The organism is Petrotoga sp. HWHPT.55.6.3 (genome assembly GCF_002895495.1).
In the GTDB taxonomy this organism is placed as follows: Bacteria; Thermotogota; Thermotogae; order Petrotogales; family Petrotogaceae; genus Petrotoga; species Petrotoga mobilis.
This window is the reverse complement of sequence record NZ_AZRJ01000053.1, coordinates 1-52,287: the sequence shown is the minus strand read 5'-3', so window position 1 is coordinate 52,287 and position 52,287 is coordinate 1. Positions and strand designations below refer to the sequence as shown.

The 52,287-nt window shown below is 34.1% G+C and carries 47 protein-coding genes; 25 read left to right on the top strand and 22 right to left on the bottom strand.

What is annotated here, in order from left to right:
• Positions 1–44: 44 nt before the first annotated feature.
• Positions 45–2,066: a chemotaxis protein CheA gene (locus X926_RS09565; protein WP_103065936.1), complete on the bottom strand. Its 2,022-nt coding sequence runs from the start codon at positions 2,064–2,066 to the stop codon at positions 45–47.
• A gap of 27 nt (positions 2,067–2,093) precedes the next feature.
• Complete coding sequence (locus X926_RS09560; protein WP_158245248.1) at positions 2,094–3,317, bottom strand: nicotinamide-nucleotide amidohydrolase family protein; 1,224 nt, start codon at positions 3,315–3,317, stop codon at positions 2,094–2,096.
• Positions 3,318–3,898: 581 nt separating this feature from the next.
• Between X926_RS09560 and nth the strand changes: the two genes are divergently transcribed.
• Positions 3,899–4,531, top strand: a complete 633-nt coding sequence (gene nth / locus X926_RS09550; protein ID WP_103065933.1) for an endonuclease III — start codon at positions 3,899–3,901, stop codon at positions 4,529–4,531.
• A gap of 35 nt (positions 4,532–4,566) precedes the next feature.
• Here nth and X926_RS09545 read toward each other — a convergent pair whose 3' ends face one another.
• From X926_RS09545 to X926_RS09450, 20 genes are all read right to left on the bottom strand, one after another.
• Positions 4,567–5,016, bottom strand: coding sequence for a hypothetical protein (locus X926_RS09545; RefSeq protein WP_103065932.1), 450 nt, complete (start codon positions 5,014–5,016; stop codon positions 4,567–4,569).
• A gap of 53 nt (positions 5,017–5,069) precedes the next feature.
• Positions 5,070–6,074 carry an NAD(P)H-dependent glycerol-3-phosphate dehydrogenase gene (locus tag X926_RS09540; protein WP_103065931.1) on the bottom strand — a complete coding sequence of 335 codons (1,005 nt, stop codon included), beginning with the start codon at positions 6,072–6,074 and terminating at the stop codon, positions 5,070–5,072.
• On the bottom strand, positions 6,074–7,018 hold the full coding sequence (trmB, locus tag X926_RS09535) for a tRNA (guanosine(46)-N7)-methyltransferase TrmB (RefSeq protein WP_103065930.1): 945 nt from the start codon (positions 7,016–7,018) through the stop codon (positions 6,074–6,076). Before trmB ends, X926_RS09540 begins: the two co-directional genes overlap by 1 nt.
• Before the next feature lie 57 nt (positions 7,019–7,075).
• Positions 7,076–7,378: a 30S ribosomal protein S20 gene (gene rpsT / locus X926_RS09530; RefSeq protein WP_103065929.1), complete on the bottom strand. Its 303-nt coding sequence runs from the start codon at positions 7,376–7,378 to the stop codon at positions 7,076–7,078.
• An 80-nt stretch (positions 7,379–7,458) separates the two neighbouring features.
• Positions 7,459–8,655: a methionine adenosyltransferase gene (gene metK, locus X926_RS09525; RefSeq protein ID WP_304465942.1), complete on the bottom strand. Its 1,197-nt coding sequence runs from the start codon at positions 8,653–8,655 to the stop codon at positions 7,459–7,461.
• Positions 8,656–8,858: 203 nt separating this feature from the next.
• Positions 8,859–9,842 carry a M23 family metallopeptidase gene (locus X926_RS09520; protein WP_158245247.1) on the bottom strand — a complete coding sequence of 328 codons (984 nt, stop codon included), beginning with the start codon at positions 9,840–9,842 and terminating at the stop codon, positions 8,859–8,861.
• Between the two features lie 103 nt (positions 9,843–9,945).
• Positions 9,946–10,188, bottom strand: coding sequence for an RNA chaperone Hfq (hfq, locus tag X926_RS09515; protein WP_103065926.1), 243 nt, complete (start codon positions 10,186–10,188; stop codon positions 9,946–9,948).
• Positions 10,189–10,234: 46 nt separating this feature from the next.
• Positions 10,235–11,146, bottom strand: coding sequence for a tRNA (adenosine(37)-N6)-dimethylallyltransferase MiaA (gene miaA, locus X926_RS09510; protein WP_103065925.1), 912 nt, complete (start codon positions 11,144–11,146; stop codon positions 10,235–10,237).
• Complete coding sequence (locus X926_RS09505; RefSeq protein ID WP_103065924.1) at positions 11,143–11,913, bottom strand: class I SAM-dependent methyltransferase; 771 nt, start codon at positions 11,911–11,913, stop codon at positions 11,143–11,145. The genes miaA and X926_RS09505 overlap by 4 nt, the downstream gene beginning before the upstream one ends.
• A complete protein-coding gene (locus tag X926_RS09500) occupies positions 11,870–12,211 on the bottom strand; it encodes a hypothetical protein (RefSeq protein WP_103065923.1) in 342 nt (113 codons plus the stop codon). Before X926_RS09500 ends, X926_RS09505 begins: the two co-directional genes overlap by 44 nt.
• A gap of 19 nt (positions 12,212–12,230) precedes the next feature.
• On the bottom strand, positions 12,231–14,462 hold the full coding sequence (locus X926_RS09495; RefSeq protein WP_199171208.1) for a carbohydrate ABC transporter permease: 2,232 nt from the start codon (positions 14,460–14,462) through the stop codon (positions 12,231–12,233).
• 15 nt (positions 14,463–14,477) lie between these two features.
• Positions 14,478–15,839: a carbohydrate ABC transporter permease gene (locus X926_RS09490; protein WP_103065922.1), complete on the bottom strand. Its 1,362-nt coding sequence runs from the start codon at positions 15,837–15,839 to the stop codon at positions 14,478–14,480.
• Positions 15,840–15,869: 30 nt separating this feature from the next.
• Positions 15,870–17,198, bottom strand: a complete 1,329-nt coding sequence (locus X926_RS09485) for a FliI/YscN family ATPase (protein WP_103065921.1) — start codon at positions 17,196–17,198, stop codon at positions 15,870–15,872.
• A complete protein-coding gene (locus X926_RS09480) occupies positions 17,185–17,883 on the bottom strand; it encodes a hypothetical protein (protein ID WP_103065920.1) in 699 nt (232 codons plus the stop codon). The genes X926_RS09485 and X926_RS09480 overlap by 14 nt, the downstream gene beginning before the upstream one ends.
• Entirely contained in the window at positions 17,876–18,892 is a 1,017-nt protein-coding gene (fliG, locus tag X926_RS09475) for a flagellar motor switch protein FliG (RefSeq protein WP_103065919.1), read from the bottom strand. Before fliG ends, X926_RS09480 begins: the two co-directional genes overlap by 8 nt.
• A gap of 22 nt (positions 18,893–18,914) precedes the next feature.
• Positions 18,915–20,465: a flagellar basal-body MS-ring/collar protein FliF gene (gene fliF, locus X926_RS09470; RefSeq protein ID WP_103065918.1), complete on the bottom strand. Its 1,551-nt coding sequence runs from the start codon at positions 20,463–20,465 to the stop codon at positions 18,915–18,917.
• Positions 20,466–20,491: 26 nt separating this feature from the next.
• Positions 20,492–21,514: a lytic transglycosylase domain-containing protein gene (locus X926_RS09465; RefSeq protein ID WP_103065917.1), complete on the bottom strand. Its 1,023-nt coding sequence runs from the start codon at positions 21,512–21,514 to the stop codon at positions 20,492–20,494.
• Between the two features lie 11 nt (positions 21,515–21,525).
• On the bottom strand, positions 21,526–22,353 hold the full coding sequence (locus X926_RS09460) for a purine-nucleoside phosphorylase (RefSeq protein WP_103065916.1): 828 nt from the start codon (positions 22,351–22,353) through the stop codon (positions 21,526–21,528).
• A 15-nt stretch (positions 22,354–22,368) separates the two neighbouring features.
• On the bottom strand, positions 22,369–22,881 hold the full coding sequence (gene hpt / locus X926_RS09455) for a hypoxanthine phosphoribosyltransferase (RefSeq protein ID WP_012209173.1): 513 nt from the start codon (positions 22,879–22,881) through the stop codon (positions 22,369–22,371).
• Positions 22,882–23,064: 183 nt separating this feature from the next.
• The gene (locus tag X926_RS09450) at positions 23,065–23,799 is read right to left on the bottom strand and encodes a biotin--[acetyl-CoA-carboxylase] ligase (RefSeq protein WP_041534111.1); all 735 of its coding nucleotides are present in this window, start codon (positions 23,797–23,799) and stop codon (positions 23,065–23,067) included.
• Positions 23,800–23,907: 108 nt separating this feature from the next.
• Here X926_RS09450 and X926_RS09445 point away from each other — a divergent pair, with 108 nt between their 5' ends.
• From X926_RS09445 to X926_RS09325, 24 genes are all read left to right on the top strand, one after another.
• On the top strand, positions 23,908–25,014 hold the full coding sequence (locus X926_RS09445; RefSeq protein ID WP_012209171.1) for an FtsW/RodA/SpoVE family cell cycle protein: 1,107 nt from the start codon (positions 23,908–23,910) through the stop codon (positions 25,012–25,014).
• 7 nt (positions 25,015–25,021) lie between these two features.
• Positions 25,022–25,939 (top strand): glutamate formimidoyltransferase, encoded by a 918-nt coding sequence (locus X926_RS09440; protein ID WP_012209170.1) that lies wholly within the window; start codon positions 25,022–25,024, stop codon positions 25,937–25,939.
• On the top strand, positions 25,936–26,403 hold the full coding sequence (locus X926_RS09435) for a 23S rRNA (pseudouridine(1915)-N(3))-methyltransferase RlmH (protein WP_103065915.1): 468 nt from the start codon (positions 25,936–25,938) through the stop codon (positions 26,401–26,403). Before X926_RS09440 ends, X926_RS09435 begins: the two co-directional genes overlap by 4 nt.
• 62 nt (positions 26,404–26,465) lie before the next feature.
• Positions 26,466–27,728 (top strand): adenylosuccinate synthase, encoded by a 1,263-nt coding sequence (locus X926_RS09430; RefSeq protein ID WP_103065914.1) that lies wholly within the window; start codon positions 26,466–26,468, stop codon positions 27,726–27,728.
• A gap of 20 nt (positions 27,729–27,748) precedes the next feature.
• On the top strand, positions 27,749–29,221 hold the full coding sequence (locus X926_RS09425) for an NAD(P)H-hydrate dehydratase (protein ID WP_123821427.1): 1,473 nt from the start codon (positions 27,749–27,751) through the stop codon (positions 29,219–29,221).
• A 13-nt stretch (positions 29,222–29,234) separates the two neighbouring features.
• Entirely contained in the window at positions 29,235–29,891 is a 657-nt protein-coding gene (locus X926_RS09420; protein ID WP_103065912.1) for a thiamine diphosphokinase, read from the top strand.
• A 15-nt stretch (positions 29,892–29,906) separates the two neighbouring features.
• Positions 29,907–30,383, top strand: coding sequence for a metallophosphoesterase (locus tag X926_RS09415; protein ID WP_103065911.1), 477 nt, complete (start codon positions 29,907–29,909; stop codon positions 30,381–30,383).
• An 18-nt stretch (positions 30,384–30,401) separates the two neighbouring features.
• Positions 30,402–30,992 carry a ribosome biogenesis GTP-binding protein YihA/YsxC gene (gene yihA, locus X926_RS09410; RefSeq protein ID WP_103065910.1) on the top strand — a complete coding sequence of 197 codons (591 nt, stop codon included), beginning with the start codon at positions 30,402–30,404 and terminating at the stop codon, positions 30,990–30,992.
• Between the two features lie 383 nt (positions 30,993–31,375).
• Entirely contained in the window at positions 31,376–33,163 is a 1,788-nt protein-coding gene (locus X926_RS09400; protein WP_012209163.1) for an ATPase, read from the top strand.
• Entirely contained in the window at positions 33,156–33,920 is a 765-nt protein-coding gene (locus X926_RS09395) for a Sir2 family NAD-dependent protein deacetylase (protein WP_103065908.1), read from the top strand. The genes X926_RS09400 and X926_RS09395 overlap by 8 nt, the downstream gene beginning before the upstream one ends.
• 242 nt (positions 33,921–34,162) lie before the next feature.
• Positions 34,163–35,467: an asparagine--tRNA ligase gene (asnS, locus tag X926_RS09390; RefSeq protein ID WP_103065937.1), complete on the top strand. Its 1,305-nt coding sequence runs from the start codon at positions 34,163–34,165 to the stop codon at positions 35,465–35,467.
• Positions 35,468–35,487: 20 nt separating this feature from the next.
• The gene (gene ruvB / locus X926_RS09385; protein ID WP_012209160.1) at positions 35,488–36,543 is read left to right on the top strand and encodes a Holliday junction branch migration DNA helicase RuvB; all 1,056 of its coding nucleotides are present in this window, start codon (positions 35,488–35,490) and stop codon (positions 36,541–36,543) included.
• Positions 36,536–37,225, top strand: a complete 690-nt coding sequence (locus X926_RS09380; RefSeq protein WP_103065907.1) for a YggS family pyridoxal phosphate-dependent enzyme — start codon at positions 36,536–36,538, stop codon at positions 37,223–37,225. The genes ruvB and X926_RS09380 overlap by 8 nt, the downstream gene beginning before the upstream one ends.
• Before the next feature lie 29 nt (positions 37,226–37,254).
• Positions 37,255–37,557, top strand: a complete 303-nt coding sequence (locus X926_RS09375) for a YggT family protein (RefSeq protein ID WP_012209158.1) — start codon at positions 37,255–37,257, stop codon at positions 37,555–37,557.
• Between the two features lie 5 nt (positions 37,558–37,562).
• Positions 37,563–38,387, top strand: coding sequence for an NAD(+)/NADH kinase (locus X926_RS09370; protein WP_103065906.1), 825 nt, complete (start codon positions 37,563–37,565; stop codon positions 38,385–38,387).
• An 18-nt stretch (positions 38,388–38,405) separates the two neighbouring features.
• Entirely contained in the window at positions 38,406–39,164 is a 759-nt protein-coding gene (locus X926_RS09365; RefSeq protein WP_103065905.1) for a PhoU domain-containing protein, read from the top strand.
• Positions 39,161–42,622 carry an LptF/LptG family permease gene (locus tag X926_RS09360; protein WP_103065904.1) on the top strand — a complete coding sequence of 1,154 codons (3,462 nt, stop codon included), beginning with the start codon at positions 39,161–39,163 and terminating at the stop codon, positions 42,620–42,622. Before X926_RS09365 ends, X926_RS09360 begins: the two co-directional genes overlap by 4 nt.
• Before the next feature lie 12 nt (positions 42,623–42,634).
• Positions 42,635–43,315 carry a uracil-DNA glycosylase gene (locus X926_RS09355; protein WP_103065903.1) on the top strand — a complete coding sequence of 227 codons (681 nt, stop codon included), beginning with the start codon at positions 42,635–42,637 and terminating at the stop codon, positions 43,313–43,315.
• Complete coding sequence (smc, locus tag X926_RS09350) at positions 43,312–46,836, top strand: chromosome segregation protein SMC (protein WP_103065902.1); 3,525 nt, start codon at positions 43,312–43,314, stop codon at positions 46,834–46,836. Before X926_RS09355 ends, smc begins: the two co-directional genes overlap by 4 nt.
• The gene (locus X926_RS09345; protein ID WP_103065901.1) at positions 46,833–47,405 is read left to right on the top strand and encodes a methylated-DNA--[protein]-cysteine S-methyltransferase; all 573 of its coding nucleotides are present in this window, start codon (positions 46,833–46,835) and stop codon (positions 47,403–47,405) included. The genes smc and X926_RS09345 overlap by 4 nt, the downstream gene beginning before the upstream one ends.
• Positions 47,406–47,524: 119 nt before the next feature.
• Positions 47,525–48,835 carry a nicotinate phosphoribosyltransferase gene (locus X926_RS09340; protein WP_103065900.1) on the top strand — a complete coding sequence of 437 codons (1,311 nt, stop codon included), beginning with the start codon at positions 47,525–47,527 and terminating at the stop codon, positions 48,833–48,835.
• A gap of 12 nt (positions 48,836–48,847) precedes the next feature.
• Complete coding sequence (locus X926_RS09335) at positions 48,848–49,471, top strand: hypothetical protein (protein ID WP_103065899.1); 624 nt, start codon at positions 48,848–48,850, stop codon at positions 49,469–49,471.
• Between the two features lie 15 nt (positions 49,472–49,486).
• A complete protein-coding gene (locus tag X926_RS09330; RefSeq protein WP_103065898.1) occupies positions 49,487–50,428 on the top strand; it encodes an enolase C-terminal domain-like protein in 942 nt (313 codons plus the stop codon).
• Between the two features lie 138 nt (positions 50,429–50,566).
• Positions 50,567–51,937: an ATP-binding protein gene (locus tag X926_RS09325; RefSeq protein ID WP_103065897.1), complete on the top strand. Its 1,371-nt coding sequence runs from the start codon at positions 50,567–50,569 to the stop codon at positions 51,935–51,937.
• The last annotated feature ends 350 nt before the right edge of the window (positions 51,938–52,287 follow it).

Sequence of the window (52,287 nt, the reverse complement as noted above, 5' to 3'; positions counted from 1 at the left end):
CCTTCGCCCCGCAGCCCGCCCCACAATAATGTCTATTAAATTTGTTATATTAGCGAAGCCACATCTAATATTAGAGCAATTCTTCCGTCTCCTAAAATTGCTCCTCCGCTAAATTCTTTAACATCTTTCAGCAGAGATCCTAATGATTTGATAACTATATCGTCTTGACCTAATAATCTATCTACAACAACACCATACTTTTTGTTCCCCAATTTGACAATAATAATATACTCGCTAGAAGAATCTTTTTTCTTTTCATAACCAAATAACTTTCTTAAACGTACTACAGGCATTACTTCCCCTCGCAAAAGGAAAACTTCTTGGCCTTGGACAATTTTTAACTCACCATCACTCAATCTTTGAGTGGTGTCAATATTGGCAATAGGTATAGCATATACTTGCTCATTTACAGTTATGAGAAGAGCTTCGATAATTGCTAAGGTAAGAGGTAACCTTATACTTATCTTTGTACCTTTTCCTTTTTTTGTTTCCAGAGAAATAGTACCCTTTAAACTCTCTATAGTACTTTTAACTACATCCATTCCAACGCCTCTACCTGATAATTCCGTAGAAACTGTTTTAGTAGAAAAACCAGGTAAAAAGACAAAATTGTATATCTCCTCTTCGCTTAATTTTGATGCTTCTGATGAACTAATCAATCCCTTATTTATAGCTGTCCGGAGTATTTCATTTACATCAAACCCTTTCCCATCATCTTCCACTTCTATGATAACTCCGTTACCTTCATGCCGAGCTGATAACTTCAAAGTGCCTGTTTCGGGTTTCCCTTTAGCCAAACGCTCGTGAGGACCTTCTATACCATGATCAAGAGAGTTCCTTAATAGATGAACCAAGGGCTCACCTATCTCGTCAACCACGGTTCTATCTAATTCTGTTTCTTCTCCTTGAATCACAAAGTTCACTTTTTTCCCCAATTCTTTTGCAAGATCTCGTACAAGCCTTGGAAATCTATTGAACACAAAAGCAACTGGAACCATTCTAATTTTCATAACAACATTCTGAAGATCTAAGGTTATTCTTGAAAGTTGAGTTAAACTTTCGTCTACTTCTTTTACATCGTACTTACTTAAAGTTTCAATAATTCTACTTCTAGCTATGACGAGCTCTGCCATTAAATTCATCAAATCATCCAATTTATTTATATCTACTCTTATACTTCTTGAAAGCTTAACTTCTTTTTTGTTATTCTCTAGACCCTCTTGTTTTGACCCTTCTTCCTCATCTTTACTCTCTTCTTCTGATCCAAAAAGATTATTCGCTGAAAATTCATCCACATAAACCGATTCTACTTCGGCAACTTTATTAACAAGTTCTGCTATTTCTCCAATGCTTTTGGAGGTAACAATCCCAAAAATTAATTCTTTATCAAAATTTTCTTTTTCTATCTCTTCTACACTGGGATAAGTATAAACTATCTCACAGCCATTATCTTCTAATTTATGATGTATTGCGTAAGCTCTTGCCTGCTTTAACTGAACACCATCCTCTAAAATAACTTTTAAAATAAAAAAGTTGAGATTATTTTCTTTGGCTCTTTTAAAAACATTCTCTAAAAGTTCCTTAGTTTCTTCGCTCATTTTAGAGTATATTTCATTATTTTGTTTGACTTGATTTTCTTCGTGTTCAGTCGTTTTGTACTTGGACGATTTAGAGGAATCAGTTGATTCCACATAAGAGTTAATTTTATCTAAAAGTTTTTCCAGTTTTTCTATACTCCCATTTCCACCTTGTTCTATATCTGTAATACTCTCTTCTAATGCGTCCGAGGCTTTAAATAAAAAATCCATCAGGTCGTTGGTTAAATCAATCTTTTTATTTCTTAATGAATCTAATACATTTTCCAATTTGTGGGAAAATTTAGCCAACGTATCAAACTCCATAGTTCCTGCCATACCTTTTAAGGTGTGAATCACTCTGAAAATATTGTTTATTATTTCTAGGTTACTTTTATCTTTTTCAAGTTCAAGTAGAAGGTCATTAAGCTCTTGAATATTTTCTTTAGATTCCTCTAAAAAAACATTTAAATATACATCATAATTCGACAATTCTATCCCCTCCTATTTCTAACTATTCTACACCCTTTTAAAGGGATTTTGATTCCGAACCAAATTTAAAATATTCCAAAAAGCAAAATAAGTGGCTCTTTTTCGAATTTCATCCCTATCCCCTGTAAAAACCTTTTTTAAGGCACCAAAATCTTCATTAGTGAGAAAACCAAACCAAACCATTCCAACCGGTTTTTCTTCACTCCCCGAACTTGGCCCTGCTATACCACTAACGGATACACAAATATCACTTTCCATGATTTTCTTCAAACCATATGCCATTTCTTTGACGGTTTCCTCGCTAACAGCTCCAAATTTTTCTATGGTTTCTTTTTTGACGTCCAATAATCTTACTTTTGATTCATTAGAATAGGTCACAACTGAACCTTTGAACACATTAGAAACACCTGGAATAGATACCAATGTATCTGAAAGCATCCCTCCGGTACATGACTCCGCAAAAGAAAGTGTTTTTGAAGACTCCATTAATGCTTCAAATAAAGTAATTTCTAAACTTTTAAAACCAATAAAATACTTACTAAATTGAGACATTATCTTTTCTAATATGGGCTCAAAATCATCATTTTTTTGCATTCTAATCCTTAAACTGGGGCCGATGTATTCTTCTATTTTTGTAGAGTAATCAAAATTTTTCAGAATGACTGAAACTTCTTGCATTAACTCAGCTTCTGTTAAGCCATAAAAATAAAGGGAGTATTCTACATTGTCGTTTTTCATATTACTTTTTAATTCATTGTATATATACGTATCAAAAATTGCTTTCATCTCGTTATAAGGTCCTGGCAGTAAATAAATAGTTTTACCTTTCACCTGAACTTTTTGTCCTGGTGCACTTCCTACAGGATTTTGTAGTATCTCAGCATTTTTTAAAATGTAGCTTTGTTTTTTTAGGATACTTAGGTATTTCGCGGTTTTGTTGTAATAATACTTTTTTATTTTCTCAAATAATTCTTCATTAAATACAATATCTATATTACAACTTTCAGAAACAGCTTGAACTGTCAAATCGTCGTGTGTTGGCCCCAAACCACCTGTTAGAAATATTATATCACACATCTCTAACGATTCTTCAATGGATAATTTTATCAAAGATAAATCATCTTTTACATTCGTTATTTTTAAAGTATCATATCCAATATATTTGAGCTTTTCAGCAAGGTATTTTGAGTTTTTATCCAATATTATACCTTCTGTTAATTCATTACCCGTCGCAATTATACATGACTTCAATGTTGTCACTCCTAAATGTTTTAGCTAAACTAAATCATTATATTTTACCACAATTTTTTTCTTATTTTCACAATTTACTAATTTTAATATTTTGGTGCTATCATTACACATTGGGGGCAAGCCCCCAAACCCCCGAACCCTTTTAAATGTAAAGAAGTAATTAAAAAGCATGGTTTGGGAGACCACCAAACCCAAACCCCCAAAACCAATGTTCATTTTAAAAAAGATTTTTGCACAAATCAGCAAAAGGTAAACCCCTTAAGATCCCCGTGCATCATTTGCTTCGCAAATGAGAATTTGGAAATTATTTCAAAGGCATTATGAACAACGCGTTTTGCATAAGCCTGCAAAATGCTGGGTAAATGAGAATATGGAAATTGTTTCTAAGGCATTATATAGAACCATTTTGCACAAAGCTACAAAAAACATCGTTTGCACACTGCGGCAAACTTAATAAAGATTTTTTGCACAAATCAGCAAAACGGGTGGGGAGCGGGGCGAAGGGGCGCTAAAGCTAACAAGAACCAAGCTTTCAAGCTTATTAAAAAGGTTCCAAAAACTTTATGATAAAAGGAGAAGAGATGAAGAGAGATATAAAAAAAGAAGCGGAACAGATCATAAATATGTTTCCACGTAGCAATTCTGAAACAGATCCTTTTAAGGTTTTGATTGAAACGGTGCTTTCTCAAAGAACAAAAGATGAAAATACTGAAAAAGCTTCTAAATCACTTTTTTCTCATTACAAAAATGTTTTTGAGATTTCTAAATTAAATCCTCAGGACCTATACGATCTAATCAAGCCAGCAGGTATGTACAAACAGAAATCAGAAAGGATTATTAATATTTCTAAAATTTTAATTGAAAAGTATAATGGGGAAGTACCTGATGAATTAGAAGAGTTGATTAAGCTTCCAGGAGTGGGAAGAAAAACTGCCAATATAGTTTTGTACGTGTCTTTTGGTAAAGAAGCACTTGCAGTTGACACGCACGTACATAGAATTTCCAATAGACTCGGTTGGGTGAAAACAAAAACACCTGAAGAAACTGAAGTCCAATTGAGAAGAATTATTCCGCCTGAATTATGGGGACCTCTGAATGGTTCAATGGTAAATTTTGGTCAGAAGATTTGTAAGCCAATTTCTCCAAAGTGCATGGAATGTTTTTTGAATGAAATATGCCCCTCGAAGCGGGTATATAAAAACAAAAGCCGGTGAACTGATACCGGCTCTTATTTTTTTAAAATCAAACCTTACGGCATGATTATATTTCCTCTATTTTTACCTTTTTCTTTTTGATTTTTTGCAATGCCTGCTCTTTCTAGTTGGTTCAACAGTTCTGGGGGAGCTATACTGATATTACCTGCAGCTTCCTCTTCCTCAAGTAGCTGTTTCATTTTTTCCTGGTAATCTGCCATTCTTTTCCTTAAACTATCTAAGTCATTATCGATCCATTGTATTATTCCCTTTGAGATCTCTTCAATTCTTTCATCGCTCAAATCCATCTTATCTTCACTTAGTTCATTTAAAGCACTTAATTCTTCTTTTACAGATTCTTTGACCTTGTCTTCATCCAACAGGTCATTTTTCTTGATTAACCTCAAAGCCACATTTGTTCTAAATTTTAAATCTTCTAAAGAAATTTCTAAACTTTCCAAACGTATCATTAATGCTTGTAAAAGCTGATCCAAAGAAACTTGCATTCGAATGCCTCCTTAAAATTTAACTTTCTTATTTAATTATACCATAATAGCTTTCAATTAAAAAATTCGGATTTCAAATCCCTTGCCATTAATTCGTTAATAGCCGTTTTTGGATCTACACCTTCGTATAAAACTTGATAGATTTTGGAAGCTATGGGCATTTCAATTTCTTTTTCATTTGCATCCTTATACACAGCTTTAGCCGTGTAAACGCCTTCCGCTACCATAACCATCTGTTCCAATATTGTTTTTAGACTCATACCTTTTGAAAGCATTTCTCCAACGTACCGATTCCTGCTATGTGAGCTAGTGCACGTAACAACAAGATCTCCAATTCCCGCTAAGCCCATAAACGTTTCTTTCTTTCCTCCATAAAACGTTCCATACCTAATAATTTCAACCAACGATCGGGTAATTAGAGCGGCTTTAGTGTTATCCCATTTTCCAAATCCATCTATTATACCCGCACCTATTGCGTATATATTTTTTATGGCCCCACTGATTTCTACTCCTATTAAGTCATTGTTAGTATACACCCTAAAAGTTTCATTACTAAAAATTTCCTGTATGTATTTGTTGACCTGATCATCTATACCAGCAATTACAACTGATGTAGGTACTTTTTCAGCTACTTCTTCCGCATGACTTGGACCACTAAGGGTACAGTACTTAAACCCTGATAGGTACTCCTCAAAAATTTTACTTGGTATCTTTTGGCTTTCAATTTCCACACCTTTTGATAGGTTGACAAAAACGATATCTTTGTTTGTAAGAGAGGTTTTGTGAATTTGTCTTAATACTTCTGATATATGTTGAACAGGGATGGCTATAATTACAATTTGTGCGTTCGTTAAACTTTCATTTATATCCCATTCAACATTTATCTCTTTGGCAGGGAGTTTTAGGGTAGATAAATATCGAGGATTTTTTCCTTTTTTTATTTCTTGTAAAAGTTTTTTGTCTCTATCCCAAATTGTTACTTTTTGATTATTATCAACTAAATGCTTTGCTATAGCGGTTCCCCAACTACCAGCTCCCAAAACCGTTATATGAGGCATTAATTTTCTAGCTCCTTGGCGATTGTGTTCACGGCTTCTTTAACAGAAGGAGTTCTGTAAGCTTTTGCTATATCGTCTAGTTTTACTAACCATCCTTCTCTCATTCTGATGACATTTACAAAATAACTTTGAATATACCCTTCGTCTTCAGAAAAAACCTTCACTAAATATTCCGAACCATCTATTTTAGTGTATACATCTTTTATAACTATAGCCATGTTACCGCTGGATTTTTTTAATCCAATCAGAGATGGTAATTTATCAAAATCAACTTTCTTAATTTTCTCATGAGGCAAATCTAATTCTCCTTCTAACAATCTTTTTATGCTTTTTTTGAATTTTTTTCGTGCTATTAATAAATATTTTTTTCTTCCTTCATTTTCCCATTTTTTTTCATATCTAGTTTTGAATGGTAATTGCTTAACTTCTACAATATTTTTTACTTCAAAACATCCGTTGCTTGTGAATTTTTCTTCAACATCAGAAGCATAGACAAAATCGTCGGTTGTTAAAGTTAATTCACCATCTACTTCTAATACCGACGATAATGTGTCTATAAATTTTTCGTCAAAAAGACGGTTTTTTGCATGTTTTGCTTTTGGCCATGGGCATGGAAAATTAACTATTAGTTTATTAATCGAGTTATCACAAAAAAATTCCCTAAGGGCGAATTTTGCATCTTCAAGGATTATTTGTATGTTATTTAAATCATTTTGAAAGATTTTGTTTTTTATTTTACGACAGGATGTTAGGGATGTTTCTATTCCAATATAATTATAGTTATTATTCTCTTTAGCTAAATTTACTAAAAACTCTCCACCACCGAATCCAATTTCAACAATTAACTTATTGCTGTTTCCAAAAATCTCATTCCATTCGATAGGATAACTTTTTATATCTTTTGTATTTATTTGATACCTTTGTAAGAAAGAATAAGAATTCAAATTTCAATACCTCCCAAAAAAGGGGGTTATAATCATTTTGATTATAAAATTTATAGATCAATCGTTTGCTACTGTACTTTCTGGTGCCATTTCTCCTAAATATTTTTTAACCTTTAAATGTAATTTTGATTTTTTCCTTGCTGCGTAATTTTTATGTACAGCACCATGTGATTTCGCAGTGTCAATAATTTTAAAAGATTTGCTTAATAACTGCATCAATTCATCTCTTTCGGCATTTTCTTGTATTTTCTTGTCTATTTCCTTAGAAATTTCCTTAATCCTCTTTTGATATCCACGATTTTTTTGTCTTCTTTGTTCTGATTGTCTAACCCTTTTTTCTGCAGATTTTTTATTTGGCAATTTTTTAAATACCTCCTTAACTTTTATTTTTTATGCGCCCTGTGACCCTTTTAAAATCAAAATCGTTTGACTTTAGTGAACTACAATCCTAATGCTGCTTTCAATTCTTTAACTTTATCCAATCTCTCCCAGGGAAATTCTACATCTTTTCTTCCGAAATGTCCGTAAGCCGCAGTCTTTTGGTAAATAGGTTGTAAAAGATTTAAGTTACTAATTATAGCGGCAGGTCTAAAATCAAAAATATCTTTCACAACTTTATATATCTTTTCTTCATCCACTTTTGCAGTACCTTTTGTGTCAATATTTATTGAAACGGGTTGTGCAACACCAATGGCGTAAGACAGTTGAATTAAAACTTCATCTGCAGCACCACTTGCTACCAAATTTTTGGCTACGTATCTTGCCATATAAGTAGCGGATCTATCTACTTTGGTAGGATCTTTTCCTGAAAAGGCTCCCCCACCGTGTGGTGCCCAACCACCATATGTATCAACGATTATCTTCCTTCCAGTGAGACCTGTATCAGCTTGAGGACCTCCAATAACAAATCTTCCTGTAGGATTGATAAGAATTTTTGTGTTTTTTGTAAAAAGATTTTCGGGTATCACTGGGATTATTACATGCTCTTTTATTGCTTCTTCTAACTCTTGCCTTTTTATATCAGGCGAATGCTGAGCAGAAATAAGAACAGTTTCAACACCCACTGGGTTATTATTTTCATCGTATTCTACCGTTACTTGGGTTTTACCATCAGGCCTTAAAAAATCCAAAGTATTCGATTTTCGAACATCAGCCAATCTTTTTGCAAGTCTGTGAGCTAAGAGAATAGGTAAAGGCATATAAGCATCCGTTTCGTTTGTAGCATATCCAAACATAATACCCTGATCTCCTGCTCCGATCTTTTCAAAAGGATCTTCTTCTTGTTTTGATTTAACTTCGAACGATTTGTCAACCCCCAGGGCTATATCAGGTGATTGCTCTTCAATAGAAGTAATTACTGCGCATGTTTCACCATCAAATCCAAATTTAGCTCTGTTATAACCTATATCTAAAATGGTATTCCTGACAAGCGTCGGAACATCTATATATGCTGAGGTTCTAACTTCACCTGTTACTACAACTAGTCCCCTTGTCACCAAAGTTTCTACAGCACATCGAGCGTTTATCTTATTTTCTTCGGGTTCTTTTTCCAATATAGCATCAAGTATAGTATCAGAAATTTGATCACAGATTTTATCTGGGTGACCTTCAGTTACACTTTCACTGGTAAAGAGCATTTTTTTCACATTCAATCCTCCTTGATTTCTTCGAATTTTTCATTGCCTTCGGTTCCTAACCTTGCTACGGGGTCTTCGCCCTGCAACCACCCAATTCAAATTATCTTTAGAATTCCACGAGCTATATTATATCAAAAAAATCAAATTTCTCAAGTGAATAAAGCTCATACATTGTTAAATTTTACAAATAGAATTAACATTTCCTATGGCTTTATGAATTTCAATTTATAAACTTTTTCATTACCCCATATGTCCTCTAAAACGATTTCTCCATTTAAAGTCGTAGATGTTCCATATGAAAATGCAGAAAAGTCATTGATAACTATTGGAGATAAATATTCGTCAGAGTACATTTTTAACCAGTATATGGAAGATGTAGAACCATATCCAAATACAACATCAGCTTTGTATATTTCCGAATCTTTGATCTGGCTAAAATCTAACTTGTAAGTTAAAATACCGTTGATATACATAGAAACCTTTTTTGGAAGAATAGTGGAGTTATTTCCTAATTTTTCTCTTACTCTAATGTCTATCCGGGGATAGTTACCTGTGTATTCTACAACGGTTTCTCCATTTTCTGTAACCTCAAAATATTTATTATTGGATCTGATGTTCATTAATTCCAAAGATTTATCCCTTTGTTCGTGATATTCTAAAAACTCAAGGGGATCGTAATTGACGAATTCATCTCCGTTTTCCTTTAAAACCTCAAAATGTAAATGTGGAGCAATAGCTTCTCCTGTATCTCCTGAATAGGCTATAATCTCATTTAGGTTTATTGGAATTTCACCCTTGGGAAAAATAATTTCTATCTTTTGGTTTCCAAATTCGTTTTGAACTAATTGAGAATATTTAATTATTTTATCAGAGAAAACACTTAAATGTGCATATCCACTAATTAAATCAGAATCTTCATGGTATAAAAATATTGCATTGCCATAGAGAGGATCATTTAACCAAATCTTATAAAGAGAACCTTCAGCTGCAGCGTAAACAGTCTCTCCTTTTCTGTTAAAAGTAGAAAAATCTACCCCTAAATGAAAATGCGGATCCACTCCAGTATCTCTGTATTCACCAAAGGAAGCTGTTATGTATGAGTTTTTTATTGGTGGCTGAAATAGCTGAGAAATGGAAAAAACAGAAAATATTAGAATATACAAAAAAATAAAAAGAGTTTTTTTCAAATTAATTCCCTCCAACGTTTTCATATCATTATTTAGTAAAAAATACTAGAAAACTACCCCTTCTTTCAAGGGGGCAGTTTTTATTTTTCTCTTTCTACTCATCCTACTCATCTTTAGACGGCTGTTCTTGGAAAAGTTTTACATATTTTGAAGGCACCATCATTTTTATGGCATGTTTATAAACCAGTGATTGCTCACCGTTTTTTTCCAATAAAACAGTATAATCATCAAAAGACCTTACCATTCCGCTTGTTTGGAATCCCCCTTCTAAAAAGATTTTTACTTCTATCTTGTTAATCCTTAGAATATTCAAAAATCGATCTTGTAAATTAAACTTTTCTGCCATGTTATCACCCCTCGTACAAGAAATTAAATATCGCCCTGCAACCCGCTCAAAACCAGAATCTTAATATTTTATCTACTACATCTTCTTGACCAGTTTGACTCAAATTGATCCACTTTGCACATTCTATCTTACGAAAGTATATAATCTGCCTTCTGGCATAGTTACGAGTGTTAACTTTTATCTGGTGAACCATTTCATTAAAATCAATTTTCCCATATAGATATTGTATCACTTCTTTATAACCTATGGTGTTTAAAGCGTTAAGAGTTGTAGAATACCCTGAAGACAAGAGATTCTGTACCTCATCTATCAAACCTTCATCTATCATTTGATGGACTCTTTTGTTAATCCTTTCATGCAATTCTTGCCTTTCTCTATCTAGTATGAATATACGATAATCGAAAGTATTATCGCTTTGCCTATTTTCTTTTACTATATCCCCCATTTTGATTCCTGTTAAAATATAAATCTCTATAGCTCTAATGATCCTTTTTAAATCGTTTGGATGTATCTGTGTAGCTCTTTGTGGATCCAAATCTACCAAAATCTTTCTCAAAACACCAGGATTATTTGCTTCTAATTTTCTTAAATAAGTTCTTAAACCGTAGTCAGATTTTACGTTCAAAAAGCCTTTCCTCAAAGCATCAAGATATAATCCCGTCCCTCCAACTAAAACTGGAGTATTTCCTCTATTTAATACTTCAACGATCTTTTTTTCTGCCAATTTTTTATAATCAAAAGCTGTAAAATGGGTACTTGGATCTATTGAACCAAACAAGTGATGTGGAATATTTTTTTGGGTTTCTTCATCAGGCATAGCGGTACCAATTATAAGATGGCTATAAATTTGCCTCGAATCCATACAAATTATCTCACCGTTAATTCTTTTGGCTATCTCAATGGATATGTCTGTTTTCCCAACAGCCGTCGGACCTGCTATAACTAAAACTTTGTTCACTTTTCAATCACTCCAAAAAAAACCCCACTTTTTTTACTTCCAATTTTTTTATCGAAGTTATATAAATCCCACACACTGTCGTTAGATCGTGCTTTGATTACTACTTTTTTCTTAGCAATTTTAATCATCTTTTCTAAATCTTCTCGAGTTATCTTATCGTATCGAGCAAACTTCCTTATAGGATTGATCGAACTTGATTTGTATTGAGGATTCTCGAACATAGGATCACAATATACAACATCGTAACTTTCTTCTTTTTGCTCGTCTAAAAAAAATTTATAATCTGAATTTATAACTACGATCTTTTTGGAAGCTTCTTTCATCCAATTTTCTTTATAATCGTAGCTAGTTATATTTTCTGCCACAACCGCATATATTGGAAAAGACGCCTCTAATCCCACTACTTTTTCACAAAAATATGACAGTAATAAGGCATCACTTCCAAGCCCAAGGGTTAAATCAAGTATAGTATCGTTTCTCTGCGGAGATACTGCGTTTATTAAATGATCAATTCCATTCTTTAGATAATTGTTTAATCTTATTTTGGAAACAGAAGGATGGAAAAATAATTTTCCATCCTCCCATTGAAAGTTTAGCGATAGTTCCTTATCTATTACAAAATAAAAATTTTCTTCGTTGATTCTTAGCTTATTTCTTTCTAAATAAACACCACCGTATTTGTTGGCTAATTGCAACGCTTTTTCTACTTGTTTTTTATTTGGCTTATGGGAAGTTGTAAAGATCCATTTGGTGATATTCTTCACCATCAATTATAACTCCTTTTTCAGATAATCTGTTTTCTAAGTCCAAAAGGATTTGGTTTCTCTTCAAGATTTCATCGTTTAGCTCTTTTTTTCTTTTTTCGATTTCATTGTACTGTTCTTTTAAATTGTAATATAAATCTATTTGTCTATATATTTGGAAAGAGACGAATCCCAATATAAATATTAAGGCGCTTAATAATAAAAGTCGCAAAATGTTAGAAATATTTGGTTTTTTATGATCTAGCACTTGCTTTTTCTTATTTTTACTGCTATCTAACTCAATAAATGGAATTGCTCTCACTTCCCAAGCGAACCTTATGTTATCCTTTCAAACCGGTTCTTGCGATACCTTCTATGAAATATCTTTGCAAGAATATAAACAATATTACTATAGGTATCATAGTAAAAGTTGATGCTGCCATTAAAAGGTTGTAGATCTCTCCTGCATCGGTTCTAAAATTTTGTAATCCCACTGAGAGTGTTCTCATTTCTGGACTTTTAGTGACGATCAAAACCCATAAAAAGGCGTTCCAACTCCCCACAAACTTTAAAAGCGCACCTGTTAAGATTGCTGGTCTACTAAGAGGAACCATTACCGTCCATAAAAATCGCCAACTTGTAGATCCATCTATCTTAGCCGCATCCCATAACTCGTTGGGCACAGTCATAAACTGTTGTCTGATCAAAAATATAGCAAAAACACTAATTACCCACGGAACAATCAGAGCATAATAACTGTCTATCCAAGAAAATTTACTAATAGTTATATAATTTGGTACTAATAAAACCTCTCCTGGTATCATCATAGTCGCTAAAAAAGTAATAAAAATGAAATCTTTTCCCCAAAAATTAAGTTTCGAAAAAGCAAATGCTGCCATCGAGGCAAATATTATTTCTAAAACAGTGGTAACCAGAGAAACGAAAACCGTATTTATGTAATATCTAGAAAAGGGAGCACCGTTCCAGGCGTCCACATAATTTTGAAATATATTACCTAATACCTGATTAAAAGCATATTCAACTTTTCCAGAAGGTACATCATCAAGCAACCAGATCGATGGCACATTAACTGTGTATAATTCTATATTTGAATTGTTTTTGTACAAAATCTTATCAACAAACGGCGGTGCGCTTACAATAGTTGCTTTGGAGATCGTATCAAGAAAAAATCCATCGAAATCTTTTAATATTTTATCATATTCTTTCCTTTTTTCCAATATCCTCTCAAATTCTTCTTCCTTTCCTTGAGTGTTTTCTACTAAAAAGTTATAATCAGATTCTGAGAGTACAGTCTTAGCTTGCTCAAGATTAGCTTGGTTCTGTGATAACGTTCTAATAATGTTTGTGTATATTGAGAGGTTTCTAGGGTCTTCTAATAATAAATTACTCACATCATTTACGAAATCGTTCTCAAGATATGAAACGACCTCTTGATTCAAATTATCAATATTTTTCTCGTCAGCCAAAGAAATCACAATTTGTTTAAATGACTCAGGATAAGCTGCTTGCTGGATACCTTCCATGATATTTTGATACTTTGTTTCGTTCGTAGGAACGTCGAATATTATGCCCACATCTTCAAACTTAATATTTTGTTCCTCGACATATTTTTCGTTAAAATACATAAAGAAAGTTAAAGTATTGATATCTTTCATAACGGGTTCATAAATATTTCTTTGAATCAAAGTATTGGTGTTGGATAGAATTTCATCTTCAAAAGTTTGAATATCAGATAAAAAATCGGCAAGTAAATTGATTAATTCTTCAACCTCACTTTGACTTATTATTCGCAATTCTGCTGGATAAGAGGACAATTTTGAATTCAATTCGTCGGCTTTCAATTTTATGGTTTCCAAATAATCAGAAAATATTTCTTTACTTCTTGTAATACTTTCTATTTGGCTTTCTGTCATATTTGGGTTAGTTCTAAAATACGGTAAGATGTTGATATTCCTTTCGAGGGTTATATCTATAAAATTCTGAACTTTGCTTATACTTTGTTGTATCCTTCTGATCATAGTTGTCTGTTTAAAATAACCATCTTCTTCGGAAAAAAGGGTAAAATAAATATTTTCAAAAGATTCAAGGGAATAATCTTCTACAGCAAATAAGCTTGATAAATCTTCTCTTAATTCAATATTTAAAATATAATCATAGATATCAGACATCATATAGTCAACACTTGCTTGCTCTGTATAATCTATCTCGTTAAAAGATAGTTCTGCCCTTCCCCTCCTTACAAAGTCCCCATCTATTTCATAGACCATTTTGTAAGGGTTATAACTTTCTTGGGATGATAAAGTTCTAAATTCAGCTAAACTTAAACCTGTCCTTGGAGAAGGCTTTGATGGAGCCAATTTTAAATTTAAATCCCATTCACTCTGAAAGTTTTTAGTGGTCCATGTTGGAGGCCACATGTTGATTTCACTACTTGATTTCAAAGAGGTCATTATCATCCACGCAAAAGGCAAGAGCATAACAATGGCGCCACCCGCCAACAGTAAATAAACTATCAAAGTCCAAAGTGTTTTAACAAACTTTGAATAATTCAAGTATAATTTCCTCCTTTAGGATTCGTAATGTATTCTATTTCTGCTACTTCTCATCTGAAGGATTGTAAACAATAGAATAATCCCAAAAAGTACGTAAGCAGCAGCACTAGCTCTTCCCATCCTTTGTTGAACGTAGAACATATCATACACATAGTAAACCATTGTCATCCCACTGTTGTTGTAAGGACCAGGCATACCTACATAGAGTATGAAAATCTCATCGAAGACTTTAAATGCCCCGATCATAGCAACTATGATTATAAAATAAGTTGTGGGTGATAATAAAGGCAAGGTGATAAACTTAAATTTTTGAAAAGGTGTGGCTCCATCAACTTCAGCAGCTTCGTAGTAAGTTTTATCGATATTTTGCAAACCTGCCAAAAAGATTATTGCGTAATATCCTACCATCTTCCAAATAGAGATTATGGCGACGGTAGGAATCGTAAACTTCTGATCTTTAAGCCATGGAATCTTTGAAAAACCTATTTGAGTTAAAATATAATTTAATAAACCATTGTCATTGAATATCCACTGCCACACTAGCGAAATTGCCACAACACTTGTAACAAAGGGAATAAAATAAACCGTTCTAAAGAAAGTCTTGCCATATAATTTTCTATTCAACAATAAGGCTATTAACAAAGCAAACAGAATAGTAATAGGTGTTGAAAGAAGAACATAATAAGTCGTATTCCATATCGCTTTTATGAATAACGACTGTTCCTTTGCCAAGCTCAAAAACCTAATAATTTCAGGCACTCCCAACGAATAAAACGCTATCCATAATCCAATGAACACAATTATCCGAAGAAAAATTTTGTTGGACATTTGATCAACAAAGTGCAAAGATAATAAAATAGTGTAAACAACAACAAGAACTAAAGCACTTACTACATTAAGATACTGTATTGAATTAATAGTTAACAAAGAAAGTATCCCTAATATAATCATAGAAATAATTAAATATTTTTGCCGGGGGGTCTTTATCTTTTTGAGATCAAAGATTAAATGAATGATAAAAATAACGGTCATAAAGATTAGAAGGGTATTGAAGAACGCTTCGTTGAATGTTATATTCACCGGTTGATTTAACTTAAATAATTCTATATAATTCTGAAACCCAATGAATAGCGGATTATCTTGGTTTTGGAAATCCCACTTAAAAAAACTAAGATAAAAGGAATAAAAAATAGGCCAAAAAACAAATATCCCTAGAACCACAAAAGAAGGTAATAAATACATATAGGCTGAAATACTTTCTTTAACTTTCCTGTACTTAACAGGTTTTAAATATTTTTTTGATAACATTCTGACTAAAAGCAAGGAAAAAACGATCAATAAAACATAAAAGATGATGGCGTATTCAGCTTTTAACAATATTTTCTGCCTCCCGCTGTTTAGTTAAATCTAGTTGTACTTTTGGTATATTTCGACTAACTTTTTAAACGTTTGTTCGAAAGGGGCTTTTTCTTCTATTCTCTGTGTTAAAAAATTATTTATATTTTCTATTTCTTCCAAAGCGATATCTACTTTTTTATTACTCCCCTTCTTATACGCTCCAACTTCGATCAAATCTTTAGAATTTATATAACTTGCGTAAATATCTCTAATAAACATTGCTGCTTTAAGGTGTTTTTCATCTACTACTTCTTTCATCAACCTACTTACACTGGAAAGTATATCTATTGGGGGATAATGCGAAGAATCTGCGAGGCTTCTTGAAAGAACAATATGCCCATCAACTATACTTCTTACAGCGTCACCAATTGGATCGTTCATATCATCGGCTTCAACCAGTACGGTGTAGATAGCTGTCATACTTCCTTTTTGTGAGTTACCAGCTCTTTCTAAAATTTTCGGCATATTAGCAAAGACGCTTGGAGTGTATCCTCTGGTGGTTGGAGGTTCACCTATGGAAAGCCCGATCTCTCTTTGAGCCATAGCCCATCTAGTGATTGAATCGACCATCATTAAAACATTGTAACCTAAATCTCTAAAATACTCTGCGATAGTGGTGGCTGTGTAAAGAGCTTTTACTCTTAGAAGGGCAGGTGAGTCTGAAGTTGAAACTATCAAAACAGATTTTTTCAGTCCCTCCTCCCCAAGATCTTTTTCAATAAAATCTTTAACTTCTCTTCCTCTTTCTCCTATCAACCCAATAACGTTAATATCTGCTTCGGTATTCCTAGCTATCATTCCCAGTAAGGTACTTTTTCCTACACCGCTACCTGCCATTATTCCAATTCTTTGACCTTTACCAAGCGTTAAAAAAGCATCAATTGCCCTTACTCCTACAGATAAAGGTTCTTTAATCCTGTTTCTTAAAAGAGGGTTAGGCGCGGGGCTATATATACTTTTACTTTCGTAGCTCTTTACTTTTGAACCATCCATTGATCTTCCTAAACCATCCAATACATGTCCTAAGAGTTCTGAGCTGATTTTCACGTTGATTTTACTATCTACTCTTTCTACCGGTGCTCCTACATAGATTCCGCTTACATCCTCTAGTGGCATCAACAGCACTTTATTATCGGAAAAGCCTACGGTTTCTGCGAAAATCTTAGAACCATCTTTCAATTTTATTCTACACAGATCCCCTAAAGCCACACTGGGACCAATTGATTCAATAGTCACGCCTATTATCCTACTAATTTTTCCTTCAAGCTCAAATAAAGGTCTGTTTTTTAATTTATCAGTAAAATAAGCTAAAGATGAAGAAAAATCATTTATTTGCATTTATAGCTTCCTCCAACATATTCAAAATATCTTCCAAAAATGTTTGAGGAGTTAAGTCGAAAATTCCTTGATCTGTTTCCAAAAATATTTGATTATCTTTTAAAGAAGGGTCTTCAACTATATAAAAAAAGTCAGAAAACTTACCTCTTATTAAATCGGCGTATTCTTTATTAAAAGAAGGACTTAGTTTAATTTTGGAATTTTTCATTGATGAAAGCTTCTTTTCAAAATTTTGAAAAATAATTTCTACCCACTGAGGGAAATCGATCTTATCCTTGAAATACCTTTCTAAGACAGCCTTGATAGTATTTTCACTGAAAATTAAACTCTGCTGTGACAACTCTTTGATATAAATATCATACTCTTTTGAAATCCTTTGAATTTGAGCTCGCACCTTTTTCAGTTCTTCTTCGAGAACCTTTTTCTTCTCTTCAATATATTTACTTTGCTCTTCTTTTATTTTTTTAGCTTCTAATTCTGCGTTTTCAATGATTTTTTGGCTTGTAATTTTAGCGTTTTCAATTATCTTTTGAGCTTCTTTTTGGGCATCTGACTCAATAGCCTCTTTTAATTTATCTTTTTCTCTTTTGTTTTCTTCATATTGTGTTTGTTCTATTTCTTCTACGGATAATTCAAAGGTTTTATCTAAAACAACAAATTTATTATTTACGATTCTTTTATTCAATCAATTCTTCACCTGCCCCGCCACCAGCTATAATAATCTCACCAGATTCTTCAAGTTTTCTGATTACGTTGATGATTCTTTGCTGTGCCTCATCTACATCCCTAACTCTAACAGGCCCCATAAAATCTAATTCTTCTTTTATAATCTGTGAAGCCCTTTTAGACATGTTTTTAAAGATGGTGTTTTTAACTTCTTCGCTAGAGCCTTTTAATGCAATTGTTAAATCCTTGCTATCTACTTCACGAAGTATTCTTTGTATCGATCTATCATCCAACTTGACAATATCTTCAAAAACAAACATTCTTCTTCTAATTTCATCCGAAAGTTTTGGATCTCTTTCAGAAAGCTTTTCAAATATTTTAGAACTGACAGCCCTATCGATGTTATTCATTATTTCTGCAGTAATATCTATCCCACCAACCTGAGAAAAGGTCTGAACGGTGAAGGCTGAAAGACGATCCTTTAGCCTACTTTCTATCTCTTTTACAATATCTGGGTTGGCAGAATCCATTGTAGAAATTCTTTTTATCACGTCTAGTTGTAAAGATTCTGGTAGTTCAGAAATAACTTGAGAAGCTGCTTGAGGTGGAAGATAACATAAGATAAGTGCGACTGTCTGTGGATGTTCATTTTGTAACACATTAACCATCTGTGACACATCAACTTTTCTTAAAAATTCGAATGGTTTTACCTGCAAGTTCGATACTAATCTGTCTATTATATCTATGGCTTTTTCTGGTCCAAAAGTTTTTTCCAGAAGACTTCTTGCATATTCAACACCACCGGTGTTTATGTAATCTTTTGCCTTTATATATTCTCCAAATTCATCCATAACGGCCTGTTTTGTTTTTTCATCAATCTTGTCCAAATTTGCTATTTCTAAAGTTAACTGTTCTACTTCTTCTTCGTCCAACTTTTTTAAGATTTTACTTGCCCTTTCCGGTCCCAGCAGTACCAATAGTATAGCGGATTTTTTTAAGCCATCTAATTCTTTACTCTTTTCAGCCATTTAAAGCAACCCCTTTTATCATTTAACGAGTTTTAAGCCACGATTTAATGATATCTGCGACCTCATCAGGATTATTTTCTGCTAAAGTAACAATCTCCCTAAATCTCTCTTGTTCAGGTGAAACTTCTTCAACCTCAACGCCTCTTTCTTTCATGGCTTCTTCAACTCTTGATTCTAATTGCCGCTTTCTTTCTTCGACCAGTTGTGAAGCCTTTCTAACTCTGCGCGCTCTGGCAATTAGAATGACGAGCATCATAATGAATGCGATTACAATTATAGCAATTACAATATTGGTGATTCTTTGTCTCCTGAGTTGTAATTGGTATTCAATATCCGCTCTCATCGCTTCCAAATCCCTATTGAACTGTATATCAACTAAAGATATATTATCTTCAGGTGCACCTATAGCCGTGGCAACAGCTGTTTTAATCTGAGACCTCAACTCTTGACTATCTCCTACTTTACTGTTTTGGAAATCAATAAAAAGGGTTATGCTCTTATTGGAAATTTCTCCATTTTTATCTTCGATAGTCCTTGTATAAATCTCATTAACATCGTAGTTGGTTATCACATCTGAGCTGCTGTAATAATTTCCCGTACTCGTAGGCGTTTGATAAGTATACGGGGGGATGTTGGAATCAACACCAGGTACACCACCAGAATTTGGAGAAGAACTACTCTGTTCAGTCTTTGTCTGTTGACTTAAAATTATTCCATTTTCATCTACAACCGGTTCGACCATTCTTTGTTCTTCTTCTATTTTTTGCCAATTTAATTCTATCTCGGGAACCACCACAACATTTCCTAAACCAAAGACTGATTGTAAACCATTTTCTACTTTTTCTTTGTAATATTTTTCGATCTCGGCTTTTAGCTTAAATTTAGTATCGGCACTTCCAACATCTTCTCCCAAGGCAATCTGGGCGCTCAAATCGTTTGAAAAATTGTCCACTACTTTTATGTTCTCAGGTTGCAGCCCAGCCACGGCTCCAGACACTAAATTAATAATCCCCTTAATTTGGTTTGAAGTTACACTTGCCCCAGGATTCAAAACTAGCAAAACAGATGCAGAAGGTTTTGGGCTTTCACCTACTTGGTAGTAAGTTCTGGGAGGAATAACCAAATGAACACGAGCACTTTGTACTGATTCCATAGAAGCTATACTTCTAGATAACTCGCCTTCCAAAGCAATTTGATAGTTTACCTGCTTATCGTAACTGGTCGCTCCAAAACCTTGATTTTGAAGAAGTTCATAACCTTGAAGATTGTAGCCTAATGAACCTTCACTGGCTAATTTCATTCTCAACTCTGAAACATTCTGATTCGCAACGTAAATGTTACCATAATCATCTACTTTGTAATCTATACCCATTTCTTCCAACCTTGTTACAATATTCCCTGCATTTGCTTGGTCTAAACCTCCAATAAAAAAATCATAATTTTTTCTTGAAAGCAATATTGAAAAGAATACTATCAACGCAACGATAGAAATTAACAAAACAATATAGTTTCGTTTTTTTCTATTTTCTAGATTTTTCCACCAGTCTCTTATTTGTTGCATATACTTTTCCATAGGGACATCCCTTCCTGAAGCATTTTTTAAAAGGCTAATCTAAAACCTAGATTTATAGAAGCTTCATAAGCTTCGTATCCAACGAAAAGATCTAGGTTATAAATTGAAAAATAACTGGAGAGCAGTAAAGTATCAGCATTAATTAATATTTTTGAGGTCCAATTATCCGTCAATTCGTGCTTGTAAATTAATTCAGGATTTTCAGGCCCTTTAAGAATAAAGTTTTGCCATGGTAAACCCACCCGCAAAACTAGATCTTCTGGAATTGTTTTACCTTCAATGCCAAAACCAAAATTCGTTCTAGGTACATACAAAAAGCTATATCCATAATCTGTTTTTATATTTGTAAAATCAGATTCTTGGATTTGTTCTATAGTAAATTCTAAACCAACATTTCCGTATATCTCAAATTTTCTATACGCAACTCCGACTTTAAACTCAGTAGATATTTTATCTTCTTCGCCTTCCGGTAAATAAGCTACTCCCCCTCCAATAAAATAAGGTGAATATATTTTCGTGTTAGAATAATTTTGTTGGGCTCTTTTCACCTTCTCGTAGTATGCTTCACCAGCAGAAGACACTTTTCCTGCCATAACAGCGGTAGGCCCATCATGGTATGCTATAATCTGCAACCTTTCATCATTAAAAAGCCGTCTAAGATACCCATGATATTCTAATGCACCTTTTAGATTGTCATAGGGATCAAATAAATTATAAACGTGTAAATCAACCCCAGTTGGATTTTTCAATTGAAGTAGTCCCATCGCTTTAGAAGATGAAATAGCATGAGTGTAATTAGACGATTCTACCATCATTTGGCCGCCTATCAAAGTCCTCGGTTGAGACCACACACTTTCTAACAATTCATTAGAATCCATTATTGGATATTTGTTAATAGAATAAAACTCAATTCCAAATTCTCCGTTGGAATTAGAATTGTATTCAAAATAAGTATTCTGTTTCATAAAAAAGTAATCGTAAACTTCATAATAAGAAAAGTATAAAATTGGCAGAAGTATAAAAATTGCCAACCAAACAAAGCCCTTCAAAAAAACACCTTCTAAAAGATATCTACTAGGTCCATGATAATATCCGCTATACTTTCGCCTGTTTTTTCTGCAATTCTCAAAACTTCTTCTGCACTAACTTCTTTCAATTGCTCAGGAACAGCTTTATCAGTTATAGCGGTGATACCTAAAATCTCCATACCAGCATGTCTTGCAACAATAGCCTCGGGTACGGTAGACATCCCTACCAAATCGGCGCCAAAATTTCTCATCATAGCCATTTCAGCAGGTGTCTCAAATGTAGGGCCACTTAAACCTAAATATACTCCAGAATATACTTTAATATTAATTTTTTTAGCAGATTTAAAAGCTTCTTGCACCAAAGATTTCGAGTAAACTTCCGTCATATCTGGAAATCTAGGACCCCAATCATCAAAATTTGGTCCAATCAACGGGTTGTCACCAAAAAAGTTTATGTGATCTGTAATTATACACGGTACACCCACTTCAAAATCGGGGTTTAGTGTTCCCGCTGCGTTAGTCAATATGAGAGTTTCAATACCTAATTCTTGCATTACACGTATTGGAAAGGTAACCTCTTTCATAGTGTACCCTTCGTAGTAATGAAATCTCCCATTCATAAGTAACGTATCCTTACCCTTTAAACTCCCTATCATTAATTCGCCTTTATGGCCTGGAGCGGTAGAGCGGGGGAAGTTAGGAATATCAGAATAAGGGATTGCAAGAACATCCTCTAAATTTTGCGAAATTTTCCCTAATCCAGACCCTAAAATGATCGCAATTCTGGGCTTTTTCGTGGTTTTTTCTTGAATATACTTAGCTGCTTCTCTCACTTTTGATACGTACTGTTCAATATCCATGTAATATTAGCCTCCTTATTCTATATATCCAATGTAAGGTAAATTTCTATATTTTTCGTTGTAATCCAATCCATACCCCACTATAAATTTATCTCCTATTTCAAAACCAGGAAATCTTACTTGAATTCCATGCTCGTGAATTGTTTTTAAAACAATAGACGTAATTTCTAAAGAGGAAGGATTTTGCATCTCCAGATATTTTACTATATATTTTAAAGTATTCCCAGTATCCACGATGTCTTCGACTATTAAAACATGTTTATTTTCAAGAGGCTCGTCAAGCCAACTTTTTACCTTTACTTTTCCGGTAGTTATATCCCCGGAGTAACTAGATACCTGTATAAAATTATAATTAACGTTCAAATGTATCTTTTTTACCAAATCACTAAAGAAATTGACGGATCCTTTTAAGACACATACCGCGACAATTTCATCCGTTATATTTTTATAATAATCATCTATTTGCTTAGCCAAATCTTCGACCTTTTTTTGAATTTCCTCCTCTGAAATAAGGACTTTTAATGACATTATATACCTCCCCATAGAAATAAAAAATTACTCTCTTTATATCTTATTCTTTTAAAAACCAAAACTTCCCCCAAAAAATTCATTCTAAGAAATATTATAAGTTATTATGAGTTATTTTGTGGATCTAAGTCCAACAAATATATTGTATCATAAGTAAAGACCATTTGCTCCCTTACTTAAAGATTATAACACAATTAATTCGCCAGAGTTTATTTTTCTTATCTCACCGTTATTGTCTATTATTTCCAAATAATCTGACTGAATTTCGTTTACTGTGCCGTAAATATTTCCATTATTTTCAACTGATACTTGGACCTTATCCCCTACTTTCACATTCAAATGATTCAACCACATTTTTGTAATGGATGAAATTGCTTTAGGTTTGAAATATTTTAGATAATACCTATGATAAGCAACATGGTTTAGTTCATTTAAAAGTTTCCTCAAAGGAATTTCTTTCCCAATAACATCTTTTAAAGCAATTGAGTTGTTGGAAACTTTTTCAGGTAATTCATTGTTAACGTTTATTCCTACTCCCACTATAACGCAACTTGGTGTACCATCCTCATAAACGCTCTCTCCCAAAATTCCGCACACCTTTTTAGAATTAAGCAAAATATCGTTAGGCCATTTAATGATGGGATCCAACTTATATTTTTTTTTCAAGACATTATAAATCACCAAAGAATACATTCTCAAGTAAAAATAAGGAATCAAAGGCCTTTTACGGGGCTTGAATAACACAGAAAACCATAAACCTCCCAAAGGAGAATACCACCTTTTGTTATTCCTCCCGTAACCTTCTGTTTGTTCTAAAGCCCAAACAACAGTTTCTGATGGTAGTTCACGCCAGTGTTTTTTGATATAGTTGTTCGTTGAATCAATTTTATCTAGAAGAATCAAATTATCACCTATCATTTTAGCAGACTTTTCCTCCTCTTAAAAACTTTAATATATCAATATGATATAATATATGGTTGATCAAAGGCAAACTCTTATCAAAATTTGTAAAGGGAGATACTTTCAGTGAATTCTTTTTTTATTACAAATTTAATAGGTGAAAGAAAAGAACGTATTAAAAAAATAGAATTTATCCTCGTTATCGCTTACGTTTCATTGGCAATTTTTGGATTTTTATCTGTTAAGAGTGCTGTAATCAACAGTCCTTTAGAAGGCATAGAAAATCAACAATTAATGTGGATCATTCTAGGGATCGCTTTTTTTGCCATTAGCATTTTTATTCCAGAAAGGTTTATTAAGAAATATACCCCTATTCTATTTTATTTAGTAATTCTTGCCTTGGTTTTAGTACTATTCACCACACCAATTAGTGGGGCTAAAAGATGGATAAGGCTGGGACCTGTGGGTTTCCAACCATCTGAAATATTTAAGCTGGCATTGTTATTATATCTTAGTTATGTTCTTTCTCAAAATGATAATAAAAAGTTTTATTTTGCATCAATAATGATTTTTTTATCTGCAGGGTTGATATACCAAGAACCGGATTTTAGCACTTCTATTATAGTACTATTCACCTGGTTTGTACTAGTTTTTGTTTCAGGAAGGTTCGAAAAATTATGGCAGTATTCCTTAGGATTAGCTTTGATTGGCAGTCCTATAATTTTTTATAACCTCCAAGAATACCAAAAAGGTAGGATAATAGGGTTTCTCTTTCCTCAAACCTACTCTCTAAGTTATTATTATAACACCGCTCAAGCGATAAAAGCTATAGGTTCTGGAGGTTTGCTAGGGGAAGGATACATGAATGGATACATGAATTTGAGTGGATTCGTACCTGAAAGTCATACAGATTTTATACTTTCCGTTATTGGAGAAGAGTTTGGATTTTTGGGGGTAAGTTTTATTCTAATACTTTATTCGGCAATACTTTGGAGACTATACGAAGGATACAAAAAAAGCGATGACCTATTTTGGAAGTATTTTTATGTTGGATCTGCATTTTTGATCTTTTTCCATATTTTTCAAAATATTGGAATGAATCTTGGCATGTTGCCAGTTACAGGCATCCCTCTGCCTTTATTATCAAATGGTGGCTCTTCTTTTGTTACTTTTTCTATAATACTAGGGGTTGCAACAAAAGGTTTAATGATAGAAAAAAACATCACGAGGTGATTCAAAAATGAAAATCGTAGAAACTCTACCAAACATCAGTGAAGGGAAAAACAAAGAATTAATCAACCGAATCAAAGACCTTTCTGAGAATTTTGATAAGATTTGGTTTATTTCTTGTAAAAGTGATGAGTACTTCAATAGAAGCTTCATCAGTGTTGTAGGTGAATTAAACGAAATAGAGACTTTCTTATTCGAAATGGTGAAAATATGCGTGGCAAATATAGATCTCAGAAATCATAGTGGGTATCATCCAAGAATAGGTGCCGTAGATGTCATCCCGATTGTACCGCTAATATCTACAACCTTTGATGAGGCGGATAATCTTGTAAAAAGATTAGCAAAAAAAATCTCTGAAAGTTTTGAATTGCCTATATATCTATACGAAAAATCAGCCAGAAACGATTATCGTAGAAATATTAACACCTTAAGAAAAGGTGAATTTGAATTCTTAGCAAAAAAAATGTCTTTCCCTGAATGGGAACCAGACTTTGGTCCAAATCATCCTCATCCCACTGCAGGAGCAACTATTATGGGGGTTAGAGATTTTCTAATATCTTTGGAATTCCATATTAACACCTCAGACAGATGGCTAGCAGAACAAATAAAACAAGAAATAAGTTTGAATTTACCCGCCAGTGTATTTTTAGAAAGAAAACAAAACGGTAAATTCAGTCTCACTCTAAATGCAAAAGAAGGGGATGTATCACTCTATTTGCTCTACAGCAAAGTTAAAACGATAATAGAACATTTTGGCAGCGAAATAGAAAAAGTAACTCTCCCATCTCCTTTAACGGGAAAATTGTTTTTACATTCGTTTAAAAACTTAATCGGTAACTTGGATGGAGAATTATTTACAATAGAAGAAAAATTGCTAACCGAATCACAGATCACCAAAACAAAACATATTTCAAACGAGGAAAAATGACTAGAATCATAGTCGTAGGACCTTTAAAAAGTCCCTATATAATAGATGGAGTCAAGCAATATTTAAAGTGGATAAAGAAATTTGAACGAATTGAACTAATACAACTTCCTTTGTCCGGAGATTTAAACAAGACACCACCTTCAATTTACAAAGATAAAGATTTCAAAAAGTTTGAAAAATATTTCCCGGATTCTTTCAACGTTTTATTGGATGAGAGAGGAGAACAAATGGATTCTGTAAAATTTTCTGAATTTTATGACCGCACAAAAACCTCTTCGCAAGGGAAACATATAAACTTCATTGTTGGTGGTCCTTTAGGACATTCTGATAAAATTTCCAATAAAGCTGATTATATTTTATCGTTATCTAAAATGACTTTTACCCACGAATTTGCGGTTTTGATTCTTTTAGAGCAATTGTTTAGAGTTAACAAGATATTGCACAATGAAACCTATCATTATTAAAAAAATTACAATATTTTTTATCACAGGAAGGGAGGAAGGTACGGTATCATCGTACAAAAATCATGAAAAAAATGTCGATTGTAGGTGCCCAATGGGGCGATGAAGGTAAAGGTAAGGTTGTCAACTATTTTTCAGAAAAGTTTGAATGGATCGTACGTTTTTCTGGAGGGGCGAACGCAGGTCACACTATCTATTACAAAGACAAAAAATATGTGAATCATATGCTTCCTTCTATTATGCCCAATTCTCAATCTAAAGGTTTTTTAGGTGCAGGAATGGTTTTAGATTTAGAAAAACTTGTTGAGGAACTAAATATACTAGAAGCTGATTTTCCTGGAATGTCCTCTAAATTTTACATTGATTTAGAAGCCTTTTTGGTCCTCCCATGGCATAAAGAAGAAGACGAAATTATAGAAAGTATGAGAAAAAAGCCAATTGGAACAACAAAAAGAGGAATCGGACCTGCCTATACCGATAAGGTATCAAGGGAGGGTATAAAACTCTACTACCTGTTTGATGAAAAAATGCTTAAAGAACGTTTAGAAGACATATATTACCTAAAAAGTAGTCTGTATGGGAACAAATTAAAAACTTCAAAAGATGATGTGTTTGAATACTTGATGAAAACCAAAAATGAATTGGAAAAATTGAAGATAAATTACGCTAGTGCGGTAGAGATGGGGAATGTTTTCAGAAGTACATCGGTACTGTTTGAAGGAGCTCAAGGTGTTTTGTTAGATTTAGATTTTGGCACCTATCCTTTTGTCACCTCGTCTTCGTGTATGGCTCATGGAGTTTCTTCCGTAGGCTTTTCAACGTTCGAACTAGATGAGGTGTATGGGGTACTCAAAGCCTACACAACACGGGTAGGATCGGGACCTTTCCCAGCAGAAATCTTTGGAGAAGAAGCTCACAAAATTAGGGAATTGGGAAAAGAGTACGGTGCGACCACAGGAAGGCCAAGAAGGGTTGGTTGGTTAGATCTCCCTGCTTTGAGATACGCAAAAATAAGGTCTGGTTTAACAGGGCTTGTAATCACCAAGGCGGACGTTTTAAACGGGTTAGATAAGATAAAAGTTTGTACACATTATGAGGTCAACGGAAAAACAAAAGATACTCCATCCTCCTCGTACGACTTTTTTGTTGCCAAACCTATTTACACTGAATTGAACGGTTGGAAAGATACCAACGATATTAATTTCTTAAAATATTTATCGTATATTGAAGAACAAATCGGTGTTGATATTGACTACATTTCTTACGGACCAAAAACCGAAGAAATGTGTTCAAAAAATGATTTGATCTTGAACATGGAAAACAAATAAAAAGTTTAGAGGTGAAAAAATTGAAAATACTCACTTCTTCCCAGGCAAAATTAATAGACAAATTGACTATAGAGAAAGGAATAGCCCCAGAAACGCTGATGGAGCAAGCGGCTTTTTCTGTAGCTGACATAGCGGAAACCTTTGAACCAAATTCCATTCTATGTGTAGTAGGAAAGGGTAACAACGCAGGTGATGGTATTGCAGCGGGTAGGATCCTAAAAAATAGAGGCTACAACGTTGAAATACTTATAGTAGGCGATCCAACTCAAGGGAGTCCCGGCTTTAAAAAGCAACTTGAGATCGCCAAAAAATACGAAATTAATATTTATCGTTTTGATGTTGATGAAATCAATTATTCCCAATACGATCTCATAATAGACGGGTTAATAGGTATAGGCTTGACAGGAGAAGTCAAGGGGGAGGTTGCTGAAGCGATAACACGCATAAACTCTTCAGGATCAAAGGTATTATCAGTTGACGTTCCATCGGGAATATCATCTGACACAGGTGAAGTTCTAGGAACGGCAGTTAAAGCCGATCAAGCGGTTACATTCGGCTTTTTAAAAATTGGCCATCTACTCTATCCTGCAAGAGAATATTGTGGAGAAATAAAAGTTGCTCCTCTATCTTTCGACAACTCGCTGGTAAACTCAATCAATCGAGAACTCATACTAGAAGATACCGTTAAGAACTTACTTCCAAACAGGCCTGAAGACTCCTATAAGTACAAATTTGGAACGGTTCTAATACTCGCAGGCAGTGAAAAATACCCTGGTGCCCCTATCCTTTCAGCTATTGGAGCTCAAAGAACTGGAGCTGGTATGGTTAAACTGATTACACCAGGTGATTCATCAAACGTTTTAACTCTTGAACCATCCATAATCTATAAGTCTTTAAAAAAAGAACACTTTGAAGAAAAAGACGTTGAAAATTTAAAGGAAGAAATCGAAAAATCCAACGTTATAGTTTTAGGTCCCGGTATAACTGAAAATGCAAAAGGCTTTGTTAAAAAATTAGTTGAAACCTACAAAGATAACAAATTATTCGTTTTAGATGCAGATGCTCTATCCATTTTAAAAGATAAAGATGTAAAATTAAACAGAAATTTTGTTATAACCCCTCATGTAGGAGAACTATCAAAGGTTTATAAAAACTTAAAAAACGACGTCTTCGGCTTGGAAGAGTACGCAAAAGAGTTGAACTGCACCATCGTATTCAAATCATCAACTACCTTGATAACAAACGGCGAAAAAACATATTTCAACATAACAGGGAATTCAAGTCTAGCCAAGGGAGGATCGGGAGATTTACTATCAGGAGTTATCGGATCGTATATTGCTCAAGGTTTAACAACGATGCAAGCTTGCCTAATTGGAAGCTATGTAGTATATAAAACTGCAAGAGATTTATCTTTAGAGTACACAAACTACTGTTTAACACCAAAAATAATTGCTGACAATCTATATAAGACAATCCATTTATTAAACTCATGAAGCTAAAATTCAATTGGGAGGCGATCAAATTATAATCTATATAATATCTGGAGCAGAACAAAGAAGCTCTTTGGAATTTTACGAGAAAATGATACAAAAGGCATCCTTGACAATCGCCTGTGATGCTGGAATCAAAATCTTCAAAAAGTTAAACTTACCACCTAACTATTTAATAGGAGATTTTGATTCTGCTTCTATTGAAGACCTTCAGTGGGCTGAAGATAACAACACAGAAATATTGAAATATCCAAAAGAAAAAGATGAAATCGACACGGAATTGGCTTTAATATTTCTGAAAGAAAATCACTATAAAAACGTTATATTATCAGGGGTTTTGGGTAATCGCATCGATCAAGAAATGGCAAGTGTATTTCTCCTAGCCGAATACATAGATCTAAATCCCGTTATCCTAGAAGAAGACGTAAAAATTGGTATAGTAAATAAAAAAGTGGAAGAAGAAGCCCGGATCGGTGAAAGTTGGTCCATTTTAAGAATAGGAGAACCCGTTAGGGGGCTTACTCTTAAAGGGTTCAAATATCCATTAAATAAAAAAGATATCTTTGATTTCAAATCCCTAGGAATCAGCAACGAAGCTAAAGAAAACAAAATAGAAATATCCGTTGAAAGTGGCATGGTCGTTTATATCAGATGGATCGACAAAAAATGGTAAGCAGGAGGCGATCTAATGTGGTTAGTATTATCAGATTCTCACGACAACATGGATAAACTTAAAAAGATCCCAGATATAATCCAAAGGTACAATGTCGATACCATTTTCCATTGTGGAGACTTTGTAGCACCTTTTACTTTACCATATCTAATCTATGACGATATCGATTTTTATGGTGTCTTCGGTAACAACGACGGAGAAAAGTTACTACTTTATGAAAGATCAAATAAAAAGATAAAAAACGGACCCATTACCATAGAAAAAGATGGTAAAAAAATATTTCTGATGCATGAACCATATTCCTTAGAAGCCGCTGAAAATTCAGGGATTTATGATTATGTATTTTTTGGTCATACCCATGAAATAGTAAATAGGAAAACCGGTAAAACCGTTGTACTAAACCCAGGAGAATTTTCTGGATGGCTAACTGGGAAGGCAACTTATGGTATAATAGATCCTAATGAAGCAAAAGTTGAAATCAAAGAACTGTAGAGGAGGACCATCGACATTTTGAAAGTATACAAAGCTCAATTAATAAAAACCGTCTACAAAATTGAAGATCTCCCACCACCAGATAAAAAAGAAATCGCCTTTGCAGGGAGGTCCAATGTTGGAAAGTCAAGCTTTTTGAATGCCATTTTAGGCATTAAAATAGCAAAAGTAAGTTCTACTCCAGGAAAAACCAGATCCATCAATTATTACTTGGTGAATGATAAATATTACTTTGTTGATTTACCGGGATACGGTTTTGCAAGTGTTTCAAAACAGGAAAAAGAAAGATGGAACGTACTGATGAACGAGTACTTTAAAACCAGATTTTCTTTGAGTGCCGTTTCTTTGCTTATCGATCATAGACATATGCCTCAAAAATTGGATTATGCTATGGTAGAATGGCTCAAAGATCTAGGAACACCTTTTTTGTTTATCTTAACAAAATCTGATAAATTAACGAAATCTGAAAAAGCTAAACTTTTTGAAGATATCAAAAGAAGTTTTTCAACTTATGGTGAATATATATATATGCCTTTTTCCTCAAAAACAAAAGAAGGGTTAAAAGAGGTTTTGAAAACCATCGGTGGAATATTAGGCGAAGTTGACTAATCTCAATAAGTTTGCAGAGCAAAGGGGTACTAAAAGTAAGATTTAGAAGTTATTCTTATAATAAACGTTTCAAAATTAAGATATTGATTTTAAAGGGGTCACAGGGCGGAGCCTTGTTTGCTGTACTATGCAAACTATGTTTTTAAATGATTTTTTGCTGATTTATGCAAAGAAGCTTTTGTTTCCAGAGCTGTGCAAAAAAGATCTTTTTAAAAAGAGATTTTTGTTTTTGGGGAGTTTGAGGGGAGTACCCCTCAATGTCCGGGTTTACCCCTTAACGTCCTGGGTTAGGGATCGTTGGTCCCTCCTTAAGAAGGGTGGGAAGCGGGGAAAGGGGCGCTAAAATAAAACTTCTAAAGACCGTTAAAAGGGAGGGTTAAAAAATGAGTTATGAAAGAACGGTGCTGATACCCGGGGAGGTATCTTATAGTAACATATCTCAAATACTAAACTCAAGTTATCTACTAGAAATAATTTCAGAATTAATCGAGGATGCCGAAGAGACACGCAATACGTTGTATCCTTTTTTTCAATTATTTCTAGTAGATGAAACCAAACAAAAAGTTCATGAAAGGTACGATTTAGAACAAATCCGACAACTACTCTTAGCATTATCTTTAAACAGCTTAGACCATTTGGATGAATCCTCTTACTTTAGTTTCCCAAAATTATCTTCATACAGAGAAACGTTGGCTCTCTTTGTTGAAGATACTTTCAATCTATGGCGTTCAAAACACAGATTCATGAAAAAAGCGGATCCATTTAGTCACAACTCAAGAACGAGAATTCACAAACAAATATCCTTAGTTAAAAACAACTCTGATTTAAAAAGCTTAGTCTTGGGAGTATATAGACAAATCCTTGTTAATATATCAGCCAGAAGGGTAAAAGTGCTCAGGCAACTTCCCAGTGGAGCTCAAGCTGGATTTATAGTTGATCGACCTAGAACAAAACCAGAAGCTCAAATAGCCGCCGCTGATTTTTTATACAACATGGAATATGTTTGGAGCGTAGTATTGGAACCACCTGTTATCTTTTATACATACTCAAATAAAAGAAGAGGGGTATTCAAAGTTGTCGATCGCCCTATATTAAACAAAATTAATATTGAAAATCCACAGGATTGGCTGGTGTTCCCTATATACGTTAACGACAAATTGATATTCGTTGTTGTTTACAAGGAATACTTTGCGATGGCAGCAGGTTTGGCAAATTTGTACGAGTTTGCAGATTTTGAAAGTTTAGAAAACAGAAGACCTGATGGCATATACATTTTCGGTATGAATAAAAGTTTTTTTGAGGATGAAGACGATTACAATGGTATCATCTATAAAGAAGATGATGGAACTTACGTAGGGCTTGTCGGAGATGATCCTTCTATAGACTACTTTGGTTATATGAAGAAAATGGTATTGACGATTCACAACTTAATAGTAATAGACGAAGATAGACTACCAATTCACGGGGCTTTAGCTGAAATAAAGTTAAGGGATGGAAAAAGTTTCAACGTAATGATAATGGGAGATAGTGGAGCGGGAAAATCTGAAACATTGGATGCCTTAAATAGAATAAGAAAACAAGTATCCGAAGTAAATATATTGATAGATGATATGGGATCATTAGATATTTTAGAAGATGGAACCGTGGTTGCGTATGGGACAGAAACTGGTGCTTTTGTTAGACTAGATGACTTACAACCAGGTTATGCCTACTCCGCTATGGATAGAAGTATCTTTTTGAATCCAAACATAACCAACGCCAGAGTTATAGTACCATACTCCAATTACGAAGATATCATAAGACCTACTAAAATTGATTATTTCTTTTACGCCAACAACTATGAAAAAATAGACGACAACAAACCACCAATCGAATTTTTTAATGACGTAGATAAGGCGTTAGATATATTCTCCAAAGGTGCAAGAATGGCAAAAGGTACTACTTCAGAGAAAGGTCTAACCTATAGTTACTTTGCCAATCCCTTTGGTGCAATCCAAAGAAGAGAAAAACACGAAAAAATTGCTAGAAAATACATGGAAACTCTAATGAAAAGTAACGTCAAAGTCGGGACACTTCGGACACAACTTGGTGTAGAAGGCTATGAAGACCAAGGCCCATTAATAGCCGCCCAAGAACTTTTGAAGTTTTTAAAAGGAGAAAAAGATGTCTGAAGTTGCAAAAAAATTTGCCGAATTAATTTATAATTCAAATTCCATTGCGGTCTTAAGTGGTGCGGGGATGTCTACTAACGCAGGTATCCCCGATTTCAGAGGCCCTAACGGTATCTACACGAAGGCAAATATAGAAAATCCTGAGAGAATTTTCGATTTAGATTATTTCTATCTGGATCCTTCTTTGTTCTATAAGTTTCACAAAAAATTTTTGGAGTACATAACGAAAGCAGAACCAACCTTTACTCACAAATTTTTAGTTCAACTTGAAAAGGAAGGAAAATTAAAAGGGATAGTAACTCAAAACATAGACTCTTTACACCAAAAAGCCAGCTCAAAAAAAGTCTATGAAATCCATGGAGGATGCTGGAAAAATTACTGCACAAAATGTAATAGAGAATATTCTCAAGAAGAAATATTAGAAAAGGTCAACAACGAAACAGTACCAAGGTGTGATAACTGTGGTGGAGTAATAAAACCAGACATAGTATTCTTTGAAGAACCCGTAAAATACTTAACTGAATCGGAAGTTTTGATGAAAAATTCGGAACTTGTCTTGGTTTTAGGATCTTCTCTTGCGGTTATACCAGCAGCAATGTTGCCATCCTTAACTAAAGGCAAGATAATAGTTGTGAACAAAGGAGAAATATCAGAAATGTATCTCCCGCCACAAAAAGTAGCTCTCATTGTTAACGAAGAACTGGATACCTTTTTTATGCAAGTTGCCAAAGAGTATGAAACACTCAAAGAAGGTTGATCGGGGCGAAGCCACATTCATCCTAATGGAGGGTAGTGGAGTTTACCCTTTTCATCCTTATGGGTGGGGAGCGGGGTGAAAGGGCGCTAAAACAGAAGATTAAGGGGCAAAGCCCTTTTGCAGCCTTGTGCAAAAAAATATTTTAAGTTTGCTGCAGTATGCAAACTATGTTTTTAAATGATTTTGAACTTGAATTTGGGGTTTTTAAGGGGGGGACCCCCTTAACGTCCGGAGGTGGTAGTATGATTCCAAATTGGGTATATATAAAAGACTTCAAAAAACACATCAATGAAACAGTAGAATTTCGAGGATGGGTATGGAATAAAAGAAGCAGCGGTAAAATTGCTTTCTTACAGTTAAGGGATGGAACTGGTTTCATTCAAGGAATAGCTGAAAAAAAGGATTTTGATGATGAAACCTTTGAAAACATAAGAAAAATAAAAATGGAAAGCAGCATAATTTTGCAAGGAACCATAAAAAAAGACGAAAGATCTCCCGAAAACGTTGAATTACACATAACTTCTTTCAAAAAAATACAAGAACCCATTGAAGACTATCCCATTTCTAAAAAAGAGCATGGCATAGACTTTTTAATGGAAAATAGGCATTTATGGATCAGATCGAGAAGACAGTTTCATATCTTAAATATTAGAAATGAAATTTTAAAGGCAATTAGAGATTTTTATAATCAAAACGATTTTACCTTGATCGACACTCCCATATTTACTGGTTCTATAGGGGAATCTGCTGGTAACACATTCAAATTAGACTATTTCGATTATGGAGAGGTATATCTAGCACAAACAGGTCAACTTTACTTAGAAGCTGCGGCGATGTCCTTTGGAAAGGTGTACAATCTAGGCCCTACATTCAGATCCGAAAAATCAAAAACAAGAAGACATCTAATCGAATTTTGGATGAATGAAGCCGAAGTAGCTTTTTATAAACATGAAGACAACATCAAATTACAAGAAAGCTTGGTTTCTTTCATAATCAAAAGGGTATTAGAAAATGCTTCTGATGATCTAAAAGAAATTGGTAGGGATACAAATAAACTACAAAAAATTCAACCACCTTTCGAAAGAATGACTTACACGCAAGCAATTGATTTTCTTAAGAAAAAAGGGTTTGAAGTAGAATGGGGAGAAGATTTCGGCGCGGATGAAGAAAGTGTACTGGCTTCTCAATTTGAAAAACCACTCTTTGTGGAAAAGTATCCTAGGAAAGTTAAGGCTTTCTATATGCAACCTGATGAAAACAACCCTGATGTTGTACTCTGTGACGACTTACTTGCCCCCGAAGGTTATGGAGAAATAATAGGGGCTTCCGAAAGAATATGGGAAGAATCAGTCCTAATAGACAGATTAAAAGAATTCAATCTTCCTTTAGATCAATACCAATGGTACATAGATTTAAGAAAGTTTGGTAGCGTTCCACACAGTGGTTTCGGTTTAGGCGTTGAAAGAACGGTTGCTTGGATATGTGGTTTAGAACACATTAGGGAAGCTATTCCTTTTGCAAGAACACTTTACAGAGTTTATCCATAAGATCCTAAGGAGTTTTTAAAATGATCGAAAAAGAAAATACAAACCCAAAGAGGTTACTGGATCCCTCTTTTATTGGTGAGGATACAGGATCAAAGAAATTAAGACCAAATTACTTGAATGAATTTATAGGCCAGGACAACATAAAAAAAAAGTTAAAGGTCGCGATAGAAGCTGCTAAAATAAGAAAAGAAGCGATGGATCATGTAGTTTTAGCAGGTCCTCCTGGTTTAGGTAAAACAACCCTAGCTTATGTAATTTCAAATGAGCTAGGTGCTAATTTGCAAATTACAAGCGGTCCTGTAATCGAAAAAGCAGGAGACCTCGCTGCCATCTTAACCAACTTAGAAAATGGCGACGTACTATTCATAGACGAGATCCACAGGCTGAATAGAACCGTGGAAGAAATCTTATACTCAGCTATGGAGGATTTTCAACTTGACATTGTTATTGGGAAAGGTCCTTCTGCTCGTTCTATTAGGATTGACTTACAACCTTTCACCTTGGTAGGAGCCACTACCCGATTAGGCCTTATAGCCCCACCACTGAGAAGTAGGTTTGGCATAATTTTGGAAGTCGATTTCTACTCTCCAAAAGACCTCAACTTAATCATAAAAAGGAGTGCAGACATACTCAATATAAAAATAAAAGAAGATGCATCTCTCATTCTAGCTCAAAGATCTCGGGGAACCCCCAGGATCGCCAACAGACTCTTGAGAAGAGTTAGGGATTTTGTCCAAGTTTCTGGAAAAAACATCATAGAAGCTGAAGATGTGGACAACACAATGAAATTATTAGAAATGGATGAAGATGGCTTAGATAAAATGGATCGAAAAATTCTTAAAACAATAATAGAAAACTATGAAGGTGGGCCGGTGGGTATAAATGCCTTAGCTTCATCGATTGGGATAGAACCCGATTCAATCAGTGAGGTCTATGAACCATTTCTACTACAAGCAGGTTTCATTATCAGGACCCCTCGAGGTAGGGTGGCAACTGAAAAAGCCTACCAAAAACTAAATTACACCTATAAAACTTCCAATCACAATATCAGTTTATGGGGGGAGCTTAATGAATAATTTTCTAATAGAAAATTATCACACCTTGTTAAATGAGATCCAACAAGTTACAGAAAAATCAGGTAGAGATCTGAATTCTATAAAATTAGTTGCTGTTTCAAAGAATTTTCCAAGTGATAACATAAAAACATTATACGAAGAAGGTCATAGAGATTTTGGAGAAAATAAGGCTCAGGAATTAAGAGAAAAATATGAAGATCTCAAAAACCTTGACATTGTATGGCATTTCATAGGCAGGATACAAACCAACAAAATAAAATACATCGTTCCTATCGCAGAATACATACATTCAGTTTGGAGAATGAAAGAAATAGAGGAAATTCAAAAAAAAGCTGAAGAAATAAATAAAACACAAAAAGTACTTTTAGAAATCAATATATCTGGTGAAAACTCCAAAGCCGGACTCATTCCAAACGAAGTAGAGGCATTTTTGCAAGATGCAACATCTTTTAAAAATATAAAAATAATCGGTTTAATGACAATGGCTCCTTACACTGAGAAAGTTGACGTTATAAGAAACGTCTTTCGAAGCTTACGAGAACTCAGAGACAACCTAAATAAAAAATACCCTTCGATAAAGGAACTATCTATGGGAATGACTAACGATTACAAAATAGCCATAGAAGAAGGTGCCACTCTTTTAAGAATAGGGACAAGAATCTTTGGCAACCGTTATCTTTAGATGAACGGGGAAGGTACGAGGAGGAAAAAATGTTTGTAATAGCAAATCTTTTAATAGCATTAGCAAGTATATTAAGAATAGCAATAGTATTTTTTGAATTTTGTATAATTGTATCCGCTTTATTAAGTTTCATCATGCCCTTCCAATACAACAGACTTCGAGGTTTTATTGATTCAGTTGCCAATATAATTTTGAATCCAATAAGAAGATTTATACCCACAGTTATAGGCAACATAGATCTATCTCCAATGATTGCCTTTTTGATATTGATGTTTTTAGATAGATTTTTGGTACAATCTCTATTGGAGTTAGGTTATAGGATTGGAGTGTAATTTTTATGAAGATCTTTATCTTTTACAATCCACTTAAGCTTTCTAACGATGACCTTGAAGAAAACATATTAAAACCTTTTAATGAAAGCAATATAGAGGTTCTTGGTTACGCTGCGGCAGGTTCAACCGTAGAGGAAAAACAAGCCCAAGCAGCCGATTTTTTCGTGATTTTTGGGGGCGATGGGACGGTATTGAAAATAGCTGAAATTGCCGCAATATTTTCAAAACCGGTAATAGCAGTTAATACTGGGAATTTAGGGTTTTTGAGTTCTTATTCCAGTTCTGAGATAAAAGAATTGATCGAAGATATACAAAAAGAAAACATTTCTTTTTCATTTCGACATCTTTTAGAATGTCATGTAGGCACCAAAAAAGTCGTTGTTTTAAACGATATCGTCTTATTGAAAAGCCAACCATTAGGTACTATGAACGTTGATGTAAAAATTGAGGAACACACTTTATTCTCATTCGCTGGAGACGGATTAATTGTATCAACGCCGACAGGATCCACTGCGTATGCCTTATCTGCTGGAGGTCCCATAATTCACCCCGAATTGAATGTTGTTCAGCTCATCCCATTAGCCGCCCATGCCCTCAACATTAGGCCTTTCATAGCTCCTCCAACGCAAAGGATAGAGATCATTTTGAAAAACATGAGCAAAGGCTTTGTATATGTAACCGGGGATGGAGATATCATTCATAGGATGGAACCAGGGATGTCAATATTTGTGACTTCCAGTGAGATGACGATAAAACTTGCCCAAAGAAATGGCAACAATTATCTCAACGCGTTGGATAAAAAATTAGGGTTTGGCAGAAGGTTTGAATAATTTTAGGAGGCATATAATTTGTTCAAAAAAGAGAATGTCAGCCAAATCAACAGCATCAGTTTAAATCGATTGACACGATATTTGAATAATGTTTTGAGAATGGGTAGAATAGTTCAAGAAATGTACTATAAATTTGGGGATGCTTATCTCGAAAGAAACGATAAATTAGCAAAAGAAATAATAAATCAAGACGACAGATTAGATTTCATCGAAGCAAGCCTAAATTATGAAAGCGTTATCTTATTGTCCTCTGGTAATTACACAGGCATTTACTTAAAAGCTTGTTTCATGAGCTCAAAATTAGTCCAAATATTTGAAAACATGGGAGACATATGCGAAAAAAATGCCAAATTGATAATTGAAATACTCAAAACCCCTTCTACTGTAAACGCTACAAATTTTGAGGACAGTTTGGAATTAATCAAAGAGAACCTTTCACTTGTTTTATCCTCACTATCAGATTTGATCAATATCAAAGCCGCCAAATTGATGACAGATCAGGTAAAAGAAAGTTTTTTTGAAAAAGCCAAGAAAAGTTGTATTCTCAACGAAGAAGTGAAAGGACTGATCGAAGCCTACAAATCGTACTTGTACAAGTCCAAAGAATCTATTAAATCCGCTTCTCTTCATATAGAAGTCTTAAACAATTTAGCAAACTTTTCAGATTTTATCACAAACATCTCTGAAAATATCATTTGGGCGTTGACAGGGGAACTGTACAAATGTAGAAATAACGATTTAGAACTCTTCTATTTCTTGGGAGAAGAGAACCCATGAAGAAGCTCTTCAAATACGTTTCAAAAGAATTCATACCGCCATTTTTTATGGGCTTAATTGCTTTTATAGTCTTTGTGAGCTTGGAGTTACTTTACCAACTATCTGAAATAATCGTTAGAAACAATGTGGGATTTTCAAAACTACTGATATTGATTTGGTATCACCTACCATATTTTATCTCTATGGGCATTCCTGTGGGAGTGCTTTTTGGTATATTTTGGGTTATTTCAAAACTCTCCTCTGCAAACGAAATAATTGCTCTACAAACGTTGGGAATACCGATGAAGAAATTAATCATACCTTTCATGACGATTTCTCTCTTGTTATCTTTTTTCACATTTGCACTCTTCAACACCATCGTACCCGTATCAAACTACAAGGCAAAAGAAGCTATGGCATTGTACGTCTATCAAAGGCCTCAAGCACAGATCGAAGAAAACCAATTTGTGGATGTTGGTGATGGAAGATACCTCTTTGTAAAACAGATAGATAGAGAAAGTGGAATTTTATACGACGTGCTCTTATACGAGGTTAAAAATGATTACACCGCTGTTTTTAACGCTCAACAAGCTCAAAAAGGTCCTGACGGTTGGTACATGAAAAACGGAAGGATGTTCAGAACCAACGAAGATGGATTTCTCGACTTAGACATAACTTTTGATCAATTGCAACTCGATATTCAAGAAGATGTCGAAGAATTTCTGAACTTCTCTAAAAGTGCTAATGAAATGACCTCAAAGGAACTAAAAGAAAAAATAACTACTTTTTCCAAACTTGGTTTGGATGTCTCCGGTCTAATAGTTTCTTACCAGTCAAAATTTGCTAACTCGTTGGCTCCCTTAGTAATTTGTATTTTAGGAATTGCCTTGTCCCTGTTTTTAAATTTAACAAGTAAATCTTGGAGTGTAATTACGACTTTTGTGCTGGTAATAATTTATCAAGGTTCTGGCGCTTGGTTGTCTGCTTTGGGAAAAGAGCATATAATAAATCCAACGATATCCGTTTGGATCCCCAACATAATATTTGGTATTATTGGTACTTTTCTATTCTTAATGCTGGATACAAGAGTATCTTACAAACTTCTCGAGCCTTTGAAAAGAATTTTCTCTGTAATATTGTTTATTCTTGTTGGTTCTTCCTTTTTTTCTGCACCTGTAAATATAACGAGTGAAGATTTTTATTTGAAAGATGATCTGTTATTTTTAGAAGGTAACGTCTATGTAGAGTATGAAGGTTCCACGATAAAAGCCGATTCAGCTCAAGGTGAATTAAACGAAGATGGAACGATTAAAGCAGCGACTTTCTTTGGAGATATAACTTATCTATATGAAGATATCTCTATACAAGCCTCAGAGATAACCGTAAACTTCGAGGAAGATTCCGCAGTCTTTGTAAATTCATATACCATACAAAAGTATAAGGCAGAGAAAGAAATAGATGTCCGCATATGGTCTGAAAGCATGGAAAAGCCGATGCAAGAAAATATAATAGAAACAAACCAGACGAAATTAACAACATGCGAGGACTGTATAACTTATTACTTCTCAGCCAGGAAAGTCGACATATTTCCAGGATATTTTTTAATAGCCAGAGATGTGGTACTTAGTTTTTTCGGGGTCCCCGTTCTATACCTACCTTTCTATTTTCAAAGTTTATCAGAAGATGAAGAAGAACCCATGTCTCTCACGTTTGGATACGATAACAACGAATTTTCCCTACTAACAGAAATTAATTATAAGTTTGAAAACGGATCGAAAGTCCACTTATCTTACAACACGGCCAACGATCTAATCACACAAGAAACAGATCAAGAAGTGACACTAAAATACGGTGTCCCTTTTCTATATGGAAGCTTGTATCTATCTACAGGTCTGAATTCTCCAGATACCAACGATAACAACTTAGGAGTTTCTTACCAATTTTTCGAAGATAACGAAGTCAGTGAAATTGCAAAATTGGAGTTAAAAGTTCAACCAGCAACAAAAGAAAAATCCCTGTCGTTAAATATCCCAAAATTGGAAACGAATTTGGGAGACCTTAAAAACATACATTCACACATTTATTGGGATTCTAAGGGATTTGATGATATTCTATTTTTAAACGTTGAATCTCAAGCCTTTCAAAAGAAATATGGCAGATCTTTGATCTCTTTATCAAAGCTCAAGCTCAACTCTCATTCATATGGGGACATATCCAACCTTTCTATGGATCAGATATGGGATACGAAAGAAAGTGAAATAGATATTGAAGGAAAGTACAACTTCTATGAAACATTTGCCAGAATGTACGGCGATTTTGATTACGCTTACACCACCGTCGCAACAGAAACCACCAAAAATCGATTAGAAACTAAAAATACTTTCTCTTACAAAGATACCCTTTATGAGATTGATAGAAATAATTTTGATTTAAAATTCAACATGGAGGATTCAATTCACTTCAACTATAACAACGATTTTATACCGGGTGAAGATTACTCTTCTGGAAAATCGCTCTTTGATTACTCTTTAGAACCGGGGTTAGAAATTGATTTAGGTGTTTTCGAATTTGGTAACTCATTAGAATACGTAAAGGTCTTAGAAAACTCCCTCACTCCCTCTGCCACAGACGAATTGAATTACAACGATTACGTAGGGTATTCTTTCTCTCTTTTTGAAAAAAATTTTACAAACTCTGCAAAGTTAAACAGAAGTTTTGATCTGAGAAACGCTGAAAATTCCCCAGATTTGCAAGAAATGGAACTTCAAACTCAAACCAACATAAATCTATTCAACACTAAAAATACCTTACAAACACAGACCAAGTTTGATACTACTGATCCCAATACGATCCAGCCGGATACAACAAACATCAAACTAACCAACGTCATTGGCCCTTTAACCCATAGAAGTGAGTTTGATTATGGCCATCAAGAAGAGATTAAGGTAGATTATATTGAAAACAGAGAAATTTTGAGGTACAATAGAAATCGGCTACAATTGGATTATAGGTATTATATTCATGAACAAACATTCACCAAAAAGATCCCAGAGGTTTTAACGTATTTTCTTTTTTATTATGAAGGTAACAAAATTTACGGGGATTTTGACATGAAGGAAGAGTACACTGTCTACGACTTAGACCTAAATTTCTTGGAAAAAAGTTCAAATTACTCTTTTGGAATAGATACAACCTACCGCATTTCAGAGTCTCTTGAAACGGGCTTCGACATAAACAACAGGGATAAAAGTGAATTTGCAAAAATTACCTTTGATTATGACATAGAGGATCAAAGCTGGGATTTCACAGAGTTTGAAATACAGAAAAAAATTGTGTGCTGGACGTTGAACGTACAGACTAAATTTTCCTTACTACCCCAGTTTGATTTAGCCTCGTTCAGAATATCTTTTTTTATCAATTATATACCCGATAAAAATATCTCATATGGTGATGATGGGTTTGAATTTGGATTAATGTGAGGAGGAATATTAATGTTCCTATACGGCAACGAGGAAAAACAAAAGAATATCGAAATGATCGCCAAAAGGATAGAGGTATGTGAAAAGTGTCCCTTGAATCTTACAAGAACTAATACTGTGCCAGGTTCCGGAAACGTTGATTCACCAATAATGTTTGTAGGTGAAGGTCCTGGTGCAGATGAAGACGCTTTGGGAGAGCCTTTCGTTGGAAGAGCGGGACAACTTTTAGAAAAGATGCTCAAAGAGTATGCAAAATTGGAAAGAAACGATGTCTTCATCACAAACATAGTTAAATGTCGTCCTCCTCAAAATAGGGTTCCCACACAAGAAGAGGTTAAAAGTTGTCAATCCTATCTTGATGGGCAAATAATTGTTATCAAACCAAAAATAATCGTAACCCTTGGCAATACACCTTTGAATTACTTTACTGGTGAATCTAAGATAACTCAATCGCGTGGACGTTTCTTCAACTGGTATGGAGACATTAAAATCTTCCCAACTTTTCATCCAAGTTACCTCTTAAGAAACCAAAGTTCTACTAAAGGATCTCCAAAATGGTACGCGTACCTGGATATGAGGATAATCGGGATCATGTACAGAGCATTAAAACAAGGCAAGGATGTTGAAGAGGTTACTAAAACAGTTGAAGAAAAGATTAAAAGCCTTGAAAATGCTGGAGGGAGTCAAACTTGAAACTCTTATCCCTAGAGATAGAGGGTTTTAAAAGTTTTGGCAGAAGAACATATTTTAATTTGGATAAAAATATTATCGCGATAATCGGTCCAAACGGATCGGGGAAATCAAACATTGTAGACGCGATTAGATGGTTATTAGGAGAGCAATCTCAAAAACAGATGAGAATATCAGAAAAAAACGATGTATTGCACATAGGAAGCAATGGAAGTGACTCTTCCAACTATGCAAAAGTTTCGCTAGTAGTACAAAACGACAACAATGAAAAAATTAAAATCTCAAAAATATTGGAGAAAGACGAATCCAACAAGTACTATGTAAACAACAAAGTCGGCACCCTTAAAGAAGTGCAAAATGTATTCAACAAAGGAACCGGGAAAAGCTTTTACTCGATTATTGGACAAGGCCAAATTGGTGAAATAGTTAACTCCTCGCCTGAAAATATTAGAGATATCGTGTTGGATGCTTCAAACATAGCCACGTACTTAGAAAAAAAAGAAATATCGATCAATCTATTGAATAAGACAACTGAAAATTTAGACAGAATCAACGATTTACTATTCGTTGTAGATAAAAGATTAAAATCTTTATCCATTAGGGCTGGTAGGGCAAAAAAATACCTTGAATATCGTAATGAAATCAAAAGAATAGGAAAGATGTACTTTGGTGCTTCTAAAATATCTTTCCTAAAAAAGATAGAAACATATCAAAAGGAGATACAAGAAAATTCTCAAAGAATGAAATCTCTGCTATCAGAGCTTTTTGAAGTAGAAAGAAGCTATAGAAATTTAAAAAGCGAAATAGAAGATACTGACAAACAACTATCCATCAACGGAGACATGGTAGAAAACTACAGGCAAAGGGTTCAAACGATAGAAAATGAAAAAAACCATTTAACAGAAGAACTGAATGAGAACAACTCTTCAATAATAAGCAAAGAGTGGGAATTAAACTCTTTAGAAGAAAAAATGAACAAGCTTGAACAACAGTTAAAAGAACTCTCTAAAAACGAAAGAGATTTTAGAGAAATAGAAGAAAAAACCCAAAACAAAACAAACCTTATAAACGAAAAAAAGAATAGTATTATACAGGAAATAGAAAAACAAGAAGAATCGCTCAAAACCTTAGAATCCGAATTATCAAAGGCATCTCAAGAAAAAGAAAGGAAAGAAACAGAACTAAAAAACCTCCAAACAACATACAGCAGTAACCAAGAAAGAATTAACTTACTAAAAGATCAAATAAATACCTTGAAAACAAAATTAGAAAACAATTTACAAAAAATGAAAGAAATAGAAGAACTACTCTCTCATACAAAAGGCACTGAAATTCAATTAGAACAAAGATTAAAAAAGAAATTCGACGAGTTAAAACACACGGAAAACTCTTACAATACCCTTTTATCAGAAATTGACTCTCTTCAACAAAATGAAAAGAATCTATTTTACACATATCAATCTTTAACCAGGCAGATCAACGAATACGAAGGATTCTCAATAACGATAAAAGAATTTTTCAAAGTCTTCAAAGATGACGATAATGTCGTGGATGTCGTTGCCAATTTAATTAACACAGAAGAAAAATATGAAGAAGCGGTTTCGACAATAGCCAGTTCAAGAATACAAAACATAGTAATAAAAAATTCGTCAAAGGCAAAAGAGTATTTGGATCTTGTGAAAAAAGGCAATAATGGAAAAATTACCCTTCTTCCACTTGATCTATTAAGGACTGAAGTTCGATTACCAAAAAACTTCTTAAAAGAACCCGGCACCATAGATTTTGTAATCAATTTAGTAAACTACACTCAAGAATATCGAAAGGTTATGGAGTACGTTTTCTCTAACTCACTGTTAGTCGATAATATCGAAACAGCTATAAAAATATCGAAAATGAAGTATCCTGGAAATATTGTCACTCTCAGCGGCGAGTTAGTCTACTCTTCTGGTGCCATAACCGGAGGAAAATCTAAATACGATCATTCTTCTACGGTTCTTAAAAGAAAAAGAGAGATCTCTGAAATAGAAGAAGATCTTAACAAAATCAGAAAAGACCTTGCAAACAAACAAACCCTATACAACAAAGTAAAAGAAAAACTTAATCTTCAAAAAGAAGAATTAGAATCAACAAAAGACGAGTTAAGGCAAGCAACAGTAACAAAAAACGCACATGACCTTGACTACAAAAAAATAAAGGAAGAAATTAAAAATCTGCAAGAAAGTATAACTTTCTACAACGAAAGATTAGCAAACTATGAAGAAAAAACCAAAACCCTTGATCAAGAGATACAATCATTAAAAATGGAAATCGAAAATAACCATCAAAATACTACTCAAACGACTAAGAAAATGCAACAAATCGAAGAAACCATCAAAGAAAAAAGAACCTTACTCAATCAAGTAGAAAAAGAGCTTATAGGTCAAGAAATGGAGTTAAAGAGCATAAAAGAAAAGTACGAATACTACAAAAATCAAAAGTCAGCAATTGAAAATGAATTAAAAGAAATAAAAATTAAACAGCAAAAAACAAAAGAATCCTTTGATAGCTTAAAAGAAAAGAACGATAAAATAAACCAAGCCATAAACGAACTCAATAAAGAAAAAGACTCTCTCAACAACGAAATTTCAAAATTATTTGAACTGATGAAACAAAGTAGGACAGGCAAATACGACAAGGCCAAAGACTTGGAAAATTATGAAAATCGTATAGACAAGTTAAAAACTGAAATAAATACAATAAAACAAAAAAATCAAGAGATTGAATTTGAAATAAAAGAAGCCAACCACAACATACAATTCCTAAACGAAAAAGCCCAAAACTTAGAAATTAACGAAGAAGAGTTCGAGCTAAAAGAATTACCCGAAAAAGACATCCAGGCACTTGGGAACAAACAAAAAGAATTGGAAAGTTCATTAAAAAAGCTAGGTTCGGTTGATTTAACTGTTTTAGACGAATACGAAGAAGTAGAAAAAGAATACCAAGAAAATCTAAAAAACAAAGAAGACATAATGAAATCCATAAATTCTCTTAAACAAAGTATAAAAAATCTAGACGAAGAAGCTCAACGACAATTCAACACATTTTTTAACAATCTGAACAAAGAATTCTCATTCTTCATCTCAAAACTTTTTCCAAATGGATACGGTGAACTCAGGTTAATTGGTGAGGGCAAAGAGTTTGAAAAAGGGATCCAAATATCTGTAAAAAAATCTGGGATGAACTTTCAAAAGCTCTCTCTCTTTTCAGGAGGAGAAAAAGCTCTCATAGCTATAGCTTTTCTCTTCTCACTCATGAATCTAAACCCGAGTCCTTTTTATATACTAGATGAAATCGATGCCCCTTTGGATGACCTAAACGCTGCCAAAATATCAGACTTAATATTAGAGAACTCTAAAAAGTCTCAATTTTTGATAATAACCCACAATAAAATAGTGATGGAAATTGCCGAGCTTTTTTACGGAATAACCATGAGGGAAGGAACTACGTACATAGTTCCCGTTGATTTCAAGGAGTTGGAAAGATGAAAGCCGTAATAGGAACTCCTATCGGTAGTGTGATAATCTATGTCAAAAATGACAAAATAACTAAGATAAGGCTAACCTTTCAAAAAGAAGGGTGGGCTGCAAGACAAAAGAATAAAGATTTTCCTTCCTTAGAAGGGTGGTCCGCCAGACAAAAGAATAAAGATTTTCCTTCCTTAGACGGGTGGGCTGCGGGGCGAAGGGGCGCTAATAAAAATGAGAATTATTACAACTCGAAAACAAAGAAACATTTTGATATAATATATGCATATCTATATGGAGATCTCCAAAAAATCCCAAAAGAAATATTCGACTTCCCCGGTGAAACAGCTTTTGCAAAAAGGGTTTATGAAACTCTGTATAACACAAAAAAGGGAAGTGTAATTACCTACAAAGAATTGGCATCAAAGGCAGGAAATCCAAAAGCGTACAGAACTGTAGGAAATTTGATGAAGAAAAACCCTTTACCCATAATTATCCCGTGCCACAGGGTAATAAAAAGTGATGGCAGTATAGGAAAATTCAGTCCAACTATCAAGTGGAAAAAATATCTACTTGATTTAGAAAGATGAGAAATGGGTGAAGGGTAAAGCTCCTTTTCCTTATGGGCGGGCTGCGGGGCGAAGGGGCGCTAACACAAAGTTTTAGAATATATAAAAACGGCTAAAAAATTTATCAGAAGGTGGAAAAAATGGATTTAAACGATACTAATAAAAGATTACATCCAAAACTCTTTAAAGTACCCATCGACAAAATAAGAATGGGCTATTACACCGACAAATATTTCACAAGGTATGTAGAAGTCCTAAAAAAAGACAAAAGAAAAGTAAATGTAACCTATCAATTCTTCCCAAGGGCAGACTGTGTAGTAGTTGGACTAGACGAAGCGCTAGCTCTTTTAACTTACGGAACAGGTTACTACAAAGATGAAGAAAAGGCAAAAGAGATCTTTGATGAAATTTTAACCATAGAAAGAGCAATACAAGACGCCTCTACACGAATGGACAAAGAAGAACTTCTAAATTGCACAAATAAAAAATGGGACCTAAGAATGTTATTAAACAGTTTATGGGTAGATAAATGGGACGAAATAGAAGTATTAGCTTTAAACGATGGAGACGAAGCGAAGAGTATGGAACCTGTTTTCGTAATCGAGGGTAATCCTGTTTATTTTGGGTATTTGGAAACGCTTCTTTTAGGGGTAATGGCAAGGGCTTCTAGTACGGCTACCGCTGTAAAGAAAGTTGTCAATGCTGCCAAAGGAAAACCGATTTTATTTTTCAGTGCAAGATTCGACCATTTTTGGGTTCAAACAACCGACGGTTATGCAGCTTTGAAAGCTGGAGCCTTTGGGGTATCTACCGATGCAAACGCTGATTATTGGGGGGTTGAATCTCTAGGAACAATACCTCATGCCTTAATTGCCGCTTACAATGGTAACACCTCAGACGCAGCTATAGCTTTCAACAAATACATAGATGGTCACGTAAATAGAATGGTGTTAGTAGACTGGGACAACGACGTTATCGGAACGACCATCAAAGTAGCAAAAGACTTTTACGAACACATATACGGTGAAAAACCCAATATTGACAGGGGAGACTTGTCTAAGATAATTGGTGAAGGAAAAGACAAAATTTGGGCAGTTAGATTCGACACATCCGGATCCTTAAGGGACAAATCCGTTATTCCAAAAGACAAATCATCTTTAGGAGTTAACCCGGAGATGGTCTGGCGGGCGAGGAGAAAATTCGATGAACTAGGAATGAACAATTTAAAAATAATGGTCTCAGGGGGATTCAACCAAGAAAAAATTGATTTATTTGAAACCCTTGAAGTTCCCGTAGATCTCTACGGTGTTGGATCATCGTTACTGAAACAAAAAGTTGACTTCACAGCCGATATAGTAGAAGTCGATGGTAGGCCTTGTGCGAAAGTAGGAAGAAAAAAAGGAGACTTCTCAAGATTAAAAGTCGTCGAAAAAAATTATTGGGAATACTAATGGAGGTATACTATGTTTTCAATGACACTCTTTCTAAGTCATTTTGTATCTGATTTTGCCTTTACCAACGTTTATTCTGATAAATTCTTGGACAAATCCAGTTATTATAAACATCTAATCTGGGTCTTATTGGTCTTTTTGGCTTTCAATTTTGATATGTTAACAGGATGGATGCTTTTAATAGTTTCACTTTCTGTCCTTCTTCACATAGGTATAGACTTATTAAGAATACAAAACAAAAACACCAACATTTACTTCGAAATCATATTTTTAGGGGCTTTTTTTCTTTGGTCATACCTATTCAGAAACTTTTTTCAAGATTCTTTCTTATCTAACGTCTTTCAATTCTATATTGTAGGAATGATTGTCACAACCAGTTTTGGAAGCTTCTTATTCAGAACTTTCAACTTATTCGAAAAAGAAAGAAAAGACACAATCGGTGCATCGGAAAGGTTAGCGATATTCATTTTTATAATGGCTCAAAACTATCTTTGGTCTATTATAGCACTAGGTGCTGGGTTGGCATACAAACTTATCTTTGTAAAAGAAAAGAATATAAAAGAGCTAATCTTATCGCCAACCTATGCAATATTAGTTTCCTTATTTTGGTTTTTACTCATGGAAAATATATACTAAGAAGGCTGAAAATTCATGAAAGAAAGAAAAAGAGACGTATATTACTGGCAAGAAAGAACAATCTTAAAAAATTTAAATATGGAATGGCAAGAGCATGCGATATTTAAATTCATAGACAAACAAGGAATTCAGGGGGTTGGGGCAGCCACCCCCAATTACTATTTTGGCGAAACATTTAAAACTACTATGGCGATATTGGAATTGATTAGAGACCTATTTGAAATGGAAGATGATATTGAAAATATCCCCAATATCGAAGAAAAATTCAATGAAAAGATAAAAAGAGACAACTCTTCAAAAACCGCTGTTTTTTTAGCCATTTTTGACTACCTAACAAACAAATACAATTACGACCCTATAAACTTACTCTTCCCCACTAAAAAAGGTATCTCACAAGAATCTCTCTTTAGGATTTTTTGGAAAAAAGACACCAATATCTTTGATTTACTTCCTGAAATTCAAAAAGATGAAGAAATTATAAAGATAGAGTTCTTAGAAAAACCGTTGCTCTCAGAGTTTGAAAAAATATTGAAACTCTTCAAAAATAAAAAACTATGGATCGACCTGAGAGGATTATTTCCCCAACATGAAATCAGATTCATTCTAAAACTTCTAAAAAGCTCGGAAATAATGGCTTTAGAGCAGCCAACACCAAAGTATAAAGAAAATACTTTAAGCAACCTACAAATAAACTACCCAATATTTTGGGATGAATCCATCGAACAACCTGAGGATATAATCAGAGTATCAAATATTGCTTCAGGGGTCGTCTTAGACATCACCAAAGTTGGTGGATTAACCAACTTAAAAAAACACTATGACTTAGCCAATACCCTCAACTTGGAGACAGTCATCTCCACAAGAATAGAACACCCCATAAACCTAAACTGGTCCAACAAAATAAAAAAAGCATTCGATATAATAGATTTGAATATAGATCATTATATTGTGATATAATATACTGACGAGTAATATACTGATCAGTAATATACTCACCGGTATATTACGGATCAGTATATAAAGGTGGTATGTCATGAACTTTTATGATAGAGAAAAAATTAGATGGGTGGGGAGCGGGGCGAAGGGGCGCTATAAATGAATTTTTATGATAGAGACAAAGAATTAGAAGCTCTTACCAAAATCCTAAACTCTGAAGAAAAAAGATTCACCGTTTTATACGGAAGAAGAAGAATAGGCAAGACTTCTCTCATTAAAAAAGCCTATGAAAATCGTGACAATTTTTTATATTTTTTTGTTGAAGTAAAAAGAGAAGAGGCACTGTTAAAAGAGCTGAGTCTCCTTGTTTCAAAGGCAATTTATACAAATTGGTACGACCTTTTTACAGATCTTTTCGAAAGATTTGATCATATAATTTTTGATGAATTTCAAAATTTCTTTTTGGTAAATAGCGATATACTTTATTCTTTGCAACATGCTTGGGATGAAACAAAATACAACACAAAGCTTACGGTTTTGGGTTCATACACAGGACTCATCAAAAAAATATTTATGGAAGAAAAAATGCCATTATTTGGAAGAGTAAATAACTTTATTAATCTCAAAAAGTTCAACTTAAAAAGCGGACTAGAGATGTTATTCGACTTTGGTTACGATACTGAAGAAGCTTTAGAAATCTATAGCCTTGTAGGTGGTGTTCCCAAATATTTGTGGGGTTTTAAAAACAAAGATAATTTAAAAAACAAGATATACGACTTATTCATCGCCGATTTTTCACCTTTCAAAGAAGAGTCTAAAAACATTTTAATTTTAGAATTTGGTTCTGAACATAGATCCTATTTTTCAATATTGGAAGCAATCGGGGGAGGCAACAAAACTCTCAAGGAGATAGAAGACATTTCAAAAATCCCTTCTACTTCCCTCTCAAAATATTTAAACGAACTAGTGAATAATTATGAGATTTTAAAAAAAGAAAACAGCATATTAGATAGAAAAAGAAGAAACGCAAGGTATTCTATAAACGATGAATTTTTTGACTTTTACTTTAACCTCTTGGGTAGATACCTTTCAGAAATAGAATTCAATCCTAAAAGCGCATTAGAAAAAATATACCAACAACTGCCCACTCATATTGGCCATCAGTTTGAAAATATCTGCATACAATTTTTAAAAGAAAAACCCAATTATCCCGGTTTTCTCATTAATAATATAGGAAAAAGCTGGGGAAAGGTCCCTTATTCAAAAAACTTATCGTATGATATAGACATAGTAGCATATAACGACGACAACATCCTCTTTGGTGAATGCAAGTGGACTAATAAAAAGATGGGAATAAAAGATTTGGAGACACTGAAACTGAGAAGTAACTATGTAAACTTTGGAAACAAGCAAACAAAATACATCCTCTTTTCCAAATCTGGTTTTACACCAGAGTTACTCAAATTTCAAACTGACGACTTGTTTCTTCTAACTCCTGATAAAATGGTATCTGAATTATTTAAGGATTAATTGATCTTATGATACATTTGTTTAGTATTATAAATTTATCTTCTCGTCAACACTTCTCATAATGTTTTTAGCGCCCTTTCGCCAGGTAACTCACTCAAAAGATTAAGAGATGTATTCAAAAGATATAAACTATTAATCAAAATTTCAAATAAAACCTTGATATTTCAAAAAAAGATAGTATACTAATTATTAGTATGCTAATAGTTAGTGAGTTAATTATTAGCATACTAATAGAAGATAGACGCAGTCTTTGAAACTACAGATCTTTTCCTTAAATGGGTGGGGAGCGGGGGTAGGGCGCTGGTAAAAACTCTTTTCCTCACGGGTGGGGAGCGGGGTGAAAGGGCGCT

Bases quoted from the DNA above. Each gene is read 5' to 3' on its own strand.
- X926_RS09440 (WP_012209170.1), top strand. From the start codon at position 25,022: ATGAAAATCGTAGAAACTCTACCAAACATCAGTGAAGGGAAAAACAAA.
- X926_RS09335 (WP_103065899.1), top strand. From the start codon at position 48,848: ATGTTTTCAATGACACTCTTTCTAAGTCATTTTGTATCTGATTTTGCC.
- nth (WP_103065933.1), top strand. From the start codon at position 3,899: ATGAAGAGAGATATAAAAAAAGAAGCGGAACAGATCATAAATATGTTT.
- ruvB (WP_012209160.1), top strand. From the start codon at position 35,488: ATGATCGAAAAAGAAAATACAAACCCAAAGAGGTTACTGGATCCCTCT.
- fliF (WP_103065918.1), bottom strand. From the start codon at position 20,465: ATGGAAAAGTATATGCAACAAATAAGAGACTGGTGGAAAAATCTAGAA.
- X926_RS09360 (WP_103065904.1), top strand. From the start codon at position 39,161: ATGAAGAAGCTCTTCAAATACGTTTCAAAAGAATTCATACCGCCATTT.
- X926_RS09485 (WP_103065921.1), bottom strand. From the start codon at position 17,198: ATGCAAATAAATGATTTTTCTTCATCTTTAGCTTATTTTACTGATAAA.
- metK (WP_304465942.1), bottom strand. From the start codon at position 8,655: ATGCTCTTTACCAGTGAAAGTGTAACTGAAGGTCACCCAGATAAAATC.
- fliG (WP_103065919.1), bottom strand. From the start codon at position 18,892: ATGGCTGAAAAGAGTAAAGAATTAGATGGCTTAAAAAAATCCGCTATA.
- X926_RS09370 (WP_103065906.1), top strand. From the start codon at position 37,563: ATGAAGATCTTTATCTTTTACAATCCACTTAAGCTTTCTAACGATGAC.
- hpt (WP_012209173.1), bottom strand. From the start codon at position 22,881: ATGTCATTAAAAGTCCTTATTTCAGAGGAGGAAATTCAAAAAAAGGTC.
- X926_RS09400 (WP_012209163.1), top strand. From the start codon at position 31,376: ATGAGTTATGAAAGAACGGTGCTGATACCCGGGGAGGTATCTTATAGT.
- X926_RS09375 (WP_012209158.1), top strand. From the start codon at position 37,255: ATGTTTGTAATAGCAAATCTTTTAATAGCATTAGCAAGTATATTAAGA.
- X926_RS09325 (WP_103065897.1), top strand. From the start codon at position 50,567: ATGAATTTTTATGATAGAGACAAAGAATTAGAAGCTCTTACCAAAATC.
- X926_RS09435 (WP_103065915.1), top strand. From the start codon at position 25,936: ATGACTAGAATCATAGTCGTAGGACCTTTAAAAAGTCCCTATATAATA.
- X926_RS09460 (WP_103065916.1), bottom strand. From the start codon at position 22,353: ATGGATATTGAACAGTACGTATCAAAAGTGAGAGAAGCAGCTAAGTAT.
- X926_RS09430 (WP_103065914.1), top strand. From the start codon at position 26,466: ATGAAAAAAATGTCGATTGTAGGTGCCCAATGGGGCGATGAAGGTAAA.
- X926_RS09380 (WP_103065907.1), top strand. From the start codon at position 36,536: ATGAATAATTTTCTAATAGAAAATTATCACACCTTGTTAAATGAGATC.
- X926_RS09345 (WP_103065901.1), top strand. From the start codon at position 46,833: ATGAAAGCCGTAATAGGAACTCCTATCGGTAGTGTGATAATCTATGTC.
- X926_RS09450 (WP_041534111.1), bottom strand. From the start codon at position 23,799: ATGATAGGTGATAATTTGATTCTTCTAGATAAAATTGATTCAACGAAC.
- X926_RS09415 (WP_103065911.1), top strand. From the start codon at position 29,907: ATGTGGTTAGTATTATCAGATTCTCACGACAACATGGATAAACTTAAA.
- X926_RS09355 (WP_103065903.1), top strand. From the start codon at position 42,635: ATGTTCCTATACGGCAACGAGGAAAAACAAAAGAATATCGAAATGATC.
- hfq (WP_103065926.1), bottom strand. From the start codon at position 10,188: ATGGCAGAAAAGTTTAATTTACAAGATCGATTTTTGAATATTCTAAGG.
- X926_RS09505 (WP_103065924.1), bottom strand. From the start codon at position 11,913: ATGGTGAAGAATATCACCAAATGGATCTTTACAACTTCCCATAAGCCA.
- X926_RS09340 (WP_103065900.1), top strand. From the start codon at position 47,525: ATGGATTTAAACGATACTAATAAAAGATTACATCCAAAACTCTTTAAA.
- X926_RS09540 (WP_103065931.1), bottom strand. From the start codon at position 6,074: ATGCCTCATATAACGGTTTTGGGAGCTGGTAGTTGGGGAACCGCTATA.
- X926_RS09545 (WP_103065932.1), bottom strand. From the start codon at position 5,016: ATGCAAGTTTCTTTGGATCAGCTTTTACAAGCATTAATGATACGTTTG.
- X926_RS09330 (WP_103065898.1), top strand. From the start codon at position 49,487: ATGAAAGAAAGAAAAAGAGACGTATATTACTGGCAAGAAAGAACAATC.
- asnS (WP_103065937.1), top strand. From the start codon at position 34,163: ATGATTCCAAATTGGGTATATATAAAAGACTTCAAAAAACACATCAAT.
- X926_RS09395 (WP_103065908.1), top strand. From the start codon at position 33,156: ATGTCTGAAGTTGCAAAAAAATTTGCCGAATTAATTTATAATTCAAAT.